55 protein-coding genes and 3 pseudogenes (1 of these 58 only partly in view) are annotated in these 56,000 nt (G+C 69.6%); 30 read left to right on the top strand and 28 right to left on the bottom strand.

From position 1 onward, the window contains the following. Window positions 1-449: 449 nt before the first annotated feature. From ABZ826_RS07460 to ABZ826_RS07475, 4 genes are all read right to left on the bottom strand, one after another. Window positions 450-746: a DUF4229 domain-containing protein gene (locus ABZ826_RS07460; protein ID WP_361443634.1), complete on the bottom strand. Its 297-nt coding sequence runs from the start codon at window positions 744-746 to the stop codon at window positions 450-452. 146 nt (window positions 747-892) lie between these two features. Further along, window positions 893-1,417 carry a GNAT family N-acetyltransferase gene (locus tag ABZ826_RS07465; RefSeq protein WP_361443637.1) on the bottom strand — a complete coding sequence of 175 codons (525 nt, stop codon included), beginning with the start codon at window positions 1,415-1,417 and terminating at the stop codon, window positions 893-895. 111 nt (window positions 1,418-1,528) lie between these two features. After that, window positions 1,529-2,692 (bottom strand): aminofutalosine synthase MqnE, encoded by a 1,164-nt coding sequence (gene mqnE / locus ABZ826_RS07470; RefSeq protein ID WP_335937079.1) that lies wholly within the window; start codon window positions 2,690-2,692, stop codon window positions 1,529-1,531. A gap of 97 nt (window positions 2,693-2,789) precedes the next feature. Then, window positions 2,790-3,245, bottom strand: a complete 456-nt coding sequence (locus tag ABZ826_RS07475; protein ID WP_361443641.1) for an Lrp/AsnC family transcriptional regulator — start codon at window positions 3,243-3,245, stop codon at window positions 2,790-2,792. A 132-nt stretch (window positions 3,246-3,377) separates the two neighbouring features. On the opposite strand from ABZ826_RS07475, the gene ABZ826_RS07480 reads away from it, so the two are divergent. Next, window positions 3,378-3,512, top strand: a complete 135-nt coding sequence (locus tag ABZ826_RS07480; protein WP_361443644.1) for a hypothetical protein — start codon at window positions 3,378-3,380, stop codon at window positions 3,510-3,512. Between the two features lie 8 nt (window positions 3,513-3,520). Here ABZ826_RS07480 and ABZ826_RS07485 read toward each other — a convergent pair whose 3' ends face one another. Further along, a complete protein-coding gene (locus ABZ826_RS07485) occupies window positions 3,521-4,195 on the bottom strand; it encodes a UbiX family flavin prenyltransferase (protein WP_361443819.1) in 675 nt (224 codons plus the stop codon). A gap of 192 nt (window positions 4,196-4,387) precedes the next feature. On the opposite strand from ABZ826_RS07485, the gene ABZ826_RS07490 reads away from it, so the two are divergent. Beyond that, window positions 4,388-4,939, top strand: a complete 552-nt coding sequence (locus ABZ826_RS07490; RefSeq protein WP_361443822.1) for a rhomboid family intramembrane serine protease — start codon at window positions 4,388-4,390, stop codon at window positions 4,937-4,939. Between the two features lie 117 nt (window positions 4,940-5,056). Here ABZ826_RS07490 and mqnP read toward each other — a convergent pair whose 3' ends face one another. Continuing rightward, complete coding sequence (mqnP, locus tag ABZ826_RS07495) at window positions 5,057-5,974, bottom strand: menaquinone biosynthesis prenyltransferase MqnP (RefSeq protein WP_361443647.1); 918 nt, start codon at window positions 5,972-5,974, stop codon at window positions 5,057-5,059. Next, window positions 5,971-7,428, bottom strand: a complete 1,458-nt coding sequence (locus ABZ826_RS07500) for a menaquinone biosynthesis decarboxylase (RefSeq protein WP_361443650.1) — start codon at window positions 7,426-7,428, stop codon at window positions 5,971-5,973. Before ABZ826_RS07500 ends, mqnP begins: the two co-directional genes overlap by 4 nt. Window positions 7,429-7,627: 199 nt before the next feature. Between ABZ826_RS07500 and ABZ826_RS07505 the strand changes: the two genes are divergently transcribed. The 4 genes from ABZ826_RS07505 (at window position 7,628) to ABZ826_RS07520 (ending at window position 12,314) form a co-directional block, all read left to right on the top strand. Continuing rightward, window positions 7,628-7,804, top strand: coding sequence for a hypothetical protein (locus ABZ826_RS07505; protein WP_361443653.1), 177 nt, complete (start codon window positions 7,628-7,630; stop codon window positions 7,802-7,804). A gap of 72 nt (window positions 7,805-7,876) precedes the next feature. Next, window positions 7,877-8,281 carry a PLD nuclease N-terminal domain-containing protein gene (locus ABZ826_RS07510; RefSeq protein ID WP_361443656.1) on the top strand — a complete coding sequence of 135 codons (405 nt, stop codon included), beginning with the start codon at window positions 7,877-7,879 and terminating at the stop codon, window positions 8,279-8,281. A 282-nt stretch (window positions 8,282-8,563) separates the two neighbouring features. After that, window positions 8,564-10,762: a hypothetical protein gene (locus ABZ826_RS07515; RefSeq protein WP_361443659.1), complete on the top strand. Its 2,199-nt coding sequence runs from the start codon at window positions 8,564-8,566 to the stop codon at window positions 10,760-10,762. Continuing rightward, window positions 10,755-12,314, top strand: a complete 1,560-nt coding sequence (locus ABZ826_RS07520; protein ID WP_361443662.1) for a hypothetical protein — start codon at window positions 10,755-10,757, stop codon at window positions 12,312-12,314. Before ABZ826_RS07515 ends, ABZ826_RS07520 begins: the two co-directional genes overlap by 8 nt. A gap of 15 nt (window positions 12,315-12,329) precedes the next feature. On the opposite strand, the gene ABZ826_RS07525 is transcribed toward ABZ826_RS07520, so the two are convergent. The 8 genes from ABZ826_RS07525 to hemL form a co-directional block, all read right to left on the bottom strand. Then, on the bottom strand, window positions 12,330-12,857 hold the full coding sequence (locus ABZ826_RS07525; protein ID WP_361443665.1) for an SRPBCC domain-containing protein: 528 nt from the start codon (window positions 12,855-12,857) through the stop codon (window positions 12,330-12,332). A 55-nt stretch (window positions 12,858-12,912) separates the two neighbouring features. Continuing rightward, entirely contained in the window at window positions 12,913-13,998 is a 1,086-nt protein-coding gene (gene ccsB / locus ABZ826_RS07530; protein ID WP_361443668.1) for a c-type cytochrome biogenesis protein CcsB, read from the bottom strand. Further along, a complete protein-coding gene (locus tag ABZ826_RS07535; RefSeq protein WP_361443671.1) occupies window positions 13,995-15,770 on the bottom strand; it encodes a cytochrome c biogenesis protein ResB in 1,776 nt (591 codons plus the stop codon). The genes ccsB and ABZ826_RS07535 overlap by 4 nt, the downstream gene beginning before the upstream one ends. A 5-nt stretch (window positions 15,771-15,775) precedes the next feature. Then, on the bottom strand, window positions 15,776-16,498 hold the full coding sequence (locus tag ABZ826_RS07540) for a cytochrome c biogenesis protein CcdA (protein ID WP_361443825.1): 723 nt from the start codon (window positions 16,496-16,498) through the stop codon (window positions 15,776-15,778). 46 nt (window positions 16,499-16,544) lie between these two features. Then, window positions 16,545-17,156 carry a TlpA disulfide reductase family protein gene (locus tag ABZ826_RS07545; protein ID WP_361443674.1) on the bottom strand — a complete coding sequence of 204 codons (612 nt, stop codon included), beginning with the start codon at window positions 17,154-17,156 and terminating at the stop codon, window positions 16,545-16,547. Between the two features lie 67 nt (window positions 17,157-17,223). Next, window positions 17,224-18,477 (bottom strand): hypothetical protein, encoded by a 1,254-nt coding sequence (locus ABZ826_RS07550; protein WP_361443677.1) that lies wholly within the window; start codon window positions 18,475-18,477, stop codon window positions 17,224-17,226. Between the two features lie 674 nt (window positions 18,478-19,151). Beyond that, complete coding sequence (locus ABZ826_RS07555; protein ID WP_361443680.1) at window positions 19,152-19,844, bottom strand: histidine phosphatase family protein; 693 nt, start codon at window positions 19,842-19,844, stop codon at window positions 19,152-19,154. After that, window positions 19,841-21,148, bottom strand: a complete 1,308-nt coding sequence (gene hemL / locus ABZ826_RS07560; RefSeq protein WP_361443828.1) for a glutamate-1-semialdehyde 2,1-aminomutase — start codon at window positions 21,146-21,148, stop codon at window positions 19,841-19,843. The genes ABZ826_RS07555 and hemL overlap by 4 nt, the downstream gene beginning before the upstream one ends. Before the next feature lie 328 nt (window positions 21,149-21,476). On the opposite strand from hemL, the gene ABZ826_RS07565 reads away from it, so the two are divergent. From ABZ826_RS07565 to ABZ826_RS07585, 5 genes are all read left to right on the top strand, one after another. Further along, window positions 21,477-22,067: a hypothetical protein gene (locus ABZ826_RS07565; protein WP_361443683.1), complete on the top strand. Its 591-nt coding sequence runs from the start codon at window positions 21,477-21,479 to the stop codon at window positions 22,065-22,067. Window positions 22,068-22,213: 146 nt separating this feature from the next. After that, window positions 22,214-22,726 (top strand): hypothetical protein, encoded by a 513-nt coding sequence (locus tag ABZ826_RS07570; RefSeq protein ID WP_361443686.1) that lies wholly within the window; start codon window positions 22,214-22,216, stop codon window positions 22,724-22,726. Window positions 22,727-22,941: 215 nt separating this feature from the next. Then, complete coding sequence (locus ABZ826_RS07575) at window positions 22,942-23,475, top strand: hypothetical protein (RefSeq protein WP_361443689.1); 534 nt, start codon at window positions 22,942-22,944, stop codon at window positions 23,473-23,475. A 22-nt stretch (window positions 23,476-23,497) separates the two neighbouring features. Next, entirely contained in the window at window positions 23,498-24,511 is a 1,014-nt protein-coding gene (locus tag ABZ826_RS07580) for a hypothetical protein (RefSeq protein ID WP_361443692.1), read from the top strand. 17 nt (window positions 24,512-24,528) lie between these two features. Next, window positions 24,529-25,863 (top strand): Dyp-type peroxidase, encoded by a 1,335-nt coding sequence (locus tag ABZ826_RS07585; RefSeq protein ID WP_361443695.1) that lies wholly within the window; start codon window positions 24,529-24,531, stop codon window positions 25,861-25,863. Window positions 25,864-26,097: 234 nt separating this feature from the next. On the opposite strand, the gene ABZ826_RS07590 is transcribed toward ABZ826_RS07585, so the two are convergent. The 6 genes from ABZ826_RS07590 to ABZ826_RS07615 form a co-directional block, all read right to left on the bottom strand. Then, window positions 26,098-26,631, bottom strand: a complete 534-nt coding sequence (locus tag ABZ826_RS07590; protein WP_361443698.1) for a hypothetical protein — start codon at window positions 26,629-26,631, stop codon at window positions 26,098-26,100. Between the two features lie 156 nt (window positions 26,632-26,787). Next, on the bottom strand, window positions 26,788-27,921 hold the full coding sequence (locus ABZ826_RS07595) for a mannosyltransferase family protein (RefSeq protein WP_361443831.1): 1,134 nt from the start codon (window positions 27,919-27,921) through the stop codon (window positions 26,788-26,790). 194 nt (window positions 27,922-28,115) lie between these two features. Further along, window positions 28,116-28,622: a hypothetical protein gene (locus ABZ826_RS07600; protein WP_361443701.1), complete on the bottom strand. Its 507-nt coding sequence runs from the start codon at window positions 28,620-28,622 to the stop codon at window positions 28,116-28,118. Next, window positions 28,615-29,112 carry a SigE family RNA polymerase sigma factor gene (locus ABZ826_RS07605; RefSeq protein ID WP_361443704.1) on the bottom strand — a complete coding sequence of 166 codons (498 nt, stop codon included), beginning with the start codon at window positions 29,110-29,112 and terminating at the stop codon, window positions 28,615-28,617. The genes ABZ826_RS07600 and ABZ826_RS07605 overlap by 8 nt, the downstream gene beginning before the upstream one ends. A gap of 385 nt (window positions 29,113-29,497) precedes the next feature. Further along, window positions 29,498-32,005: a glycosyl hydrolase family 65 protein gene (locus ABZ826_RS07610; protein ID WP_361443707.1), complete on the bottom strand. Its 2,508-nt coding sequence runs from the start codon at window positions 32,003-32,005 to the stop codon at window positions 29,498-29,500. After that, window positions 32,005-32,766 (bottom strand): HAD-IA family hydrolase, encoded by a 762-nt coding sequence (locus tag ABZ826_RS07615; protein ID WP_361443710.1) that lies wholly within the window; start codon window positions 32,764-32,766, stop codon window positions 32,005-32,007. Before ABZ826_RS07615 ends, ABZ826_RS07610 begins: the two co-directional genes overlap by 1 nt. Window positions 32,767-33,100: 334 nt before the next feature. On the opposite strand from ABZ826_RS07615, the gene ABZ826_RS07620 reads away from it, so the two are divergent. The 4 genes and pseudogenes from ABZ826_RS07620 (at window position 33,101) to ABZ826_RS07635 (ending at window position 36,151) form a co-directional block, all read left to right on the top strand. Then, window positions 33,101-34,102 (top strand): nitroreductase, encoded by a 1,002-nt coding sequence (locus ABZ826_RS07620; protein WP_361443713.1) that lies wholly within the window; start codon window positions 33,101-33,103, stop codon window positions 34,100-34,102. A gap of 79 nt (window positions 34,103-34,181) precedes the next feature. Continuing rightward, entirely contained in the window at window positions 34,182-35,096 is a 915-nt protein-coding gene (locus tag ABZ826_RS07625) for a universal stress protein (RefSeq protein WP_361443716.1), read from the top strand. 130 nt (window positions 35,097-35,226) lie between these two features. After that, window positions 35,227-35,430, top strand: a pseudogene (locus tag ABZ826_RS07630) (DUF6597 domain-containing transcriptional factor); the annotation flags it as partial. Between the two features lie 184 nt (window positions 35,431-35,614). Continuing rightward, entirely contained in the window at window positions 35,615-36,151 is a 537-nt protein-coding gene (locus ABZ826_RS07635; protein ID WP_361443719.1) for a GNAT family protein, read from the top strand. An 18-nt stretch (window positions 36,152-36,169) separates the two neighbouring features. Here ABZ826_RS07635 and ABZ826_RS07640 read toward each other — a convergent pair whose 3' ends face one another. Then, window positions 36,170-36,607 carry a GNAT family N-acetyltransferase gene (locus ABZ826_RS07640; protein ID WP_361443722.1) on the bottom strand — a complete coding sequence of 146 codons (438 nt, stop codon included), beginning with the start codon at window positions 36,605-36,607 and terminating at the stop codon, window positions 36,170-36,172. A gap of 204 nt (window positions 36,608-36,811) precedes the next feature. On the opposite strand from ABZ826_RS07640, the gene ABZ826_RS07645 reads away from it, so the two are divergent. Further along, window positions 36,812-37,690, top strand: coding sequence for an NAD(P)H-binding protein (locus tag ABZ826_RS07645; protein WP_361443725.1), 879 nt, complete (start codon window positions 36,812-36,814; stop codon window positions 37,688-37,690). Between the two features lie 146 nt (window positions 37,691-37,836). After that, window positions 37,837-38,580 carry a Mut7-C RNAse domain-containing protein gene (locus ABZ826_RS07650; protein WP_361443728.1) on the top strand — a complete coding sequence of 248 codons (744 nt, stop codon included), beginning with the start codon at window positions 37,837-37,839 and terminating at the stop codon, window positions 38,578-38,580. A gap of 60 nt (window positions 38,581-38,640) precedes the next feature. Here the strand turns inward: ABZ826_RS07650 and ABZ826_RS07655 are convergent, their stop codons facing one another. Further along, window positions 38,641-39,174, bottom strand: coding sequence for a MarR family winged helix-turn-helix transcriptional regulator (locus ABZ826_RS07655; RefSeq protein WP_361443731.1), 534 nt, complete (start codon window positions 39,172-39,174; stop codon window positions 38,641-38,643). A 127-nt stretch (window positions 39,175-39,301) separates the two neighbouring features. Then, window positions 39,302-39,451: pseudogene (locus tag ABZ826_RS07660) on the bottom strand (TetR/AcrR family transcriptional regulator); the annotation flags it as partial. A gap of 28 nt (window positions 39,452-39,479) precedes the next feature. Here ABZ826_RS07660 and ABZ826_RS07665 point away from each other — a divergent pair. Next, window positions 39,480-39,539, top strand: a complete 60-nt coding sequence (locus tag ABZ826_RS07665) for a hypothetical protein (RefSeq protein WP_361443834.1) — start codon at window positions 39,480-39,482, stop codon at window positions 39,537-39,539. 46 nt (window positions 39,540-39,585) lie between these two features. On the opposite strand, the gene ABZ826_RS07670 is transcribed toward ABZ826_RS07665, so the two are convergent. Continuing rightward, window positions 39,586-39,960, bottom strand: a complete 375-nt coding sequence (locus ABZ826_RS07670; protein WP_361443735.1) for a hypothetical protein — start codon at window positions 39,958-39,960, stop codon at window positions 39,586-39,588. 582 nt (window positions 39,961-40,542) lie between these two features. Between ABZ826_RS07670 and ABZ826_RS07675 the strand changes: the two genes are divergently transcribed. Further along, complete coding sequence (locus ABZ826_RS07675) at window positions 40,543-40,878, top strand: YnfA family protein (RefSeq protein WP_361443738.1); 336 nt, start codon at window positions 40,543-40,545, stop codon at window positions 40,876-40,878. Between the two features lie 54 nt (window positions 40,879-40,932). Further along, window positions 40,933-41,691 (top strand): SDR family NAD(P)-dependent oxidoreductase, encoded by a 759-nt coding sequence (locus ABZ826_RS07680; RefSeq protein WP_361443741.1) that lies wholly within the window; start codon window positions 40,933-40,935, stop codon window positions 41,689-41,691. Between the two features lie 170 nt (window positions 41,692-41,861). Here ABZ826_RS07680 and ABZ826_RS07685 read toward each other — a convergent pair whose 3' ends face one another. Further along, window positions 41,862-43,055, bottom strand: a complete 1,194-nt coding sequence (locus tag ABZ826_RS07685; protein ID WP_361443744.1) for an RtcB family protein — start codon at window positions 43,053-43,055, stop codon at window positions 41,862-41,864. A gap of 170 nt (window positions 43,056-43,225) precedes the next feature. Between ABZ826_RS07685 and ABZ826_RS07690 the strand changes: the two genes are divergently transcribed. The 3 genes from ABZ826_RS07690 (at window position 43,226) to ABZ826_RS07700 (ending at window position 46,952) form a co-directional block, all read left to right on the top strand. Beyond that, window positions 43,226-44,098, top strand: coding sequence for a DUF3558 domain-containing protein (locus ABZ826_RS07690; RefSeq protein ID WP_361443747.1), 873 nt, complete (start codon window positions 43,226-43,228; stop codon window positions 44,096-44,098). 292 nt (window positions 44,099-44,390) lie between these two features. After that, entirely contained in the window at window positions 44,391-45,227 is an 837-nt protein-coding gene (locus tag ABZ826_RS07695) for a DUF3558 domain-containing protein (protein ID WP_361443750.1), read from the top strand. Window positions 45,228-45,551: 324 nt separating this feature from the next. Continuing rightward, a complete protein-coding gene (locus ABZ826_RS07700; RefSeq protein ID WP_361443753.1) occupies window positions 45,552-46,952 on the top strand; it encodes a DUF2637 domain-containing protein in 1,401 nt (466 codons plus the stop codon). A gap of 118 nt (window positions 46,953-47,070) precedes the next feature. Here ABZ826_RS07700 and lysS read toward each other — a convergent pair whose 3' ends face one another. Next, window positions 47,071-48,843 (bottom strand): lysine--tRNA ligase, encoded by a 1,773-nt coding sequence (gene lysS, locus ABZ826_RS07705; protein WP_361443756.1) that lies wholly within the window; start codon window positions 48,841-48,843, stop codon window positions 47,071-47,073. Between the two features lie 188 nt (window positions 48,844-49,031). On the opposite strand from lysS, the gene argS reads away from it, so the two are divergent. Both argS and ABZ826_RS07715 read left to right on the top strand, forming a co-directional pair. After that, entirely contained in the window at window positions 49,032-50,798 is a 1,767-nt protein-coding gene (gene argS / locus ABZ826_RS07710; RefSeq protein ID WP_361443759.1) for an arginine--tRNA ligase, read from the top strand. A gap of 217 nt (window positions 50,799-51,015) precedes the next feature. Continuing rightward, on the top strand, window positions 51,016-51,702 hold the full coding sequence (locus ABZ826_RS07715; protein WP_361443837.1) for a hypothetical protein: 687 nt from the start codon (window positions 51,016-51,018) through the stop codon (window positions 51,700-51,702). 210 nt (window positions 51,703-51,912) lie between these two features. Here the strand turns inward: ABZ826_RS07715 and ABZ826_RS07720 are convergent. Continuing rightward, window positions 51,913-52,347, bottom strand: a pseudogene (locus tag ABZ826_RS07720) (sigma factor); the annotation flags it as partial. A 172-nt stretch (window positions 52,348-52,519) separates the two neighbouring features. On the opposite strand from ABZ826_RS07720, the gene ABZ826_RS07725 reads away from it, so the two are divergent. The 5 genes from ABZ826_RS07725 to ABZ826_RS07745 all read left to right on the top strand — a co-directional run. Next, a complete protein-coding gene (locus tag ABZ826_RS07725) occupies window positions 52,520-52,927 on the top strand; it encodes a hypothetical protein (protein ID WP_361443762.1) in 408 nt (135 codons plus the stop codon). Window positions 52,928-53,805: 878 nt separating this feature from the next. Further along, window positions 53,806-54,213, top strand: a complete 408-nt coding sequence (locus ABZ826_RS07730) for a hypothetical protein (protein ID WP_361443765.1) — start codon at window positions 53,806-53,808, stop codon at window positions 54,211-54,213. A gap of 282 nt (window positions 54,214-54,495) precedes the next feature. Then, the gene (locus tag ABZ826_RS07735) at window positions 54,496-54,960 is read left to right on the top strand and encodes an ATP-binding protein (protein ID WP_361443768.1); all 465 of its coding nucleotides are present in this window, start codon (window positions 54,496-54,498) and stop codon (window positions 54,958-54,960) included. An 82-nt stretch (window positions 54,961-55,042) separates the two neighbouring features. Continuing rightward, window positions 55,043-55,375 carry a metalloregulator ArsR/SmtB family transcription factor gene (locus ABZ826_RS07740; RefSeq protein ID WP_361443771.1) on the top strand — a complete coding sequence of 111 codons (333 nt, stop codon included), beginning with the start codon at window positions 55,043-55,045 and terminating at the stop codon, window positions 55,373-55,375. Beyond that, a protein-coding gene (locus tag ABZ826_RS07745; protein WP_361443774.1) for a DUF2071 domain-containing protein crosses the window boundary here: on the top strand, window positions 55,372-56,000 show its 5' portion. It continues 121 nt past the right edge of the window; the window shows 629 of its 750 coding nt (coding positions 1-629); the start codon lies at window positions 55,372-55,374; the stop codon falls past the right edge of the window. Before ABZ826_RS07740 ends, ABZ826_RS07745 begins: the two co-directional genes overlap by 4 nt.

Raw genomic sequence — 56,000 nt, forward strand, 5'->3', positions numbered from 1 at the left:
GGCAACAGTCATGCCGGGCCCGGAGGCCAGCGGCCCTCTTGCAGGACCGCGAAAACCATAACGGGGGGGACGGGGGTGCGGCTCCCGCGTCAGGGGCGGCGCCGCTGCATGGTGCCGGTTCAGACGTTGCGGCAACAGACCGCGGACATACAGCGGCAGAGGTCGACATGCAGGCGCCCCACCAGCGCGACGCTCGCGCCGGGCCGGGGGCGCACAGTTGTCTCCATGTCGAACACGTTAACACTTGAACTTTGAGAACCTCAAAGGTTTTCTTTGAGCGGCACCGCGCACACCGGAGCGCCCGGCACGCCCGCGGGAACGGCGAAACCCTCCTCGGGAACGACAGAACCCCGGTACGGGAGCGGCTGCTCCGGCACCGGGGTTCGGTACGGAAAGTGTGCTGGGTGTGAGGAAACTTACGTGGCCCTTATGCCACCCTCACCCGTTCGTCACGGGGTGACGTGGTCCTCGCGGGTCCGGTTCGCTTCGAGCCTCGCCTTGGTGCGGTCGACCGTGGACACGATCTGCTCGGACATCTCGTCACGCTGCTTGCGCAGCAGCACGTAGCTGAGCGGCGCGGACAGGACCAGGGCGAGCAGAATCACCCAGATGAAGTTGGAACCGCGCGCCCCGGAGGGCAGGAGGCCGAAGTGAACGGCCACGGCTGCGACGAAGAAGCAGCCGACGAAGATGCTGAGGCGCATCGCGGTGTACCGAATTGTCGCGCTCGGCCTGGCAGCGGACACAGTTGGCCTCTCTCTCTACGTACGACAGTCCTGCGATCCTGCCCGACCAGTGAAGCATGCCCCGGAATCGATCACTTCGGAGGGCTGCGTCAAAGGGGTTCCGGCGAGACCTCCGGACCCGGCCCGCGGGGCGGGCCCGGGAACGCTCAGCCGAGCGGCAGCAGCATGATGATGTCGTCGCGGTCGTCCCCGTCGGCCACCCGGATCGCGTCGGGCACCCGTCCGACCTCCTTGTATCCGCACGACGCGTAGAACCGGTCGACACCGGTGCCGCCCCGGCAGGTGAGCCGGATGGCCTCCACCCCTTCGAGCTCCCGGGCGGCACGGGCCGCGGCGTCCATCAGATCGCGCCCGTACCCCTTGCCCTGGTGGCGGGGGTGGACCATCACCGTGTAGAGCCAGATCCAGTGCGTCATCAGCCGGTGCGTGTTGAGGGCCAGGAAGGCCGTGGCGGCCACGGCCCCCTCCTCGTCGTGACCGACCAGCAGCCGGGTGCGCCCCTCGGCCATGGCGACGAGGTGCTTGACCAGCTCGGGCCGGACGTCGTCGACCGTGACGGGCGGTACGAAGCCGACCGCCCCGCCCGCGTTGGAGACATCGGTCCACAGCTCGGCGATGCCGTCCCGCAGGGCGCGGTCGAACGTGGGGTCCAACTCAAACGTAAGTGCCATAGGTGCAGATTAACTATTACCGAGCCCTGGCCTCAAACCGTGTCCGGTACGCGAGAAAGCCCCGGCCGGCGGCCGGGGCTCTCCTGCGCTGTGGCGCTGACGGCGTGCGGGTCAGACGCGCATCGGCTGCGGCGACTCGCGCCGCTCGGCGTCCGGGCCCGGGTACTCGCGGATGATCTCGTACCGGGTGTTGCGCTCGACGGGCCGGAAGCCCGCGTCGCGGATCAGGTCGAGCAGATCCTCACGGCCGAGCTTGTTCGGCGTGCCGTAGTTGTCCGCGTCGTGCGTGATCTTGTACTCGACGACCGAGCCGTCCATGTCGTCGGCGCCGTGCTGCAGCGCGAGCTGGGCGGTCTGCACCCCGTGCATCACCCAGAAGACCTTGACGTGCGGGACGTTGTCGAACAGGAGCCGCGAGACCGCGAAGGTCTTCAGCGCCTCGGCGCCGGTCGCCATCGTCGTGCGCGCCTGGAGCTTGTTGCGGACCTTGCCGTCCTTCATGTCCACGAAGTCGTGCTGGTAGCGCAGCGGGATGAAGACCTGGAAGCCGCCGGTCTCGTCCTGCAGCTCACGCAGCCGCAGCACGTGGTCGACGCGGTGCCGGGGCTCCTCGATGTGCCCGTACAGCATCGTCGCCGGGGTCTTGAGCCCCTTCTCGTGCGCCAGGCGGTGGATGCGCGACCAGTCCTCCCAGTGGGTGTCGTGGTCCACGATGTGCTGACGGACCTCCCAGTCGAAGATCTCCGCGCCGCCGCCGGTCAGCGACTCCAGACCGGCCTCGATCAGCTCGTCGAGGATCTCGGAGGCCGACAGCCCGGAGATGGTCTCGAAGTGGTGGATCTCGGTGGCGGTGAACGCCTTGAGGGAGACCTGCGGCAGGGCCTCCTTCAGCGCGCTGAGCGAGCGCGGGTAGTAACGCCACGGCAGGGTGGGGTGCAGCCCGTTGACGATGTGCAGCTCGGTGAGGTTCTCGCCCTCCATCGCCTTCGCGAGCCGGACGGCCTCCTCGATGCGCATGGTGTACGCGTCCTTCTCGCCCGGCTTGCGCTGGAACGAGCAGTACGCGCACGACGCGGTGCACACATTGGTCATGTTGAGGTGCCGGTTGACGTTGAAGTGCACGACGTCGCCGTTCTTGCGGGTGCGCACCTCATGGGCGAGACCGCCGAGCCAGGCCAGGTCGTCCGACTCGTAGAGGGCGATGCCGTCCTCACGGGTCAGCCGCTCCCCCGCGCGGACCTTCTCCTCCAGCTCGCGCTTGAGCCCAACGTCCATGCGGCTGCCTCCCAGTCGTCGACGTGCTGTGCGTATCCCGGTGACAGGTGATACCGGGTGAAACCCCCGGTCCCCCGGGGGCCCCACCACGTTACGCCTACGCCTCTTCGGGAAGTTCCCCGACCCGGTCCTCCCACTTGGTGGAGAGCACGATCGTGGTACGCGTGCGCGAGACGCCCCTCGTACCGCTGAGCCGGCGGATCGTCTTCTCCAGACCGTCCACGTCACCGACCCGCACCTTGAGCATGTACGAGTCGTCGCCCGCGATGAACCAGGCGTCCTCGATCTCCGCGAGGTCCTTCAGCCTGCGCGCCACGTCCTCGTGGTCGGCCGCGTCGGAGAGCGAGATGCCGATCAGGGCGGTGACCCCGAGCCCCAGGGACGCGGCGTCGACGGTGGCGCGGTAGCCGGTGATGACACCGGCGGTTTCCAGCCGATTGATGCGGTCGGTGACGCTGGGCCCGGAGAGCCCGACGAGCCGCCCCAGCTCGGCATACGAGGCCCTGCCGTTCTCCCTGAGGGCCTGGATGAGCTGCCTGTCCACCGCGTCCATATGACTGAAACCTTCCATTGTTCAGCAGTATCGCGAGTCTACGTGTAGAATCTAAGGCATGCAGGCTTCATCGCCTGCAAATCTTCTCGAACACTCAAAAATTGCTTTCGAATCCTCAGGAGTGAGAACACCGTGTACACGATCGAGATGGCCTACGCCCGAATGCGCGAGCTGCAGGACCTGGCCAACCGCTCGCGTGCCCACCAGCCCGCCGCCGCGCGCCGGGTCGACAAGACCCGCAACCCGCGCGCCACGAAGAAGCGCTGACCACAGGCTCAGCCCCCGGAGCCACGAGAGCCGCCACCGAGCTCTCCCTCCCACCGGCGGTACAGGTCGTGCGGAACCCCCGCCGCGTCCAGCACCCGCCCCGCGACGAAGTCCACCAGATCCTGGATGTGCGTCGCCCCCGCGTAGAACGCCGGAGAGGCGGGCAGCACCACGGCGCCCGCCTCGTCCAGGCTCACCAGATGCTTCAGCGTCTGCCCGTTCAGCGGGGTCTCCCGCACCGCGACGACCAGCTTCCGCCGCTCCTTGAGCGTCACACTCGCGGCCCGCTGGAGCAGATCCTTCGAGAGCCCGAGCGCCACCCCGGCCACGCACGCCGTCGAAGCGGGCACGATCAGCATCCCCTTCGCCGGGTACGACCCCGAGGACGGACCCGCCGCGAGGTCACCGGCCGCCCAGTGCCGTACGTCCTCGACGTCCACGTCGAAGGTGTGCGGCTTTCCGTCCGCCCCGCGCGCCAGCCAGCCGCACAGGTCCTCCCGCCAGTGCGCGTCGCGGAACGCGATCCCGGTCTCGTCCAGCAGCGTCAGCCGTGACGCCCGGCTCACCACCAGGTCCACGCTCTCCCCCGCGGCCAGCAGACCGCGCAGGACGGCGGCGGCGAATGGGGTGCCCGAAGCGCCCGAAACCCCGACAATCCAAGGCTGCCGCTGCTGCTGACTCACTGAAGTCCCGGAATCCACGCACCCGAGCCTATCCGGCTGCGCGGAACCGGAACTGAGTAAGGTGCCTCAGGCGTTTCGAAGGAGGGGAACAGGGGCGACACGGAACGGCAGGGGGCATCGGTGGCCGCATCGTCGGATCGATTCGCATCGGCGTGGAGCACGGGCGAGCGTGCGAAGGCCGCGGCCAAGCTGATGGTGGGCTGGGTGGCGTTCCTCTGGATCCTCGAAGTCGTCGACGTGGCGACCGGCCACTCCCTGGACGCGTACGGGATCGAGCCGCGCCGGCCCGGTGAACTGCTGGACGTCGTGCCCGCGTCCTTCATCCACTTCGGCTTCGGCCATGTCGCGTCCAACAGCGTGCCGCTGCTGGTCTTCGGCTTCCTGGCCGCGCTGGGCGGCATCCGCCGCTTCGCGGCCGTGGCCGCGCTGATCATCGTGGTCGACGGCCTCGGTGTCTGGCTGGTCGCGCCGGACCACTCCAACACGGCGGGCGCGTCCGGCCTCGTCTTCGGCCTCTTCGGCTACCTGCTCGTGCGCGGCTTCGTGGACCGCAGACCGCTCGACATCGGCGTCGGCCTGGTGATCGGCGCGATATGGGGCTCGTCGATCCTGCTGGGACTCTCCCCCGCCAACACCTCGGTCAGCTGGCAGGGCCATCTGTTCGGACTGGCGGCGGGCGTGGCGGCGGCCTTCGTCTTCCGCCGCCGGAACGCACCGGCATCCGCCCGGCCGCTCATGTCCTAGAAAGACCCGGCCCGGGACGACAGGCCGTGTCGTCCTGGGCCGACGACCCGGCCCGGGACGACACGGCCGACGGCACGAGCCCAGGACGCCATGGTCCGGGAACCGCCCGACAGGCTCTCAGACCGTCAGTCCCCGCACCAGCAGATCCAGCAGCGCGCACGCGAACAGCGCTATGCCGATGAAGCCGTTGACCGAGAAGAACGCGCGGTTCAGCCGGGACAGATCGTGCGGACGCACGACCCGGTGCTCGTAGACGAAGGCGACGGCGACGATCACCATGCCGATCCAGTAGAAGAGCCCCGCCTCCGTGGCCAGCCCGAACCAGACAAGCAGCCCGGTCGTCACCACGTGGCAGACCCGCGCGCCCCACAGCGCGGCCGGAATCCCGAACCGGGCCGGCACCGACAGCACCCCGTGCGCCCGGTCCGCCTGGACGTCCTGGCAGCCGAAGATCAGGTCGAAGCCACCGATCCAGATCCCGACCGCGAGACCGAGGATCACCGCGTCCCAGGACCAGCTGCCGGTCACCGCCAGCCAGGCGCCGATCGGCCCTATGGCCTGCGCGATCCCCAGGATGGCGTGCGGGTAGTGGGTGAAGCGCTTCCCGTACGGATAGACCACCATCGGCACCACCGCGACCGGCGCCAGCGCCAGACAGAGCGGGTTCAGCAGGGCCGCCGCCCCGAGGAAGACCACGACGGCGACGAGCGCCCCCGTCCACGCCGACTTCACGGACACCGCGCCGGTGACCAGCTCCCGGCTCGCGGTGCGCGGGTTACGGGCGTCGATCTCCCGGTCGATGATCCGGTTGCAGGCCATCGCGAACGTCCGCAGCCCCACCATCGCGAGGGTGACGAGCAGCAGCGTGACCCAGTGGATCGACTTGTCCGCCTGGAACATCGCGGTCAGCGCGGCGATGTACGCGAAGGGCAGCGCGAAGACCGAGTGCTCGATCATCACGAGCCGCAGAAACGCCTTGACCTTGCTGTTCGACCGTACGGGCCCTGAGCCCAGTGCTGCTTCGGCGGCGCTCACAGTCCGTATTCCTTCCACCGGCGGTCGACCTTCGCCGCCGTCTGAGGGTCGGACTCGACCATGTCCGGCCAGCCCCCGTCCCGGGTGTAGCCCTCCTCGGGCCACTTCTTCGTCGCGTCGATACCCGCCTTGCCACCCCAGAACTGCTGGTAGGAGGCGTGATCGAGATGATCGACGGGCCCCTCGGTGACGGTCAGGTCCCGCGCGTAGTCCGTATTGCCGAGCGCCCGCCACGCCACCTCGTGCAGATCGTGGACGTCGCAGTCGGAGTCCACGACCACGATCAGCTTGGTCAGCGACATCATGTGCGCGCCCCAGACGGCGCTCATCACCTTCTGGGCGTGCTTCGGGTACTTCTTGTCGATCGAGACGATCGCGCAGTTGTGGAAGCCGCCCGCCTCCGGCAGGTGGTAGTCCACGATGTCCGGCACGATGATCTTGAGGAGCGGCAGGAAGAACCGCTCGGTGGCCCGCCCCAGCGGCCCGTCCTCGGTCGGCGGCCGGCCCACCACGATCGACTGCAGCAGCGGGCGCTTCCGCATGGTCACGCAGTCGATGGTCAGTGCGGGGAACGGTTCCTGCGGCGTGTAGAAGCCGGTGTGATCCCCGAAGGGCCCCTCGGGAAGCATCTTCCCGGGCTCCAGCCACCCCTCGATGACGACCTCCGCCTGCGCCGGGACCTGCAGCGGCACGGTCTTGCAGTCGACCATCTCGATCCGCTTGCCCTGGATGAACCCGGCCAAGAGGTACTCGTCGATGTCCCCGGGCAGCGGCGCGGTGGACGCGTACGTCACCGCCGGCGGCGCCCCGAACGCGATGGCGACCGGCAGCCGCTCCCCGCGCTTCGCGGCGACCTGGTAGTGGTTGCGGCTGTCCTTGTGGATCTGCCAGTGCATCCCGATGGTGCGCCGGTCGTGACGCTGGAGCCGGTACAGCCCCAGATTCCGTACACCGGTCTCCGGGTGCTTGGTGTGCGTGAGCCCCAGGTTGAAGAACGAGCCCCCGTCCTCGGGCCAGGTGAAGAGCGCGGGCAGCCGGTCCAGATCCACGTCGTCGCCGGTGAGCACGACCTCCTGCACGGGCGCGCTCTCGGACTTCACCTTCCTCGGCGGCACATGCACCATCGAGCCGAGCTTCCCGAAGGCCTCCCGCACCCCGACGAAGCCGTGCGGCAGCTCCGGCTTGAGCAGCCCGCCGATCTTGTCGCTGATATCCGCGTACGACTTCAGGCCGAGCGCCTTGAGCAGCCGTTTGTCGGTCCCGAAGACGTTCATGGCCAGGGGCATCGAGGACCCCTTGACGTTCTCGAAGAGCAACGCGGGCCCACCCGCCTTGTTCACCCGGTCGACGATCTCGCCGACCTCCAGATACGGGTCGACCTCGGCCTTGATGCGCTTGAGCTCGCCCTCGCGCTCCAGGGCCCGGAGGAGGGAACGAAGATCGTCGTAAGCCATGCCGTCCAGTTTGTCATCACCGCTGCCGATCACCTGGGGTGCCCCACCTCGGCGCCCTTCACGGAACACGGTCGCGCCCACTCGGCCGCGTCCTGGCCATCGGTTCGCACGACGGTGAGAAGGGGTTCACCGAGGCGTACTTCCCCACCGGCCCCGAACGGGAGGCCGAAATGGGTGGGCGGGCCTCACCGACACCCGGGTGTACGGCGTCGAGGGCCCCGCCTGGGCCCTGCTGAAAGCGACCGAGCAGCACACCGGGGAGTCCCTCACCGAATCGCGGATGTTCGCCTCCGCGCCGGCCGCGGCCCGTACGGCTGAGCCGTACCCCGACCTGCCGGCCGCCGGTTCCCACCTGCTCGCCGTGGGACGTCATTGACACCGGCTACTCTGGGCCCGTCACCGGGGCGGGACAAGCCCCGCCATCTCTCCGCAGGGGGACCTTTCCATCATGTTCCGGGCCCTGATCTTTCTCCTGCCTCTGGCGCTGACGATCTACGCGTTCATCGACTGCCTGAACACCCCCGAGGACGAGGCCAAGCACCTGCCGAAGATCGCCTGGGTCTTCATCATCCTGCTGTTCTGGATCGTCGGCCCGGTCGTCTGGCTGGCCGCCGGCAAGCTGCGCGAGGCGCCCGCCGGGGGACGTACACCGTCGGAATGGCACCGCAATCACCGCTCGCAGTGGGTGGCGCCGGACGACAATCCGGAGTTCCTGAACGCGCTGAAGGAAGAGAACAAGAAGGACGAGTCGCTCCTCAAGGACTGGGAGGCGGATCTGCGCCGCCGCGAGGAGGAACTCAAGCGCCGCGAGCGCGAGTCGGGACCGGAGGAGTCGGCACCGCCCGCGATGTGACCCGGAGGGTCCGGCCTCCGGCCACCCGCTGCGGCCACCGCACGCCACGCACGGCCACCGCCTGTCGCCCGACACGCGGTGGCCGTCGTCGTTCGCGCCCCGCACCGGCACCGCGCCGGCCTCCGTCCGCGCGCCGGGCTGTCGCGGCGGCGGGCCCCGGTGGCTCGGACCGTCCCCTTGACACCGATCGTTCGAAAATCTTCCCCTTGCTCCAACACCCTCCCGATACCCTGGTGTTGACGATGTGACAGATCGGATCGGGCATCGGCGCTGGGGGGTGCTGTGGAGAGAGAGCTGTACGGGCGCGAGGCGATCTTCGGCAACGACGGACTTGCGGCGCGTCTGACAGGTCTCACTCCGTACGGCTCCGCCGGGGTCTCCTACGAGCACCGCGACGATCCGCCGGTCGCCGTGCTGACCGGAGGCCGCGGCATGGGCAAGACGGCCGTGCTCAAGCAACTGCGCCATCTGTACCGGGAGATCACCCCGGTCGCCCTGGTCGACTGCGAGGCAGTCGTACCGCCCGCGGACCCGGGGCCCGGCTGGACCCCGGTCACCGCGGCGCTGCCGGAGCTCGCCACCCAGCTGACCGCGAAGGTGCGTGCCGCGCGGCCGGTGCAGTTTCCCCGGCTGAGCCTCGGCCTGGTGGCGGTCGCCTCGATCTCCTGGACGCGGGAGGACGAGACGCGGGCGCAGCGGGACCTGCAGTCGCTCGGCCCGGTGCTGGCGACCGTCGACACGCGGGGGGACGCGGCGACGGGCTGGGTCACCAAGGTGCTGACGAAGCTGGCGGCGAGCGCCTTCGACTCTGTCGTGCCGCTGGCCGGGATGGTCGCCGAGGCCACGATCGAGACGGTGCTGGAGGAGTCGTTCAGCCGGTTCCAGCGGCGTTCGGCGGACTGGTACGGGAGCTATCCGCACGCGGGCGGCAGCGGACGGATCGGGCTGCGGCAGCTGGCGGTCGATTTCGAGCGCGGTGGCGATCTGCGCCGCCGGGCCGAGGATCACCTGGTGCTCGCGCTGGTCGCGGACCTGGTGCGGGCGTACGGGGGGCTGGCGCGCGGTGCCCGCCGGGGCCGCCCGGTGCTGCTGCTGGACAACGCGCACACGCGGCTGGGCCGGCAGCTGGTCGAGCCGGTGTTGCGGCAGCGGGCCTCCGGGGTGCGGGATCAGATCGCCGTGTTCGCCTCCTCGCGCGCCCGTGGTCATGAGGGGCTGAGCCATGCGGTGCGCCGACGACTGCCCGAGGTGGCGCACGGTTCGCACTGGGTCCGCGGGTCGGAGGTGACGTCCGGGATCCTGGCCGTGGAGCTCACCGCGCTGGGCCCGGCCCATGTGCAGGCGGCGTTCGACCGGCATGATCCGGTGGGGCGCGCCCCGGCCGGCCTGGCACGCGGGGTGCACCGGCTGACGGGCGGGCGCCCGCTGGGCGTGGCGTTGCTGGCCCAGGCGGCGGGCGAGGCGTTGGCGCCGGGCTCGTCCCACGCGGGCACGCCGCGACCGGGCTCGCTGGTGCCCGGCTCGCTGGTGCCCGGCTCGCTGGTGCCGGGGACGCTGTTGGACCGCACGGTGGAGCTGCGCGAGGACCGGGCGCCGGTGCGGGTGGCGGACGAATTGCTGGCGCGGCTGCTGCCGGGGCAACAGCTCGACGTACTGAGTGTGCTGGCCGCCGCGCACGGCGAGGAGTCGGCGCGGCTGCTGGCCACGGCCCGGCTGCGCGGCCGGTCGCTGGAGGGCGACGTGGCGTTGCGGGTGCGCGATGTGCTGCGGGCGCAGGACTGGCCGGTCGGACCGGACCACTTCGTCGCCGATCCGCTGCTGCGCGCGCTGCTGCTGCACCGGCTGCGGTTCCAGGACGACGACCATCCGTACTACGCGGTATGGCGTGCGGTGCACGAGACGCTGCGCACGGCGTACGCGCCCGGGGGTCGCTGCCCGAGCGTCCCGCACCGGCTGCACCAGGAACTGGTGCTGGGCAGGACGAGGGACGGTGTGACGCATCTGCGCGAACGGTTCACCGAGCCGGACGTGACGGCGTGGCTCGGCTCGCTGCGGTTCATCGCCTCGGCCCCGTATCCACGTCCGCCCGGTTACACCGGTCCCGATCCCCGGCGGGCGGTCGCGCTCGGCCGGGAGGCGTCCGCTTCGCTGCCGGACGGGGAGACGGGGCTCGCCGGGCTCGGCGAGCGGGCCGTGGAGCTCCAGCTGCAGCTGCGCCGGCTGCTGCACGCCGTATGGCTGCTGTCCGATCCGCTGACCCTGCCGGACGAAGAGGTGATCGACAAGATGGCGCACGAGCTGCGACAGCTGTCCGGCAGGCATCCGACGGGCAACAGCGTGCTGTGGGACGCGGCGACGCACTGGCCGCGGGACATCGGGGCCTGGCGGCCGCTCTCCATGCCGCCGGGGGCGTCGGGCACGGACGGACCGGACACGGGCGGAAGCGGGCAGCGACGGGGGGACGGTGGTGCACATGCGTAATCCACTGCGATATCGCCTCTGGTACACGGCGCGGCAGAAGGTCGTCACCAGCGTGGTGGTGGGCGCCCTGGTCGTCACATCCGGCTGGTACGGCATCGGCCGGCTCACCGCTCCCGAGGACCGCTCGTGCGCGCCGGGGGTGGAGCGGCCGCAGGGCAGCGACGAGTGCGTGGGCGTCTCCGGCGACGCCTACGACTTCGGCCGGCCGAAGCTGACCGAGGTAGCCGCGGCCATCTCCCGGGAGAACGACACCCTGAAGCCCGGCCGCTACGCGACGGTCGCCCTGCTGCTGCCGCTGACGTCGACGGACGAGGCCATGCAGACGAAGATGCAGCGCGAGCTGCAGGGCGCCTTCGCCGAGCAGTACCGGGCCAATCATCTGTCGAACGATCAGGTGCCGAAGATCCGGCTGGTGCTCGCCAACACGGGGAAGAACAACCTGTTGTGGCGGCCGACGGTGGACCGGCTGAAGAAGATGACCGGGGCCCCGGACCATCTGCGGGCCGTGTCCGGGGTCGCCACCAGCAGTCCGGAGGTCAGCTCGGCCATCGAGGAGCTGACCTCCGCGCACATCGCGGTCGTCGGTACCACGATCACCGCCGACGACATCGCCAACGGACCGGCCGGCGATCCGTTCCCCGGTCTGGCGCGGGTGGCGCCGACCAACCGGGACGAGGCGCGGGCGCTGGCGCACTTCGGGAAGGTGAAGGCGGACAAGGCGCTGCTGGTGCAGGACACCCGTACCGGCGACCACTACACGGACACGCTGCGGGCCGCGTTCACCTCGCTGACGAGGGGCACGCGTTACGAGCCGCAGCTGTTCACCTCGCGCAAGGACCCGAACGACGAGGGCACCACGGCCAATACGTTCCAGCAGATCACCCACCTCATCTGCGACACGGACGCGGAGACGGTGTTCTTCGCCGGACGCCACACCCAGCTGCGGCAGTTCATCAACGCGCTCGGGGCCCGGGGTTGCCAGAGCCGCCCGTTCACGATCCTGACCGGCGACGAGGGTTCGTACCTCGGCAGCGACAAGAAGCTCGACCGGGGCGCGCTGCGCCGCAAGGTGACGGTCCGCTACGCCTCGCTGGCGCACCCGGACGCCTGGGCGGCGGCGAAGGGCGGGGCGGCGACGGGCGGCTCCCCGGCGGACTACCGGAGCCTGCTGGATCTGTTGGCCACGATCGGGAAGAAGCCCGTGGGCCCGGTCGGTCCGACCGGTCACCAGGAGCTGACCGACGGCCAGGTCATCATCGCGTACGACGCGATGTCGCTGGCGGTGCACGGCATCCGGCAGGCGACCCCGGAGGGCAAGCGGCTGCCGCAGCCCGCGGACGTGGGCGAGCAGTGGCCACGGGTGAAGGGGTCGCTGCGGGTGTCGGGGGCCAGCGGCTGGATCTGCCTGGACAACCACGGAAACCCTTACAACAAGGCGGTGCCGGTGGTGGAGCTGGCGCCGGAGGACGCCAGTCAGCGGTTCGTGACGATCGCCTGGCCGCAGGGCACCCCGCCGGACCCGAAGTGCCTGCCGCCGTCCTCGGCACCGTGATGCGGTGACGCCGTGTCAGCGCTCGGGCGCGGCGTACTCCTCGCGCAGCCCCGCCCACCGGACCGGGGTCCACTTGGACCAGTCGGCGGGGTAGCCGTCGAGCGCGTCCACGAGGTACTGGAAATGGTCGTGCCAGCCGGCGAGGCAGTCCAGCCGCAGCGCGTCGTCGCCCCGGAACTCGTTGGTGAAGCGCAGCAGCACATGGTCGCCGCGCGGTGGCTCCAGGTGGAAGCGGATACGGCCGTGGAGTCCTTCGAGGGTGTATTCGGCGACGCGCTCGATGTCCCAGGCGGTGACGGTGCCGGAGGCGACCGAGGCGTTTCCGTCCTGGTCGGTGTTCAGCCAGCGCAGCGTGACGGCTCCACCGATGCGCGCTTCGAACGGGTCGGCGGCGGCGAGCCAGCCGGACAGACCCTCGGAACTGGCAACGGCTGCCCACACCCGCGGAACGGGGTGGGGCAGCCGCAGCGTGAATCGCAGGGTGTGCTGGTCACCGTGGGTCTCGCTGGTGCCACGCTCGATGACGGGGGTCGCATCGGTCATGGTTCCAGCGTGGCCCGGCGGTGTCCGATCCGCACCCGTACGGACGAAGCGCCGGTCAGACGCCCGCGTAGGAATGCTTGCCGGTGACGAAGATGTTGACGCCGTAGTAGTTGAAGAGCCAGCAGCCGAAGGCGATCAGTGCCAGGTAGGCGGCCTTGCGGCCCTTCCAGCCGGCGGTGGCGCGGGCGTGCAGGTAGCAGGCGTACGCGACCCAGGTGATGAAGGACCAGACCTCCTTGGGGTCCCAGCCCCAGTAGCGGCCCCACGCGTCGCCCGCCCAGATGGCGCCCGCGATGATCGTGAACGTCCACAGCGGGAAGACGGCGGCGTTGACGCGGTACGAGAACTTGTCGAGCGTCGAGGCGGCGGGCAACCGGGAGAGCACGGACTGGGCGAACGAGCCGGGCTGCCCGCCGTTGGCGAGCTTGCTCTCGTAGCTGTCGCGGAAGAGGTAGAGCAGGGTGGCGACCGCGCCGATGTAGAAGACGGCACCGCAGATGATGGCGGTGGAGACGTGGATCCACAGCCAGTACGAGTGCAGTGCGGGCACCAGCTGGTCGCTGGAGGTGTAGAGGACCGTGGTCGCGATGCCGAGGTCCAGCAGGACGGTGGTGACCAGGAGCAGCCCCATCCAGCGGACGTTCTTCTTCAGCGCGAGCAGGATCAGGTAGGCGCCGACCGCCACCGTGGAGAAGGTGATGGAGAACTCGTACATGTTGCCCCAGGGGGCACGCTGCACGGAGAGCGCACGCGCGAGCACCCCGCCGACCTGAACCAGGAAGGCGAGCACGGTCATGGAGATCGCCATGCGTCCGTACAGATCGCCCTTGAACGTACCGCCGGCCGCGCCGGGCCCGTCCGGGACGTCGCGGGAACCGGCCGCGGAGCGGGTGACGATCTTCGGGCGGTCGAGTACGGCGGTGCCGCCGCCCTTCTGTGCGACCTGCACCTTCACCGAGGCGTCGGCCCCGGCATCGGCCCCGGTCAGCGCGGCGGCGGTGCGGCCGACCTTGCTGCGGCTGCCGAACACCCATTCCGCGATGTGCGCGAAGAAGGCCAGGGTGTAGACGGCCATCGACGAATAGATCAGCACATTGCTGGTGTGCGCCAGGTTCTCGTTGGTTGCGGCGGCGAGATTCACTTCTCAGCCCCTTCGGCAGGTTCTACGGGGGATTCTCCGACGGAACCGGCATCGGATCCGGGGTCGGTGTCAGAGCCGGGCGCCGTGGGCGCCACGTCGTTGAGCGTGACCGCGAGATCGGCCAGCTCCTCGGGCAGCTTCGCGGACTCGCTGCGGCCGAGACCCGCCATTTCGACGACGGTGACACCGTCCGCACCGCGCACGGCCCGCACCCAGACCCGGCGCCGCTGGATGAACAGCGAGCCCGCGAGTCCGGCGATCGCGGCGATGGCTCCGGTGAGCGCCCAGCCGCTGGCGGGCTGCTTGGAGATCTGGAAGCTGGCCCACTCCTCGACACCCTCGAAGGTGATCGAGCCGGCTCCGTCGGGGAGCTTCATCGTGTCGCCGACCGCCAGGCGCTGCTTGAGCGGATCGCCCTTGCTGTCCTTGAACGCCTTCATCTTGGACTTGTCCAGCTGGTACACGTTCTGCGGCAGTCCGGAGTCGACGCCGAGGCTGCCGTAGTAGCCGTTGAGGGCCAGGACGGGCATGTCGGCAGCGGGGAACTGCGAGAACATCGTGCCCTTGCCGTTGCCCGCGAAGGTCGGCACGAAGAAGGCCTGGAAGCCCAGCTGGGTCTTCTTGCCGTTCTTGTCGCGGTAGCCGTCCATCACCTTGATCGCACCGGTCGAGGTGACGTTGTTGTCGATGGGCAGCAGCGGCACGGCGTTCCGGTAGACCTCCTTGCCGCTCGCGTCCTTGACGGAGACGACGGGGGCGTAGCCGTGCGCGTTGAGGTAGACCTTGGTGCCGTCGATGACCAGCGGCTCATTGACCTTGATGACGGTCTTCTGCGGCTTGCCGTAGGCGCCCGCCTCGTACGTCACATGGGCCTCGTAGGTCCGGGGCGTACCGATCTGGGGGCCGCTGCGCTCATACGTACCGATGAACTTGTCGAGCTTGAAGCTGAACGGGGCGAGCGAGTCCGGGTCGAACAGCGAACCGGACTTGAAGTTGTCGTACTGGGTCTGTGTGTTGGAGAAGCCGTCGCCCTCGACGACCAGCTTGCCGCCCTCGGACTTGAAGAGCTGCCCGAAGGCGAAGGCCACCAGCATCACGATCAGAGCGATATGGAAGACCAGGTTCCCGGCCTCGCGCAGATAGCCCTTCTCGGCGGCGACCGCGTCTCCCACGGTGTGCGCGCGGTAGCGGCGGCTGCGCATCATGCCGAGCGCGGCCTCGCGGACCTGCTCGGGCTCGGCCTCGGTGCGCCAGGTGGTGTACGCGGGCAGCCGGGTCAGGCGCTTGGGAGCGCCCGGCGGCCGGCTGCGCAGCTGGCCGACGAACTGGCCGGTGCGCGGGACGATGCAGCCGATGAGCGAGATGAACAGCAGGATGTAGATCGCGGAGAACCACACCGAGCTGTAGACGTCGAAGAACTGGAGCTTCTCGTAGATCGGACTGACGATGGTGTGGGCGTCCTTGAAGGTCCGCACCTTCATTTCGTCCACGCTGTTCTGCGGGATCAGCGAGCCGGGGATGGCGCCGAGCGACAGCAGGAAGAGCAGGATCAGCGCGACCCGCATCGAGGTGAGCTGCCGCCAGAACCAGCGGGCCCAGCCGATGACGCCCATGGCCGGCAGATCGGCCAGGGCCTCCTCGCGCGGGGCGGTGGAGAGCTGGGAGCCGGCCGCACCGAGTTCGCGGGCGTTCTCCCGGTCCTGTTCGTCCCGGACCTCCCGCTCGTCGCGGTGCTCGCGCTGCGGGGCCGGGTTGGACTTGGTGTTGCTCATGGAACTCAGATCCCCACCGTGAAGCCGTTGGACCAGCCCTGCAATTCCTGCATCATGGTGTCCCACACGCCGGTGAGCAGGAGCAGGCCGGTCGCGATCATCATGACGCCGCCGATCCGCATAACCCATGCGTAGTGGCGTTTGACCCAACCGAAGGCGCCGAGTGCCTTGCGGAAGGCGACCGCCGCGAGCACGAAGGGCAGGCCGAGCCCGAGGCAGTACGCGACGGTCAGTATCGCCCCGCGCCCGGCGGTGCCCTGCTGCACCGCGAGGATGCTCACCGAGCTGAGCGTCGGGCCGAGGCACGGGGTCCAGCCGATCCCGAAGAGGGCGCCCAGCAGCGGTGCGCCCACCAGCCCGGTCACCGGCCGCTTGTGGATACGGAATTCGCGCTGCGTCATCCACGGCATGAGGCCCATGAAGAAGATCCCCATCAGGATCATCAGCACGCCGAGGATCTTGGAGAGCGTTCCGCTGTGCTCCTGGAGGGTCTGTCCGAAGAAGCCGAAGAGCGCGCCGCCGGAGACGAACACGGCGGTGAAGCCGAGCACGAAGAGGGAGGCGCCCGCGACCATCCGCCCTCGCCTGGCCTGCGCCAAGTCGGTGCCGCTCACACCCGTGACGTACGAGAGATAGCCGGGCACGAGCGGCAGGACGCACGGCGAGAAGAACGAGACGAGTCCGCCGAGTACGGCGAGGGGCAGGGCGACGAGCAGTGCCCCGCTCATCACGGTCTCGTTCTGGCCCGCGACGGCGGCGAGGGTGAGCACGGAATCACTTCTCCGCGATCAGCGGGTCGATCATCTTGTGCAGCTGGTCGGAGTCGAGCGCGGCCAGGGAACGGGCGGCGATCTTCCCGTCCCGGTCCAGGACCACGGTCGACGGAATGCCCTGCGGACGCAGCGTGCCCTTGGGGAAGCGGAGCATGAGCTTGCCGGTCGGGTCGAAAAGGCTCGGGTAGGGGACCCCGTAGTCCTTCTCGAAGCTCTGCGCGGGACCCTTCTGGGCATCGCGCGTGTTGATCCCGACGAACTGGACGTCCTTGTCCTTCGTCTCCTTCGCCACCCTCGCGAAGTACTGGGCCTCCAGACGGCAGGGCCCGCACCACGAGCCCCACATGTTCAGCACGACGACCTTGCCCTTGTAGTCGGCGACGTCGAGCTGCTTGCCGTCGAGGGTCTCGCCGTCGAGCTTCGGGGCGGCCTTGCGCTCGCCCTTGGCCACGGTGGAGATTCCGCCACTGCCCGTGACGAAGTTCGTATTGCCGCCGCCGCCCGCCTTGTTGTCGTCGCCACCGCACGCCGTCAGCGTGAGTGCGAGTGCGACGACCGCAGCGGGGGCGGCGAGCAGGGTGAAGCGGCGTCGAGGTGCCCGGCCATAGCTCATGTGAAAAGTTTCGCATGGCGGTTCCGGCGATCTCGGGCACCCCCCTCAATGCCCGTAAAGCCCGTTGTCAGGCCTGTTTAAAGAAGGCGTTCCAGCCGCCTTCGGGTGACTGTCCGACGCCCAGTGTGCGGAGCTTGTCGAGCACGGCCGGCGTCTGGACGTCGAGCCAGTCGACGAACTGCTTGAAGGAGACGAGCCGCACATCCGGCTTCCCGGCGATTTTCTTGAGCGCTTCCTCGACCGCGTCCATATAGATGCCGCCGTTCCACTCCTCGAAGTGGTTTCCGATGTAGAAGGGCGCGCGATTCGTCGTGTACGCGCGGTCGAAACCGGCGAGATACGACTTGGCGGCCTGCTCCCGCCAGCCCGGATAGCGCGAGGGCATGCCCTTGGTCGAATTCTGCGACTGGTTGGCGAGGATGTTGTAGTCCATCGAAAGGACTTCGAAGGTGTGCCCCGGGAACGGCATGCCCTGCAGTGGCAGATCCCAGACGCCCTGGCGCTTCTGGGGCCACACCTGGGTGCCGCCGGGCGAGCTGGCGTCGTAGCGCCAGCCCAGCTTGCTCGCCGTGGGCAGCAGATTGTCCTGGCCGAGCAGACAGGGAGTGCGACCGCCGACCAGTTCCTTGCGGTAGTCGAACGGCAGCGGATCGAGGTCGGTCCAGCCGGTGTTGGTGCGCCATTCGGTGACGAAGGAGACCGCCTGATCGATTTCGCTCCGCCACTGGGCGGGCGACCAGTTCGCGACCGATCCGGAGCCGCCGCAGAAATGCCCGTTGAAGTGAGTGCCGATCTCATGTCCGTCGAGCCAGGCCTGACGGACGTTCTTCAGCGTCTCCTTGATGTGGTCATCGGTCAGATAACCGATGTCGGAAGCGCCGATCGGGTTGTTGGGCGGCCGGTACATGGATTTCTTCGACTCGGGAAGCAGATACAGGCCGGAGAGGAAGAAGGTCATCGCCGCGTCGTGATTCCTGGCGAGTTCCAGAAAACGCGGGAAGAGCCCGTTGCCGACCTCGCCCGCCCCGTCCCAGGAGAAGATCACGAACTGCGGCGGCGTCTGCCCGGGTTCGAGCGGAACCGGCGCCGAAGGCTGGTGCGGCTGCTTCCCGGTGTCGGCGGTGGAACCGTCCCCGATCTCCCGGACGTCCTTCTTCGCGGGTCCGGTCCCCCGGGTGTGCCCGTCGGCACCCTTCTCCCCCGCGGTCCCCGTGTCCTCCCCCGTCCGGCCGGTATCGAAGGAACTACAACCCGCAAGACCGATCGTGGCCGCGACCCCGAGCCCGGCTCCGAGCAAGCCCCTTCGACTGATCTCGCGCATGCGTTCCCCATCTGCGGTCGTTTTATCTCAAGTCCATACAAACTGCCGAACGCTTAGATGATGGAATCAACTCGGGGGTTCCGCGATCTAGCACATGTTTCTTTGCGTGACCAGACCAGTACGCGCACGAACGTATGACTGATAGCTCACCCGGGGGCGGTACGAGTTCCGCTCTGTCCTCGACCCCTGGCCGCGCTGTCATCGACCCCAGGTCATGCGGCACCGGTCCCGTCACGGCAGCACGAGCGCCGGAGGGGCGGAAGGATCACGCCCGTCCGGCGATCGAGGACAGCACGGCAAGGGAAGACCGGGGCCGGCGGCGTACCGGCGAGGGCCGGGCGCGGCAGCGGTGAGGGGCCGGGCGCGGAAGCGGTGAGGGCCGGGCGCGGAAGCGGTGAGGGCCGGGCACGGCGGACCGGTGAGGGTCGGGCCGCGGAGGGCCGGCGGGGACCGGAAGGCCGGTCAGATGCGGAGGGTCGGCGGGGCCGTGGACCGGCGGGGCCGGCCGCGGCGGACCGGTGAGGGCCGGAAAGGCCGGTCAGGCGCGGAGGAACGGCGGGGGGCCGGCCCCAGAAAAACCGGTGAGGGCCAGTCAGGCGGGGAGGACCGGGGTGCGGCACACCGCACCCGGGCCGGGGGGACGCATACCGCGCCCCCCGTCGGCCAAGGGCGCGTTACGCGCCGAACGCCTTCGACTTCCCCTTCACCGGCTTCGCCCCCGCCCGCAGATGCGCGGGCACCAGATCACGCGCCGGCTCCGTGTACCCGACCGAGACGATCTTGTCGCCCTGGTACGTGAAGCTGGTCAGCGACGCGAGCGTGCACTGCCGCTTGCGCGGGTCGTGCCACAGCCGCCGCCGCTCCACGAAGCTCCGCACGATCCAGATCGGCAGCTGGTGGCTGACGCACACCGCCTCGTGACCGCGGGCCGCGTCGCGCGCGGCGTCCAGGGCGCCCACCATCCGGACGACCTGCTCGATGTACGGCTCGCCCCACGACGGCCGGAACGGATTCGTCAGGTGCTTCCAGTTGTCCGGCTTGCGCAGCGCCCCGTCGCCGACGCCGAAGGTCTTGCCCTCGAAGACGTTGGCGGCCTCGATGAGCCGTTCGTCGGTGGCCAGGTCGAGGCCGTGCGACTTGGCGATCGGTGTGGCCGTCTCCTGGGCTCGCTCCAGCGGGGAGGCGACGACATGGGTGATGTCACGGCCCTCCAGGTGCTCGGCGACCCGGTCGGCCATCTGCCGGCCGAGCTCGGAGAGGTGGTAGCCGGGACGGCGTCCGTAGAGCACGCCCTCCGGGTTGTGCACCTCTCCGTGCCGCATCAGATGGACGACGGTGATGTCCTTGGCGCTTCTGTTCTCGCTCATGCGGTGGCCTCCGAAGCGGCGCGGGCGGCGGCGGGCAGGGCGGCGGCGATGCGCTCGACGGCCTGCGTGTCGTGCGCGGTGGAGACGAACCAGGACTCGAAGGCGGACGGCGGCAGGTAGACGCCCCGCGACAGCAGCGAGTGGAAGAAGGCGGTGAAGCGGAAAGCTTCCTGCTGCTTGGCGTCCTCGTAGTTCCGCACCGGCCGGTCGGTGAAGAAGACGGAGAACATGTTGCTCGCCGCCTGCACGACGTGCGCCACGCCCTCCTTGGCCAGCGCCTCGCCGACCAGGCCGCGGATCTCCGCGGAGACCGCGTCCACCTTCGCGTACGCCGCGTCGTCGAGCAGCCGCAGCTGGGCGAGGCCGGCGGCGGTGGCGATCGGATTGCCGGAGAGGGTGCCCGCCTGGTAGACGGGGCCGGCCGGGGCGAGGTGCGCCATCACGTCCGCGCGCCCGCCGAAGGCCGCGGCCGGGAAGCCGCCGCCCATGACCTTGCCGAAGGTCATCAGGTCGGGCCGCACTCCGTCGACGCCGAACCAGCCGGCCTTCGAGGTACGGAATCCGGTCATGACCTCGTCGGAGATGTAGAGCGCGCCGTTGGCGGCACAGAGCTCCTTGAGCCCGGCGTTGAAACCGTCCAGCGGCGGTACGACACCCATGTTGCCGGGCGACGCCTCGGTGATCACACAGGCGATCTCGCCGGGCTGGGCGGCGAACGCCTCCCGCACGGCCTCCAGGTCGTTGTACGGAAGCACGATCGTGTCGCCGGCCTGCGCGCCGGTGACGCCCGGGGTGTCGGGAAGGCCGAAGGTCGCGACCCCGGACCCGGCGGCGGCGAGCAGCGCGTCGACGTGGCCGTGGTAGCAGCCGGCGAACTTCACCACCTTGGCGCGGCCGGTGAACCCGCGGGCGAGACGGATCGCGGACATGGTCGCCTCGGTGCCGGACGACACCAGTCGCACCTGCTCCACGGGCTCGACCCGGGCCACGATCTCCTCGGCGAGCGCCACCTCGCCCTCACCGGGCGTACCGAACGAGGTGCCGCGGGCCACAGCCTCCTGGACCGCGGCGATGACCTCGGGGTGGGAGTGACCGAGGATCATCGGTCCCCACGAGCACACGAGGTCGACATACTCCCGGCCGTCGGCATCGGTGAGGTAGGGACCGGTACCGGACACCATGAAGCGGGGCGTACCGCCCACGGCCCGGAAGGCACGGACGGGAGAATTCACGCCGCCGGGCGTCACGAGGGACGCGCGGTCGAAAAGCGTCTGCGAAACTGGGGCTTCATATCGATAAGGCAGTTCGGTCATGACCTGCGACTTCTCCGACTCCGGGGGCTAGTGACCTCCCCAGGGTAGGACAGCCCTCCCGAGCGGTCGGGAGCGGAAGATCCCGGCCGCTGAAAGCCCCGCGAGCACATCCGTCCCGCAGCGACCGGGCGTCAGCCCCCTCACGTCTGCGAAACTGGTGACTTCCAGGGGAAAAGCTCACACACGCCATGGCGCCCGGGTCACGGACGGTCTTGCGGGCAGGTGTTTCACCGCACGCCCGCGGGGGAGGTCACTGACACGATGATCGGGTTGCGCGGCGGGGGCTGCGTCTCCTCAGTAGTAGTCGGGTGGATGAGATATGCATCGCGGTGGCGGAGTGGGCGAAGGGACCGACGACCTGGGGCCCGAGCCTGCCCGGCGGGGTCGGCACCGGCGTGAGGCGGAGCGCAGACAAGGCAGACAGGTCAGTGGTGCGCAGGGTGGCGGAGCCGGAAGCAGGAGTGGTGGCCGGGTGGGGGTGACCTACAAGTACTTCGGGGCCCCGGACGGGGCCACGGCCGCACGCGTGCCCATTTCGATGCGTCCCGAGGAACTCGGCGGCGACGAACTGGGCATGGGCGGCATGTTCACCAAGATCAAGCCGGAGACGGTCGCGGCGATGGTCCTCACCGGCATCCAGGGCATACCCCTGCACAAGGTCCCCCCGCTGGAACTCGTCGTGCTGCACCCCGACTACGCGGTGGTCAAGCTTCCGATGACGGTCGTCGACCCGCTGCGCGGCGTGGGCGAGGAGTCGGTGGGCGCCGCGGCCTTCATCTGGTCCACGGTCCCGGACCGGGGCGGCCCGCGCGACGCGTTCAACGTCTACCAACTGCTGCACGAGTGGCAGGACTTCTCCCACCGGCTGCACGACGCGGGGCACCAGGCGTACTGCCTGGTCTGGCCCTGACCTGAGGTTTCGCTGGGTGCGGGCGGGACTTTCGAGTCCCGCCCCCGCCCATGCCCAGGGAGGTGGCCGACAGGCGACCGTACGCGTCCGGACGCCGGAGAATCTGTGACCGTGCGGCGCACAACAGGCGTGCCCACACTGGAATCATGGACGGTCGGCCTCCCGCACAGGGTTCGCACGTGGACGCCCCGGAGCGGCGTGATTACACGGGCGCCGTGTACGGCTCGCTGCTCGCCGCCTCGGTGGTGGTCGGGGCCGGATCGGTCGGATATTTCCCACGGCTGGAACTCGTTCTCCTACTGCTGGGCACCGGGGTGGTGTTCTGGGCCGCCCATGTGCTCACCCGGCTGCTCGGGGAGCGCATCATGTACGCGCCTCTGGACGGGAGAGAGATCCGGCGGGTGTGCATGGCCGAGTGGCCCATCGTCAAGGCGGCCGTCCCACCGGCCGTGGCAGTCGCCGTCACCCCTCTGCTGGGCCTCGGCCCGGAAGGGGCGTTGTGGCTGGCCCTGGGCGTCGCGCTGGCCGGTCAGGTCGGCTGGGCCTCGGTCGCCGCTCTGCGCTCGGGGGCCACGGGCCGCGTGGTGGTGGCCGCCGGGGCGGTCAACCTGGTGCTCGGCCTGCTCATCGTGCTCCTCAAGGTCACCCTGACGCACTGACGTCGTCCGTCGCCGCGGTCCGAAAGGTCGATCAGCGGCGTTGCTCAGCCGCCGTACGCCGGTGGTCTCTCACAGCCGTGCCGCGCAAACCGCCCGGATTCCGTGGTCGGCACCTGAGCCGTCGGCTCCCTCCCGCCCAGCAGGCACACCCCGGCATCGGGTGCAAAGCTGGAAGTGGGTCCCTCCCCACCTCTGGAACGCGGAGAGGAGCGGACATGCAGATCAAGCCGCAGGCCGTCGTCATCCCCAAGGAGACCGACCATCTGGAACAGGGGAAGTACGGCCCCGTCTTTCCGAGAACTCCGGCCTGTTACGGATTCACCATCGTGGCGAAGGTCAAACCGGGCAGGGCCGACGCGATGCGGGAGTACGGCCGTGCCCTGGCCGAGGCGCTGGAGCAGGATGCGTATCTTCTCGCGCCGTTGAAGCTGCACTATCTGCGCTGGGTCCTCTTCGACGACGACACGCGCTTCATGTACCAAGGCATCTTCGACACCGACTTCGACAAGTACACGGAGGACGCCGTCGCGCTGTTCTCCAAAGCCGGCGTCAGCACCGCTTTCGAGAATCTCGAAGGGTTTCCCGAGGACTGGCGGACGAACCCTGAGGCGTTCGTCCGATTCGTACGGCAGCACCACTGTCCGAGCTTCATCGAGTACGGAGAGTATCCGTACGTGACGTCGGACGAGATCAAGAAGGCTCTGCAGGTCAAGAGCGCCCTGTCGGAGATGCTCGACCAGATGCAGTGAGACGATCAGTGGGACGATCGAAATGAGCGAGGTCAAGACCGCGCGCACGTACAACCAGAGGCACATTCCACGGGAGTACACCCCTGGTAGGCGGCGGGTGAGCATCTACGTCTCGTGGAGCTATCCGGCCGAGGCCGGCCGCAACACGGCCGAGCTGGACAACCGCTTCTCCACGATGACCGAGGTCAGGCGGGTGACATGGCCGGCCTACGAGGACCCCAAGTGGTCGGATCCGTATCGGTTCCAGCAGGGCATCGCGGGGTCACTGGAGCTGTTCTTCTGGGCATGGGTGCCGTTCCAGGAGTTCGTCGAGGAGGTCACGGGGCACCCCGTCCCGGTGTATCAGCGCATCGACCAGGCGGGTTTCCACACCCCACTCGACGAGCGGGTGCTCGACGACACGGACGTCATGTTCGTGTTCGGGCTGGACCACACGGTCACCGAGCAGGAGGCCCGGCCCGGGGAGATCGAGGCCCTGCGGGCGTTCCTCGCCCGGGAAGGCGCCTGTCTCGTCCTGGGCCCGCACCACGACGTCGGCGCCTCGGACGACCTGTCGGTCCGCGAGATGGAGTACCGCCATCACGGCGATCCGCTGGTGCCCCGGCAGCAGCGATTCGCCACCTACGTCAGGGACTTGATGCAGGGCCTCGGGGTGCCGGTCATGAACCGGTACGGGCTGCGCCCGGCGACACGCGAGGGCAGCCGGATCGCTCCTCTGTCCACGGTCGGGGACCTGGACCCGAAGGGCTGGCTGGACGGGGTGACGAACTTCAACTTCCACATGCATCTGCCGCACTACGACGTGACGACCGACGAGCCGGACGTCGTCCGCGTGCTGGCCAGGCAGCCGATCGACATGTCCAGGCCGCATCCGTTCACCGAGGCCGGCAACACGGAGTTCAACATGTTCCTGTGGATGCCTCCCGGCGGTGACCGCGCGGCCGACCTGCTGCTGGCGGACTCGACGATCTTCAGCTCCTTGTTCGGCGGGGACGAAAGCCTGCGGAACTTCTGGCGCAACCTCGTCTCCAAGTAGGGCCCGGGAGGTCAACCGTGAGCGGGCACACGGACGTCACGCTGGAGCTCGACGACATCCAGCGTGGGGTTCTCAGTCCCCGGCCGACGCCGTACGCGGCGACTTATCTCGCCTTCCGCATCGATGACCGGGATCCCGGACGGGAGTTGATGCGGCGGGCGAGTGCGGCGGTGACCTCCGCGGCGGACCCGGTCAGCCCTTTGGGGGACACCTGGGTGAGCGTGGCCGTCACCTGTTGCGGCCTGGAGGCGCTGGGGGTACCGCGCGCCTCGCTGGACACGTTCGCCTGGGAGTTCCGGCAGGGGATGGCGGCCCGCGCCAAAGCGCTGGGCGATGTGGGCGAGAGCAGCCCGGAGCACTGGGAAGCGCCGCTGGGCAGCCCCGGTGGTCATGTGGTGTTCACGGTGGTCGCGCCCGACCCCGCGCGGCTGGAAGCGGCCGTCGACCGCGCCCGCCCCGCGTACGATGGGCTTTCCGGCGTGACGGCGATATGGCGGCAGGACTGCTACGCACTTCCCACCGAGACCGAGCATTTCGGCTATCGCGACGGGGTCAGCCATCCGGCCGTCGAAGGCAGCGGCATACCGGGATCCAACCAGTTGGAAGTGCCGCTGAAGGCCGGTGAGTTCGTCCTCGGCTACCGGGACGAGATCGGCGGCATCCAGAGCCCGCAGCCGACCGCGCTGGGACGCAACGGCAGTTACGCGGTCTTCCGCAAGCTCCATCAGAACGTCGCCGAGTTCCGGTGCTATCTGAAGGACAACTCCACCGGACCTCAGGACGAAGAGCTGGTCGCCGCGAAGATCATGGGGCGCTGGCGCAGCGGTGCCCCCTTGGCGCTGGCCCCGCAGCACGACGATCCCGCGCTCGGCGTCGACCCGCACCGCCGTAACACCTTCCTTTATGAGAGCGACGATCCGGCGGGTTTCAACACGCCCGGCGGCTGCCACATCCGCCGGGCCAACCCCCGCGACGCCGCGGTGGCGGGAGAGGTGCGACTGCACCGCATGATCCGGCGCGGCGCGGTCTACGGTCCGCCGCTCCCCGAGGGTGTGCTGGAGGACGACGGGGCCGAGCGCGGCCTCATGTTCGCGTTCATCGGCGCGCATCCGGGGCGGCAGTTCGAGTTCGTCCAGTCGCAATGGCTGAACGACGGCGTCTTCTTCGGCGCGAATGACGCCAAGGACCCCGTCACCGGATCCCACGACGGCTCCGCCGGCTTCACCATTCCCCGTCGGCCGCTGCGCCGACGGCTTGCCCCACTGCCGCGGTTCGTCGTCACCCGAGGAGGCGAGTACTGCTTCCTGCCGAGCCTGACCGCCCTGCGCCTGCTCGGCGGCCTGCACGACTGACAGCGTGGCAACGGGTGCCCCGGCACCGTCCCCCGTGCTCCGCCGCCTGAGAGCCTGTCGGGCAGCCTCTGAGCGAGATCGGTGGAGACCCTGCGCCTGGTGCGCGACGCCGTCACCGTCGTCCTCATCGCGGCCACCATGTTCGCCCGCCGGCTTGGGCGCCGCGGCATCGGCACTGCGCGTCGTCCGCACCGACGTCCCACCCCGTGTCCCGCCGCGAGCCGGAGCGCGCGGCTAGGACCGCTCGACGAGATGTTCCTTCAGGAAGGCGCCCGCGTGGGCCGCGGCCTCTTCCTTCGCGTCGAAGGAAAGCGAGCCGTCGGTTTCGCCGTGTGTTCCGTCGGCCCCCTGCCCGGTCCACCGCCAGCCGCTCAACGACGGCTCCCAGTACAACTCGGCGGAACCGCCGAACAGCACGACCGTGCTCGGCTCCGGCTCGGCGGCCGTCGGCCTGCTGATCGCGCCGGGCCACTTCTTGCGGGCACCCTGCCTGGTTATCCCCCAGGCAGCTCCCATCTGCTCGTAGCTCGCGCCGTAGGAGCCGGCGGTCCGCGCGGCATTCGCCGTCAGCCGCTCGACCGTCTCGTCCACCACCTTCCAGCAATAGAGGATCGACAGCGTCACGTCGATGGGGTCCGCATCCCACATGTGCTGCGCGGGACGTCCGGTCTCGCGGGCGCGCATGGCCGAGGCGAGAGGGGTCAGGGCGTCATAGAGGGCCTTCTCCAGGACTGCCACTTCGGCGTCGGTGGCCTGAGTTCGCGTCATGCTGACAACTCTAGTTACCGAACCCCGATCACGGAAACAGAAGTTACCAATTGGCATATGCCAATTCCGCACTCATGGCGACCCACGGCAGGAACCACGACGAGATCCGCGATGCGATCCCGTGTCGGTCGGAGCGCCCCTTCGGCGGGGTGAGGGTCAGCCCGCCCAGCGTCCCGAGAGAAACGTGACGGCCAAGACCGTCATCACCGGTGCCACGACGGTGAGATAGGCGGTCTTGATACGGGGGCTTCGCAGGCTCCAGGCGGCGAGGCCGGTCCACAGCGGCCACCACAACAGGGTCGCGCGGGGGATGGAGGTGTACCAGTACGAAGTGCCCAGGGCCCACAGACTGAGGCCGATGTACACGGCCTCGGCCCAGCGACGCCGCCGGAGCAGCAGGACGCACAGACCGACGCCGACCAGCATGGCGAGGAGCTCGGCCTGGAACATCAGGGCGTACCCGGTGGACTGGGTATGCCCGAACGCGGCGTGCCAGGTGTTCTGCCAGGCTTCCCAGGGGGCGTGGAAGTCGCGGTACCAGCCGCGCTCCTCGGCATGCTTCCAGGCCATCCAGTCACCGGTGTGCGTGTGCAGGTACCAGCTGTGGAGAAGGGGCGGGAGGGCGGGCAGCGCCAGCCAGGGAAGAGCGCGCCACTGGGCAAAGGTGCGGGCGGTGACCAGGAAGTGGACCGCTACGGCCGCGGCGAGGAAGAGGCCGCTGACACGGACGGTGGTGGCCAGGCAGGTCAGAACGGCCGCGAGCGGCCAGTTGAGGCGCTGGGCCGCCAACCAGGCCGGCAGAGCCAGGGCGAGGAAGAGCGCTTCGGTGTACCCGGCGGCCAGGAAGACCGCGCACGGGGAGAGCAGGAAGAACAGGGCCGCACGCTGCCCCGCGTCCCGCGGCAGATGCAGCCGGGCGATCCGGGCCAGGGCCAGTACGGCGACGCCACCGGCGACGAAGGAGATCAGCGCACCTGCCGCGGGCCAGCTCGGGACGACGGCGTGGACGGCCCGCAACAGGAGCGGGAAGCCGGGGAAGAAGGCTTCTCTGTTGTCCCAGCCGGACGTCCAGGGGCCGCTCCCTCCCGGGAAGTAGCCGTCCTGGGCTATGTGCAGGTAGTGCCACCAGTCCCACCGCTGCCACGGGGAGAAGAACGAGGCCGGGTGGTGGGCCTGGCGGTCATCGGCGAACAGCCAGCGGGTGCAGTAGGCGGTGACCCAGATACCTGCCCGGGTCATCAGGTACAGCCACAGCACCTCGCGGTCGACGGGCTTGAGCCGGAGCAGCAACCGGTCGAGGAAGCTCGCGTCCTGCGACGACGGGGCCTCATGGGGCGCTTGCCCGGAAGCGGCCCCGGTGGGGCTGGGCGGGCGCTCGCGCTGCCGATGAAAGGAGGAAAGGCTCACAACAGGGTCTCCTGGGTCGGATGTGCGCGTGCCGGACCGGCCGGGCAGGCGCCGCTGGGGCGCGGAAGGCATGGAGGTCAGCCGGGCGAGCTGTTGCTCGGCGTGGGTGTGGTCGATGCCCGCGACGGGCTCGAACCGGGGAAGGTCGGTGTCCCCGATGCGCTCCGGCCGGGGAAGGCCGGAGTCTCCGATGCGCTCCAGCCGGGGAAGGCCGGAGTCTCCGATGCGCTCCAGCCGGGGAAGGCCGGAGTCTCCGATGCATTCCGACCGGAGGAGGGAAGGCCCGTCGGCGGCGGGCTGGTGCGGGGCGAGTCGGGCAGGGAGGACGCAGGAGAGGGCCGGGGCGTGGAGGGGGTCGTGGCCGGGACGGAGGTGTCCGGGCTCTCGGGCAGCAGTGAGGCCGCGGCCGCGCCCGCGCCGGAGAAGACCAGGCAGGCTCCGACAGCCAGTGCGAGGATCCGGCGCCTGTGCACTCGCTCCCCGCGCTCGGTGATGAACGAGGGCGGAGCAGAATGGGCGCGGGACTGGCCCGCGGCGGCGGCTTCCTTGAACAGTGACCGCAACGGGTCGTGGGGTTCAGACACAGGGCCCCTCCTCGGTACGCGGATCCTGCAGACGGTGCGAGAGCGTGGCCCGTCCCCGGGCGAGATGCGTCTTGACGGTGCTGGCCGCCAGACCGGTCTCCGCGGCGATCTGTTCGACGGTCAGATCGCATACGTAGTGCAAGGCCAGCGTGCGGCGCTGTTTGGGCGGAAGATCCCGAAGCACTTCCACGAAGGTCACCGAATCCGGGCCGGGCGCCTCCACATGGGGTGGGGCACCGCTGCGCTGCCAGGCGTCCGCCGTACGGCGCCGACCGCGCCACCGACTCACCGCCAGGCGCCAGGCGACCGTGCGGATCCACGCCTCGGGCTGCCCGTCGCGGTCGAGCTGACGCCGTCGGTTCCAGCCCTTGACGAAAGCTTCCTGCACCACGTCCTGCGCCTCGTGCTGGTCGCCGAGCATCACAAACAGCTGCCCGGTCAGCCGGGCAGCTGTTTGCGCGTAGAACTCTTCGAACTCCTCGACGGTCAAAAACAGCTCCTGGATCTCTTCGTTCTACCGGGCATACGCCCGGCACCCCGTGTTCGGACGACACCGAACCCGAAGAAACCTGGGTGACGGTCATCACACAAGCCCCCGGGTCGGTCTCGACCGTCCGGCCCGGCCCGGCCCACCGAAGCACCGGATCGCGCTGCGATCACCCAGCACGTCTCGGACAGCAGACCTCGGACAGCAGACCTCGGACAGCAAGTCTCGGACAGCACGCCGAAGAAATGATCGCCTGCGTGTTCGGCGAGGGTCCCGGCCCCACCTCGAATCCTCAAGTGTCGGGCACTGACGAACCGCAGCGGCGGCTGCCCGAGCGACGTCTCACGGGCGCCCCGTCCACCGGCGGCCGGGATCGCGGGAGGATCGTTCAGGCCGGCAGCCACGGGGCGGGGCAGTCGCACCTCGCGTGGCCCGGCGGGAAGGAGCCGTGCCCGGCCGGGGGCAGATCGAGCCATCGGGCCGTGCCCGGGGTGATCACATGGGTGTGGCCTCCCAGCACGACCCGGACGGCTGGGTGGTTCGAGTCGGGTACGGCGATCCGGACGCGCTGGGCGCGGAAGCGCAGGTCCACGTCCCAGTGCCGGCGGAATCTTACGCGCACCCCGAATTTCGAGAGCTGGGGCAGCGTGGCAGGCGCGAGCCACAGTGCGCGGTCGCGGGTCTCCAGCCCCGTCATCCCGCGCTGCACGAAATCGAGGGTGCCCGCCATCGCCCCCAGATGGATGCCTTCCTCGGTGGTGCCGCCCTGGATGTCGGCCACGTCCCCGGTCAGCGCCTCCTCGCAGTACTTCCACGCCTCCTCGCGGTGCGCTCGGGCCAGCACCCACGCGTGGACCAGGGAGCTGAGCGTGGAGCCGTGGCTCGTACGCGCGAGGTAGTAGTCGACGGTGGCGCGCCAGATGTCGTCGTCCAGCACATGCCCGAGCCGCCGGAAGAGGCCTGCCAGTTCCTGCGGCGAGAAGAGGTAGCCGAGCATCAGCACATCGGCCTGTTTGGACGCCTGGTAGCGGTTGACGGTGTCGCCTTCCGCCTCCAGGACGCGGTCGAGCCGCCGGATGTCCTCGTACCGCCTCCGATAGCCCTCCCAGTCGAGCTCGGCCAGTTCCCCGTAACCGGCGAACTGGCTGATGACACCCCGGTGGTACGGCACATACAGTCGGCGGGAGATGTCCTCCCAGTGTTCCGGTTCGTCGCGGCCGAGTCGGATCCCGTCGAGCAGCTGCCGTCGCCGCGCCTCGGGCAGGGTGCGGTACAGCTCCGTCGCACGTGCCAGCACCCAGGCCGCCGTCACATTCGTGTACGTGTTGTCGTCGATGCCCGCGGCCCCGGTGTCCGGATAGGCGTCGTGGTACTCGTCCGGCCCGACGACACCGCGGATGCGGTACCGGGCCAGTGACTGATCCCACTCGGCGCTGTCCGCCCAGAACCTGGCGATCTGCACCAGCATTTCCGCGCCGTTGGAGTGCAGGTACTCCGTGTCCCCGGCGGCCTGGCAGTACTGCCACACGTTGTACGCGACGGCCGAGCCGACATGGTGCTGCAGCCGCGAACGGTCGGGCAGCCAGCGCCCGGAGTGCGGATTGAGATGGAGTTCCTGGGTCTCCTCACGTCCGTCGTCGGCGCTCTGCCAGGGGTACATCGCCCCGGCTCTGCCCGCCTCCTGTGCCGCGCGACAGGCCGCGGGCAGCCTCCTGTAGCGGTAGTCGAGAAGCCCTCGGGACACTTCCGGAAGGTGCAGGTTCAGGAACGGCAGTACGAACAGCTCGTCCCAGAAGACATGGCCCCGGTACGCCTCACCGTGCAGCCCTCTCGCCGGTACGCCCACGTCGAGTTCGGCCGTGTGCGGGGAGAGCGTCTGCAGCAGGTGGAAGAGATGCAGCCGGAGAACGCGACCCGCTTCACCCGGGACATCCAGCCGGACCTGCCGCCACAGCTCGGCCCAGGCCCGCTGGTGCGAGGACAGCAGACGTGAGAAGGCAGGAGCGCCCCGCACCCCGGCGACGGCGGCCCGCAGCGGGCCGCCGATCGCGGGGTCTCGGGTGGTGTGAAGGGCCACCGTCTTGTCGACGACGGCATCGGAGTCCGGACTCAGCGGCAGCACCAGCCGCCGGAAGACCGCCTTCTCCGTCTGCCGGAAGCGGGGGCGGGGGTCGAGGCTGAGGCCGGGACCGGGACCGAGGGCCTGTCCGCCTCCGCCACCGCACCCGGCCAGCGTGCGGGCCGCCAGCGCGACACCGACGTCCGACTCCACCGTCCGGCACCGCAGCGACACCACACCGTCCTCCTCCGTGCCGGTCACCCAGCCGGTGAGGTGCCGGTTCGACAGGTCCCGGTAGCGCGCGACGCCGGAGTTGCGGACGTCTCCGTCGATCCCCGCCTCCACCTCGATCACGCCCGTCCATCCCTCCGCCCGGAACACCGTGTGCAGCGCGGCGAGATATGGATCGCCCATGTGCACCAGACGGCACTGCTCCACCCGCAGCCGACGGCCCGCCTCGTCCTCGTAGACGGACCGACGGGACAGCGTGCCCCCGCGCAGATCGAGTGACTGACCGTGCTCCACGAGGTGCGGGTGGTCAGGGGTGAGCCATGGTCCGGGGGCCGTGCCCGCAGGATGGATGCGGTAGCACAACGGCAGCCAGTTCGGCAGGTTGACGAGGTCCTCGTTCTCGACCTGGTAGCCCCGGACCGACGAGGTCAGCCGGTTGTAGCAGCCCGCCCCATAGGTGCCGGGGTAGTGCGAAGGGCCCTCGGACGTCTCGGGTGCGGCCCCACGAGAGGCGAAGCGGCCGTTGCCGAGTGTGCAGAGCGCCTCCCGCAGCCGTTCCTCCTGCGGGTCGTACCCCTCGTACGACCAGGTCCAGGCCCGTGTCATCAGCCGCCCCCGGCCGCCAGCAGGTCCCCCGGATCGGACACCACGACATCGGCGCCGTGGCGGCGCAGTTCGGCGGCGTGGGCAGAGCCGCCCGTACGGTCCACGCCGACCACGAGGCCGAAACCGCCGCGGCGCCCGGCCTCGACCCCGGCCAGCGCGTCCTCCACCACAGCCGTGTCCCCGGCCGGCACCCGCAGACGCCTCGCCGCTTCGACGAAGAGCGCGGGATCCGGTTTCCCGGGCAGCCGCAGCCGACGGGCCTCGTTCCCGTCGACCACGGCGTCGAACCGGTCGTCGAGCCCCGCCCGCGCCAGCAGTTCCGCCGCGTGCCGGGACGCGGAGACGGCGGCGCAGGGCACCCGCTCGGCACGCAGCACGTCGAGGAGGCGGACCGTGCCGGGCCAGACGTCGACCGGGCCGGTGCGCAGGCTCTGCGTGAAGAGTTCGTCCTTGCGGGCGGCGACCGCCCACACCGAGCCGGTTCCCGGTGGATCGTCGGGGCGGCCTTCGGGAAGGTCCAGCCCCCTCGATCGCAGGAACGCCGCCGCGCCGTCCCTTCGCGAGCGGCCGTCGACAAAGCGCAGATAGTCGTCGACGTCGTCGAACGGCCGCTGGCCCGTGGCGGTGGAAAGGCAGGCGTCGAAGGCCTTCTTCCAGGCCGCGGCGTGCCGCCGGGCGGAGTCGATGATCACTCCGTCGGTGTCGAAGACCACGGCCCGCACGGAGCGCAGGCATGGTGCCAGGGGCGGTGCGGCTGCCATCACCGGGCGGTCCCTTCGTCAGGGGCTCTCCTTCATGGCAGCACGGTTCGGGCCCACGGGCGCGGCGTGAATGGTGGATTCCGTCCGGCCACGGGACGGCCCACGGCGCAGGAGTCCGGCGGCGGACCGGCCAAGCCATGAACGGACCCGGTCAGGCCGAAACGGACCGGACCAGCATGGTCATGAGGAGACGAGCAAGGCCATGAGAGGACAGGCGAGGCCACAAGAAAAGGTCACAATAAAGGGATAGAAGCCCCATAGCGCCGAGGCGCTATCTGTTCCATGCTGACATGCTGAAGAGACCATCGACCGTTCCCGACCTCCGGGAGTTCCGATGCTCAGCCAGTCACTCGACGACGCGACACTCTCCGGCCTCGTCGCCGACGCCGGCGCCGCCCCGTCCATGCACAACGCCCAGCCCTGGCGGTTCCGCTACACACGCGCAGGCCGCACCCTCACACTTCTGGCGGAATTCGACCGCGCGATACCGGAGGCCGACCGCGCGAACCGCGCACTGCACGTGGGCTGTGGCGCGGCCCTGCTGAATCTGCGGGTGTCCGCCGCACACCGCGGCCTGGACACGGTCACCACGCTGCTGCCCGAACCGTCGGACCCGGCGGTACTGGCCACCGTCCGCCTCGGGATCCGTCCCGACACCGCGCAAAGGCCCGAGGACGGGGCCCTCGCCGCTCTCCACCGCGCGATCCGGGACCGGCACACCAGCCGCTATCCGTTCGATGAACAGGTGATCCCCGAGAACGTCCGCGCGCGCTTCACCGAAGCGGCCCGTATCGAGGGCGCGGACTTCACGTTCCTGGCCCCGCCGCATCTGGAGACCGTGGTCGAACTGATCCAGGACGCCGAGGGATACGACCGCGGGGATCCGGTGCGGAAGGCGGAGCAGGAGCGGTGGACCCGGAACACGAGGACCGAGGCGCCCGTGGACGGAATCCCGGACTACGCCTTCGGCCCCCGCGACACCTCCGAACGGGCGATCACTCGCGATTTCGCCCGGACCGGCGCGATCCCCGGCCGGGCACGCATCCCGTTCGAGAAGCAGCCGCAGCTTGCCCTGCTGAGCACCCCGGGCGACCACGCCACGGACTGGTTGCGTGCCGGTCAGGCGCTGGAGCGCGTTCTGCTCACCGCCACGATCCACCATGTCTCCACCTCGTTCGCCACGCAGCCCGTCGAATGGCCGGACCTGCGATGGCTCCTGCGCGACCCGGTCTTCGGCACGGGGTACGCACAGATGATCGTCCGCATGGGATACGGGCCCACGGGACCGCGCACACCGCGCCGCCCGTTGAACCACGTGCTGACGATCGATCCGTAGAAACGCCCCGGCGTGCGCCGGAACGATGCGCCCGAGCCCGCGGTGGAGCGAGCACTCAGCACGGAAGGCGGTGGGGGCGATGCCGCTCCCCGTAGTCGTCGGAGTGGACGGATCGGAGGGCAGCCTGCGCGCCCTCGACTGGGCGGCCGCCCAAGCGGCACGCTCACGGCTTCCCCTGCGCGTCGTCCACGCGTCGCTGTGGGAGCGCTACGAAGGCCTGCGCCCCGACTCCGACACCGAGCGCCCCACCGAGCAGATCCTGGCCGAACATCTTGTCGCCGCCGCCCGGGAACGCGCGCAACGGCTCGACCCCGAGCTGTCCGTGGTGACCGAGGTGCAGCCCGAGGACCCGGTGGCCGCGCTCGTCAGGGAGAGCCGCGAGGCAGCCCTGATCGTCCTCGGCTCCCGTGGCCGGGGCCGGATCGCCGGGATGCTCCTGGGGTCCGTCAGCCTCGCGCTCGCCGACCGTTCCCACTGCCCGGTCGTGGTGGTCCCGGCGCGGACGCCGAGCACGCCGCCGCAGTCGGGCCGCGTCGTCGTCGGGATCAGCGACGCCGAGAAACCGTCGGCGGCCGCCGTCTTCGCCCTCGGCCAGGCGGCAGCGCGCAACGGCGAGCTGATCGCCGTACGGGCCTGGCGCTGCCCCGCCCACGAGGCCATGAGTCATCCGCTCCTCTCGGGCTCCCCTGCTGCCGCGCACCGACTGCGGGCCGAGGAGCACCTCGAAGACGTCCTGGCGGGGCTGGACCGCACCGACTCCCCCGACGTGGCCATCCACCGCTCGGTGGTACAGGGTCCGGCTCACCAGGAATTGCTCGAAGCCGCCGAGGGTGCCGAACTGCTGGTCGTGGGCACACGGCGGACCGGCGGCCGGCACGGCCTTCACCTGGGCCCGGTGAACCACGCGATGCTGCACTACGCGCCCTGCCCGGTCGCCGTCGTCCCCGACACGTACGGCCGTCCCGGACCCGATCCCTACGCGGGCCCGGACTGACTCCGACCGGGCGGCACGGCGCCCCGTCCGGTACGGGACAGGGCTCCGCCCCACCACGGGAACGGGCCGGCCGACGACCGTTTCCAGCGACTCGCCGATGAGTTCCGCGCGCCTTATTAGGATCGCCGTCATGGCTGGTCCGCGACGTGACACCCGGGGCATCGTCGACGCCTCCGAACTCTTCACGCAGGTGCGATTCCGCCGCCATGAGCCCTGCCCCGAACTGCGGCCGTACCTGGAGCACTACTGGCTCATCGACTGGGACCTGCGGGAGCCTTACGCCTCCCATCTGGTGCCGCACCCGTCCGTGAACCTGGTCTTGCAGCGGTACGAGGACAGTCGGGGCCACCGGCCCCCGGACGGCTGCCGACAGAACCGATCGACCACCGAGTCGACCCTCCGACCGCCGAGTCAGCCCCCTCGACTCCTCGACCCTCTCGACCCCTCGACCACCGAGTCTGCCGCCCGACCGCCGAAGGAGCCGCCCGAGTGTCAGTGCCGCGTCCTACAGTTTCGGCATGGAACGCACCGCTTCATCGTCCGTACGGATCGAGGCCTGGTCGGACGCCGACCTGGAGCTGCTCCGCCGTGCCAACGCACCGGAACTGATGGCCCATCTCGGCGGCCCCGAGTCGGAGGAGCAGCTCATAGCGCGCCACGAGCGCTATGTGGCGATGAGCGCGGACCGGACGGGCGGGGGCAGGATGTTCCGCATCGCCCTGACCGGCCAGGACGAGGCCGTGGGCACCATCGGCTTCTGGGAGCGGACCTGGCACGGCCGGAAGGTGTACGAGACGGGGTGGGCCGTCCTCCCGGGGCACCAGGGCCTGGGCATCGCGACGGCCGCCACGAAAGCCGTCGTGGAGCAGGCCCGCGCCGAGCGCAGGCACCGCTGTCTGCACGCCTATCCGTCCGTCGACAACGGCGCGTCGAACGCCGTGTGCCGCAAGGCGGGCTTCGCCCTGATCGGCACCTGCGACTTCGAGTACCCGCCCGGCCATGTGCTGCTGACGAACGACTGGCGGCTGGATCTCACCCCGGACGGGACGAGCTGACCTCGGGACCGGATCGAGTCACTCCAAATCAAGGGCCTTGTCGAAGTTGAACGCGACGATGTTCAGCCGTTCCCGCAGATAGAAGCGGTGGGCTTCGACGCGCTGCGTGCCCGAGTCCAGATTGAGGTGCAGACAGCCGGCCTCCCTGGCCCGTTCTTCGAGGTGCCCGAGAAGCCGACGGCCGACGCCGGTGGAACGGGCGCCCTTCGCGGTGACCAGATCGTCGACGTAGAGCATCCGGATCTGGCTGGTGTTGTCGACGACGCGCCAACCGGCTACGCCCACGCAGATGCCCTCGTCGTCGTAGGCGGCACTGAACCGGAGCCCCTGCGCGTACCCCCTCTCGTACACCTCACGAAAGAGGTTCTCGGTGAGGTGCGGACGCAGTTCACGCAGGACGGGAAGCGCGTCTGCGGCCAGTCGGGCATCGCCGGGTTCGAGGTCGAGGATCTTCATGCGGGAACTGTAGGCGCCGGGCCGCTCAGCGCACGAGGGCGACCGGGGCGCGGGCGGGGACGTCACCACGCACCAGAACGTCCCGGAGCCTGTTCCGGAGACCGGCGGAAAACGTTTGACGAGCGATGCCTCCTTGAGGATATTTATCTGCGTCGCACAGCTTATGCGTGTCACAGGTAACGACATCTCGGAGGAGACTCACCCGTGCCCACTCTCGTCACCGGATGCCGTGGACGCGTCGGCGCCACGCTCACTTCTCTCCTGCGCCGGAACGGCCACGCCGTACGCGCCGCCTCACGCAACCCCGAAGAACTCACCCGACAGCACACCGAGGGGCCCTCCGCGGGGCCCGGCCGCCTGCCCGCCGGTGTACCGGTCGTAGCCCTCGATCTCGGCGATCCAGCCACGTTCGCGACCGCTCTCGACGGGATCGGCTCCGTCTTCCTCTATGCCGAGGCGTCCGCGATCGACGCCTTCCTCTCCGCGGCCGAAACCGCCGGGGTCGGCCACATCGTGCTGCTCTCCTCCAGTTCCGTCCTCGCCCCGGACGCCCACGACAACCCGATCGCCGCCTCCCACCACGCGGTGGAACAGGCCCTGACGGCCTCGCCCCTCACGGCGACACTGCTCCGACCGGGCGCCTTCGCGAGCAACGCGTACCGGTGGGCGGAGTCGGTGCGGACCCGCGGCTCCGTCGATCTTCCCCACCCCCTCGGTCACACCAGCCCGATCCATGGGACGGATATCGCCGAGGCGGCCCTGACCGTTCTCACCGACCCTCTGCTGCAGGGCGCGGCGTACCACCTGACCGGGCCCGAATCACTCACAGCTGCTGAACAGGTCGGCCTGCTGGCGGCGGCATCCGGGCATCCCATCACCATCAACACCGTGACCGGGGCGGCCTGGAAGGAGTCGGTGGCGCCCTTCGTCCCGGAGTCGGTCGCCGATGCCCTGCTCGCCTACGCGGCCGCCACGGACGGCACACCGGCCGAGGTCACCGGCGACGCGGAGAAGCTGACCGGCCACCCGGCCCGCACCTTCGCCACCTGGGCCGAGGAAAACGCAGCCGCCTTTCGCCCCTGAGCCCATACCGCTGCGCTTCGCACCCCCTGCGGCCCGCGTCTCCCGGGACCCGACGCCTGAGCCGAGGCCCCGGCAGCGCATCCGGGCGACGCGTCCGGCACCGAATTCCCTGGCCGAGGCGCCCCGCCCGATGACATCCTGACGAGGTGAACGGACCGGAGATCCATCTCGAAGTCGCCCCCGAGCTGCGACTCTTCGTCGCCCATGAACGCCGCCGGGGACGCTCGACCGTGGCCACCGACGGCTTCTCCACGCTCGGCCATGTCGTGGAGTCGCTCGGTATCCCGCTCACCGAGGCCGGACAGATCCTGGTCGACGGCCGTCCCGTAACCGTCTCGCACATCCCGGGGGCGGGTGAGCTGGTCGAGGTGCGCGCCGTGGAACGCCCCCAGCGCGTCCCGGGCGCACCCCTGCGCTTCCTGCTCGACGTCCACCTCGGCACGCTCGCCCGGCGCCTGCGGCTGCTGGGTGTCGATGCGGCGTACGAGAGCGAGGACATCGGCGATGCCGCGCTGGCCACCCGGTCGGCGGAAGAGCGCCGCGTACTGCTCTCCCGGGACCGCGGGCTGCTGCACCGGCGGGAAATCTGGGCCGGGGCGTACATCTACAGCGACCGCCCCGAGGACCAACTGCGGGACGTGCTGGAGCGGTTCACACCGAGCCTGGCGCCCTGGACCAGGTGCACCGCCTGCAACGGGCCGCTGAAGGCGGCCGACAAGGACTCCGTCAGCGACCAGCTGGAACACGGCACCCGGCGCTCGTACGACGTCTTCGCACAGTGCACGGAGTGCGACCGCGTCTACTGGCGGGGTGCCCATCACACCCACCTGGACGCGATCGTCACGAAGGCACTCCGCGACTTCGCGCCCACGCCACCGGACGCCGCCTGAAGGAAACACCGGCGCGGCGAACCGTCAATCCCGCCCGGAGCCTTCGCGATCCCCGGGGCTTCAGGGGCTTCCGGGGTCACCGGCACCACCGGCACCACCGGGACCGGAGACTGACGGGCCGGACTCCCGCAACGCCGCGACCTGCTGCGCACCCAGCTCGACCGTTCGCCGCATATGGGCGATGAGCAGGGCCACTTCGTCGTCGTCGTACGCCTCGAACATGGCCGCCCACGCCCCGCCCAGCCGCTCCCACACCGCGCCGATCTCCGCCATCCGCTCCGGCACGGTCGCGACGAGCACCCGCCGCCGGTCGACCGTGTCACGCTCGCGCGTCACATAGCCGCCCCGCTCCAGCCGGTCGACCAGCCGGGTCGCCGAACCCGTCGTGAGCCCGGTCAGCTCCGCGATACGGCCCGTGGTGACCGGCACCGTTTCCAGACCGAGCAGATTGAGGCACTGCAGATCGGTCGGGTGAAGCCGCAGATGGTCCGCGACGGCCTGGTTGAAGAGGGCGTACGCGGCCATGTAGCGGCGCGACTCGACGGTCAGTTCGGCCATCAGCGCACCGCGCCGGGCCGAGGACTTCTGCGGCATGCGGAAAGTCTACGAAGCGGATACTGCCGGGCATTGCGCGTCACCGGCCCGGCACCACAACGCACCCCGCCCCGCACCGCGACGTCACGTCCCACACGCCTGCGCCGCCCGCGCCCCCGCCTGCGCGCTACGGCTGCTCGGCGGTCAGACAGCGCTGGATGGTGGGTGCGAGCCAGGCGATCACCTCCTCGCGAGACATCGAGACCGCGGGCGGGAACCGCAGGACGTGACGTGCGAGCGCCATCCCCAGGATCTGCGAGGCGGCGAGGGCCGCCCGGCCCCAGCTCGTCCGCCCCGACGGCTACATCGCCTGGGCGAGCGACCACGCCGACCCGGTCGCCCTGCAGGCCGCACTCACCCGATGAGCACGCGCCCCGCACCCGCGACGCCCGCACCACAGGTCGGCGCGAGTCAGAACACGTACTCGTCCCCGGTGGCCGGAGCCAGCACCTCATGGTCGTTGTTCTTCGGGTTCCGGTCGGTCGCGCCACCGTTCCACACGGTGTCGACGCGGACAACGACCTCGTCCGGCCGCCCCGCCAACTGCAGTTCGAGGGCGAGCTGCCGCCCCTCCCCCGCATCCGCGCGCAGCGCACCCGTCCGGCACAGCACGGTCAGCCGGTCGGCCTGCAGACAGCCCTCGGAAAGTTCCTGCCGCCCGGAGAGCGGCACCGACGTCCGCACCCTCACGGTGACACCCGGCAGGTTCGACGGGCCGTGGTTCCGGCTCTGCACCCAGACCCCGAGCCCCGTACCCCACAGCGAGACGTGTCCGTGGAGCGACACATCCGCCTCCGGCGCGATGGCCCCGTACGCAACGCCGGCACGTCCGACGCCACCCGACGCAACGCCGGCGGGTACAGCGCCGCCAGGCGCATCACCCTCGGGCGCAACACCCCCGGCCGCCGCAGCCGCGCCGCCCAACCCCAACCCGAGCACCACAGCCGTCACGACGACCGCAGCCGTCGCCGCCACCGAGGCGGCGGGCACCACCGGCGCAGCTCTACGCATCACTACCATGCCCCGAAGATACAGATAGCACCGAATTATCCATATATATCGACCGGTTCGGCGTGCCTCCGCATCGCCCCCCTCACGGACTCGCAAGGGTCGGGCCGGGCGAGCAGCAACGCGCTCCGGGGCCTTTGATGCGGGGCACAGCCCGTCGCGACGGGGTCGGAAGAGGCATCGCGGGGCCGTGTATGTATTTCTGCAGGGTCGGCTGTCGGGGTCGCCGCTGTGGCTTGCCGAGCCCGCCGTAGGCCGGCCGATGAGGCTCGGCGCTTGCGGCGTGCGCGTCATCCCGCCCTTGACCTGCAGCGCGTAGGCCAGTCCCCCATGCTCCTCGCCCCATGACAGGCTTCGCCCATGGTCATCGCCCGCTCCGTCGCTCTGTTCGTCGTCGCCGCGCTCTTCGAGATCGGCGGTGCCTGGCTCGTCTGGCAGGGCGTGCGTGAGCACCGCGGCTGGATCTGGATCGGCGCGGGCGTCATCGCGCTCGGGGCCTACGGCTTTGTCGCCACGCTGCAGCCTGACGCCGAGTTCGGCCGCATCCTCGCGGCGTACGGCGGCGTCTTCGTCGCGGGCTCGATCGCCTGGGGCATGGTCGCCGACGGCTACCGCCCCGACCGCTGGGACGTGATCGGTGCGCTGGTCTGCCTGACGGGAATGGCCGTGATCATGTACGCCCCCCGCAATCACTGACCTCCCGCCTGCCTATCCTGGCCCCGTACCGATCAGCTGCCCGAGGAGTCCGCCATGGCTGCCACCCCGATCGCCGTCATCACCGGAGCGAGCAGCGGCATCGGCGCCGCGACCGCCCGACAGCTGGCCGCCGCCGGCTACCGCGTGGTTCTGACCGCCCGCCGCAAGGACCGCATCGAGGCGCTCGCCGCCGAGATCAACGAGGCGGGCCACCAGGCAACGGCCTACGCCCTGGATGTCACCGACCGCGACGCCGTGGACGAGTTCGCCACGGCGTTCCGTACCCTCGCCGTCCTCGTCAACAACGCGGGCGGCGCACTCGGCGCCGACCCCGTCGCCACCGGCGACCCCGCCGACTGGCGCCAGATGTACGAGACGAACGTCATCGGCACGCTCAACGTCACCCAGGCTCTGCTCCCCGCCCTCACCGCGGGCGGGGACGGCACGGTCGTGATCCTCTCCTCCACTGCGGGCCTCTCCACCTACGAGGGCGGCGGCGGCTACGTGGCCGCCAAGCACGGCGAGCACGTCCTGGCCGAGACGCTCCGACTGGAGATCGTCGGCACCCCGGTCCGCGTCATCGAGGTGGCCCCCGGCATGGTCAAGACGGAGGGGTTCGCCACCACCCGTTTCCGCGGCGACACCGAGAAGGCGGCAAAGGTGTACGCGGGCGTCGAGGCCCCGCTCACCGCCGACGACGTGGCCGACACCATCACCTGGGCCGTCACCCGCCCCAGCCACGTGAACATCGACCTCCTGGTGGTCCGGCCCCGCGCCCAGGCATCCAACTCCAAGGTCCACCGCACCACCTGACCGCCCGACCGCACCGAAGCCCCGATCGCCGCGGACACCGCACAGCCGGACGCGGACACCCGCCGCGCAGCCGGACGCCGAGGAGCCCCGGACGCACCACCCGCGTCCGAGGCTCTCCCGTTCAGAGGTCCTGCCGCCCGGAGGCCTCCGTCCAACCGTGAGTGAGGGGCTCAGCCCTTCACGCACACGACCTGCTTGAGCTTGGCGACGACCTCCACCAGGTCCCGCTGCTGCTCGATGACCCGCTCGATCGGCTTGTACGCAGCCGGAATCTCGTCCACGACGCCGGAGTCCTTGCGGCACTCCACGCCCCGCGTCTGGTCCTCCAGATCACGCGTCGAGAAGCGCCGCTTCGCGGCGTTCCGGCTCATCTTCCGGCCGGCGCCGTGCGAGGCCGAGTTGAAGGACTTCTCATTCCCGAGGCCCTTCACGATGTACGAGCCGGTGCCCATCGAGCCCGGGATGATCCCGAAGTCACCAGAACCCGCACGGATCGCGCCCTTCCGCGTGACCAGCAGGTCCATGCCCTCGTAACGCTCCTCCGCCACATAGTTGTGGTGGCAGGAGATGACCGGTTCGAAGGTGACCTTGGCCTTCTTGAACTCCTTGCGGACGACGTTCTGGAAGAGCGCCATCATGATGGCGCGGTTGTACTTCGCGTACTCCTGCGCCCAGAACAGGTCGTTCCGGTACGCCGCCATCTGCGGGGTGTCGGCGATGAACACGGCCAGGTCCCGATCGATCAGGTCCTGGTTGTGCGGCAGCTTCTGCGCCTGTCCGATGTGGAAGTCGGCCAGTTCCTTGCCGATGTTCCGCGATCCGGAGTGCAGCATCAGCCAGACCACCCCGGACTCATCGAGGCAGAACTCGATGAAGTGGTTGCCCGATCCGAGCGTTCCCATCTGCTTCGTGGCACGTTCCTGACGGAACTTGACCGCGTCGGCCACCCTGCCGAATCGCCCCCAGAAGTCGTCCCAGCCCGGCGCCCGGAAGCCGTACACATGGTCCGGGTCCACGGCGTCGTCGTGCATGCCGCGGCCCACCGGAATGGCCTGCTCGATCTTCGACCGCAGCCGGGACAGGTCGCCCGGCAGGTCATCGGCCGTCAGGGAGGTCTTCACGGCGGACATTCCACAACCGATGTCCACACCCACCGCCGCCGGACACACCGCACCGTGCATCGCGATCACCGAACCGACCGTCGCCCCCTTGCCGAAGTGGACGTCCGGCATCACGGCGAGCCCCTTGATCCAGGGCAGGGTGGCCACGTTGCGCAGCTGCTGCATCGCAACGTCCTCGACCGAGGCCGGGTCGGCCCACATACGGATCGGGACCTTCGCGCCCGGCACCTCTACGTACGACATAGCCCCTCGATTCCCCCGAAAAGTCTGAAAGTGCAAAACCGGTGCCAAGGTCGGCAAATGAGTCGGTCGACCGGCATTCACAGCGGCGCGTGCGATACACATTGTGTCCACCGGTCGCCATCGAGCGGCAACCGTTTTTCGCACGAAGGGAGCCCAGGACCGTGCGACGAATGGCGTACGTACCCGGCACCGCGCTACTGGCAGCGCTCGCCGTCGGCTGCAGTTCCAGCACCGGAACCGGTGGCTCCGCCGCCGACAGCAAGCCCGGCGAGGCGACCGTCGCCGCGGCGGCCCCCGGCAAGTACCGCACCCTTCCCGATCCTTGCCGGGCCATTCCGTCGTCCACGTTGAAGGACGTGCTCCCGGGCGCGGCCGAACTCCCCGAGGACCAGCAGAAGAAGGTGTACGAGGGCGCGGCCACCGTCACCTACGACACCGACCGCCGAGTCGGCTGCCACTGGAAGTCCGAGGCCTCCGACTCCTCGCACACCCTCTTCGTCGACTTCGAGCGTGTCGTGTCCTACGACCCCTTGGTGAGCGACGACGACCGCGCCCGCGAGGTGTACACGAAGAAGGAGACCGCCGCCGGCCTGGCCTCGCCCTCCGCCTCGCCCGGCAGCACGGAGAAGGGGGAGCCCACCTCCTCGGACTCCGCGTCGGGCTCCGCCTCGCACGCCCTGTCCGGCCCGGCCTCCGAGGACAAGACCTCGGGCAGTAGCGACAGCGCAAACACCGACGGCGGCAGCGACACGGCCGGTGGCAGCACGCCCGACGCCAGCACGTCCGACGGCGCCGACGAGAGCGTTCTGCCCCGCACGCTCGACGACCTCGGAGACAGTGCATTTGTGGACGATCTGCTCACCCGGGCAGGTTCCACCGCACAGCACCGCACGGTGAGCGTGGTGTTCCGCACATCGAACGTCATCGTGACCGTCGAGTACACCGAGCAGCCGACCACCTCCACCGTGGTTCCCGACAGCAAGGAACTGCAGGACACAGCCAGGACGCTGGCCCAGAAGCTGGTCGACAAGTTCAGCGAATAGCCGTGCGCGGGGCACCCCCGGCAGGGCGGCGTCCATGCCCACCGAGTGCCGCACCCGGCCGCCGTCCGTCGTACCGTGGCCCTCCGGGAGGCCCCCCGAAGCCTCCGGAGGCCCCCGAACGCCCACTGGAGCATCCACCCGAACACCGACCGCCCGCGCCAGACCGTCCGCCCCGGCCACCAGGCACCCGACCGCCCCGGCCACCCGGCACCCCGCAGACCCGCCCGACCCGACCACCAGGCAGCCCGACCACCTGGCAGCCCGCCCGCCGCGCCACCCGAGTGAAGGAACCATGCACCGTTCAGCCCCGCGACTCGCCCGCATACTCGCCTGCGCCGCCGTTCCGGTGATGCTCGTCGTCGCCGGCTGCTCGTCGGACTCCGGCGACAAGAAGGACTCGGGTTCGGCTTCGTCGTCCACGGCTTCGCCGGACGCCAAGAAGTCGGAACCGAGCGTCGAGCCGGCGAAATTCAGCGCGCTGCCCGACCCGTGCAAGTCGATCGGCAAGAAGACGGTCACCTCCCTGGTCCCCGCGGCGAAGGCCCCGGGCGGCGCGCCCGCCGGCTCCAGCGACACCGCGTACCGCACCGGCTGCTCCTGGAACGGCCTCGACGACAACGGTGTGAAGGGTTCCCAGTACCGCTGGCTCGACGTCGGCTTCACCCGCTTCGACTCGGACCAGTCCCTGGGCAGCGGCGCCAAGCGCGCGCAGCAGGACTACGCGAAGCAGATCATCAAGGTCAAGGCCGCCGAGGGGGCGAAGAAGGTCGCCGAGGCACCCGTCGCCGGCATCGGCGAGCAGGCCACCAAGATCACGTATGACCTGACCAAGACGAGCGAGGACTTCAAGTACGCGACGGTCGTGGCCCGCACGGGGAACGTCGTCGTCACCCTCACCTACAACGGAGCGGGCTACGCGGGCGCGAAGACTCCGTCCGCCGACGACATCCTCAAGGGCGCCGAGAAGGCGGCCAAGGAGACGGTGGCCTCGGTCGCCACCGCCGGTGCGAAGCCGGACGCGCCGAGCGGGTCGGCCAAGCCCGACGCGTCAGCAAAGAAGGACGATTCCCCCAAGTCGAGTGAATCGCCCAAGGCCGGCGAAAAGGCCACGGACAAGAAGACGAGCTAGAGTCCTTCGCTCGGATCGGGCCGGACCGGGCCGGACCGGCGAGCGGGGCCCGGCGTGCCCCAACGCCCCTGCTCGAAAGCGGATTCGCGAAGCCCGGTACTCCCCCGAGTACCGGGCTTCGCCCCTCCCCGCGCAACATGCCGCACCCTCATGTGCCAGGCTGTGCCCGCCAGAAGTCGAAGCAGGACGTCTCAGCGAGACGTTGGAGCGTGACGCCGAACCAAGGCGTCGAAGCAGAACGTGGACGCAGAACGTCGAAGCAGAACATCGGCGCGGAACGTCGACGCGCGACGTCGGATACGGGAAACGGGGAGGGGAACGCGGGTGGCCGCGATGCAGCTGACACGCACCCACCGGATACTCATCGGTCTCGTGGTCGCCGGTGCGGTGCTCATCGCCGCGATCGGCTTCGCGGGTTCGTACGCGGCGGTGCGCGAACTCGCCCTGCAGAAGGGCTTCGGGAACTTCTCGCTGGTCTTCCCGATCGGCATCGACGCGGGCATCTGTGTCCTGCTCGCCCTGGATCTGCTGCTGACCTGGATGCGCATCCCGTTCCCGCTGCTGCGCCAGACGGCCTGGCTGCTGACCGCCGCGACGATCGCCTTCAACGGCGCCGCGGCCTGGCCCGACCCGCTCGGCGTCGGCATGCACGCGGTCATCCCCGTGCTCTTCGTGGTCTCTGTCGAGGCCGCCCGGCACGCCGTGGGCCGGATCGCCGACATCACCGCCGACAAACACATGGAGGGCGTGCGGCTCACCCGCTGGCTGCTCTCGCCCGTGCCGACGTTCAAGCTCTGGCGGCGGATGAAGCTCTGGGAGCTCCGTTCGTACGAGCAGGTCATCAAGCTCGAACAGGACCGGCTGATCTACCAGGCCCGCCTCCAGGCCCGCTTCGGCCGCAGCTGGCGCCGCAAGGCACCCATCGAGTCCCTGATGCCGCTGCGCCTGGCGAAGTACGGCGTCCCGCTGGCCGACACGGGTGCGGCCGGCCTCGCCGCCGCAGGCATCGAACCGGCCCTGCTGCCGCCCGCCCCGGCCCTGGCCGCCGCCGAAGGCGACGAGTACCAGCCCGAGTTGCCGTACGCCGGGGCCCACCCCGAGCAGCAGCACACGCAGCAGCACCAGCAGCACGAGTCGCACCAGCAGCAGCACACGCACCCCTCCGACCCGGCCGCTGCCGAGCAGTGGCCCCAGGAGGGCCCCGGTTCGCACGAGAGCCCGTGGTTCGCGGCTCCCCATGTGCCCGACGACGCGTACGAGAGTGCGTACGACCCGACGTACGTGGAAGGCCTGGAGCCCACTCCCGTCATGGTCCCGCTGGGCCCCGGCGGCCGCACCCGCCCCCTGGGCAGCGTGGGCACGATCGGTGCCGTCCCGGGCCCCCGCTCCGCGGAACCCCGGCCGGCGCCCCGTGACGACGAGCAGCAGCCGCAGCAGCCCCAGAAGGACCTGGCGCAGAACCCGGCCCAGGACCCTGCGCAGAACCCGGCCCCGGACCCGGCCGAGTGGGCGCAGGAGGACGCGGAGTTCGGCGAGATCGCCTACGAGGCGTTCGCGGCGTTCGTGAACCAGTACCACGACTTCCCGAGTGTCGAGGCCCTGGACATACACGTCTCGGACGGCCACAACATCAGGCACCCGCGCAGCGCGGCGCTGATCCGCCGCCTGATGCCGGAGTTCAAGAACCGCTACCACGCGGAACTCGAAGCGGACCACATCGCGTAGTCACGCGTCACGCCTCACCACGCCGCCGGTCGGTCCCGCACCCGAGGACGGACGGAGTCGGCAACGACGGAGGGCCGTCACCCGAATCACCGGGTGACGGCCCTCCGTGCCAGAACCTCTACGCGCCCAGCAGCTTCCGCACCCGGTCGGCCCCCACGGCCAGCAGCAGCGTGGGCAGCCGCGGCCCCGTGTCCCGGCTGACGAGCAGCCGGTACAGGAGTGCGAAGAACGACCGCTGCGCGGCCTTCAGCTCGGGCGTCGGCTTGGCGTCCGGCTCCAGGCCCGCAAGGATCTTCGGCACGCCGTAGACGAGCGTGGTGAGTCCGTCCAGCGACCAGTGGGAGTCCAGCCCCTCCAGGAGCAGCCGCAGCGACTCCCGGCCCTGCTCGTCCAGCGAGCCGAGCAGCTCCTTGTCCGGCTCGTCGCGGACGATGGTGCGGGCCTCGGCCGGGACCTGGCTGGTGATCCAGTTCTCTGCGCGGTCGAGACGGGGCCGGGCCTCGTCCAGCGAGGTCAGCGGGTTCTCCGGGTCCAGCTCGCTGAGAATGCGCAGCGTCTGCTCGTCGTGTCCGGCCGTGATGTCGACGACCGAGGCGAGCGTGCGGTACGGGAGCGGGCGCGGCGTACGCGTCAGTTCACCGGCGGCCGTACCGATGGCCCGCGCGTACGCGGCGGCGTCGGCCGGCAGCACCGAGCCGTCGGCGACCTTGCGCGCCAGCGAGTCCCACTCGTCGTAGAGCCGCTGGATCTCCTGGTCGAAGGCGATCTTGAAGGACTGGTTGGGCCTGCGGCGCGCGTACAGCCAACGCAGCAGGGGCGCCTCCATGATCTTCAGCGCGTCGGCCGGGGTCGGCACGCCGCCCTTGCTGGAGGACATCTTCGCCATGCCGGAGATGCCGACGAAGGCGTACATCGGGCCGATCGGCTGCACGCCGTCGAAGATCTCGCGGACGATCTGGCCGCCGACGACGAACGAGGAGCCCGGCGAGGAGTGGTCCACCCCGCTCGGCTCGAAGATCACGCCCTCGTACGCCCAGCGCATCGGCCAGTCGACCTTCCAGACCAGCTTGCCGCGATTGAACTCGCTCAGCCGGACGGTCTCGGCGAAGCCGCAGGCCGTGCAGGTGTAGTTCAGCTCGGTGCTGTCGTCGTCGTACGACGTGACGGTCGTGAGGTCCTTCTCGCAGTTGCCGCAGTAGGGCTTGTACGGGAAGTAGCCGGCCGAGCCGCCGCTGCCGTCGTCCTCGCCGGCCGCGCCGGAACCCTCCTCGGCCTCCAGCTCCGCCTCGTCGGCCTTCTTCTGCTGCTGCGGCTTCTTGCCACCCTTGCCGCCCGCCGCGCCCGCCGCCGGGTCCTTCTTCGTCCGGTACCGGTCGAGGACGGCGTCGATGTCGGCGCGGTGCTTCATCGCGTGCAGGATCTGCTCGCGGTACGCGCCAATCGTGTACTGCTCGGTCTGGCTGATGCCGTCGTACTCGACGCCGAGCTCCGCCAGCGAGGCGGTCATGGCGGCCTTGAAGTGCTCGGCCCAGTTCGGGTGCGTGGACCCGGCCGGGGCGGGCACCGAGGTCAGCGGCTTGCCGATGTGCTCGGCCCAGGACTCGTCGACACCCGGGACGCCGTTCGGAACCTTGCGGTAGCGGTCGTAGTCGTCCCAGGAGATCAGGTGCCGGACGGTGTACCCGCGGCGGCGGATCTCGTCGGCGACCAGGTGCGGGGTCATGACCTCGCGGAGGTTGCCCAGGTGGATCGGGCCGGACGGGGAGAGGCCGGACGCGACGACGACCGGTTTGCCAGGCGCACGACGCTCCGATTCGGCGATGACATCGTCCGCGAAGCGGGAGACCCAGTCGGTCTCGGTGCTGCTCTGACTCTGAGCCACGGTCTGCACGTCCTTCTCTCTTGTCTGCCTTGTGGGACTCGTAGGAACGACCCTTGTGGGACTCGTAGGGGCACCGCCCATTCTCCCAGGTCCCCCCGGCAGCGCGAAAACGGCTTTACCCGCCGTGGAATACTGGGTGTGATCCTTCGCAGCTCTGTGCTGCGACCCTGAACCCCTACGGAAACGGCAGCCAGCCCATGGCCTCGGTCAATTCCCTCGCTTCCACGCTCCAGCAGCAGCTGGTGGACGCCCTGACGGCAGCCCTGCCGGAGGCCGGCGCCGCGGACCCGCTGCTGCGACGAAGCGACCGGGCCGACTTCCAGGCCAACGGCATCCTGGCCCTGGCCAAGAAGCTCAAGGGCAACCCGCGCGAGCTGGCGTCCCAGGTCACGGCCGCGATCCCGGCGGGCGGCCTGATCAAGGAGATCGAGGTCTCCGGCCCCGGCTTCCTGAACGTCACGCTCAGCGACCGGGCGATCATCGAGACCCTCGCCGCGCGTGACGCGGACGACGAGGGCCGGCTCGGTGTGCCGTACAACAGCGCCGCGGGCACGACGGTCATCGACTACGCGCAGCCGAACGTGGCCAAGGAGATGCACGTCGGTCACCTCCGCTCCGCGGTGATCGGTGACGCGATGGCGCACATCCTGGAGTTCACCGGCGAGACCGTGGTCCGCCGGCACCACATCGGCGACTGGGGCACCCAGTTCGGCATGCTCATCCAGTACCTGATCGAGCACCCGGGCGAGCTGGCCCACGAAGGCGGCGCGGCGGACGGCGAAGCCGCCATGTCCTCGCTGAACCGGCTCTACAAGGCCTCGCGGGCGCTCTTCGACTCCGACGAGGAGTTCAAGGCCCGCTCCCGGGACCGGGTCGTCGCGCTCCAGGCGGGCGACGAGGAAACCCTGTCCATGTGGCAGCGCTTCGTCGACGAGTCGAAGATCTACTTCTACTCGGTCTTCAACAAGCTCGACATGGAGATCCGCGACACCGACATCGTCGGCGAGTCCGGCTACAACGACATGCTGGCGGAGACCTGCCGCCTCCTGGAGGAGTCGGGCGTCGCCGTCCGCTCCGAGGGTGCGCTCTGCGTGTTCTTCGACGACATCAAGGGCACGGACGGCGAGCCGGTGCCACTGATCGTGCAGAAGTCGAACGGCGGATTCGGCTACGCGGCCACGGATCTCTCCGCGATCCGCGACCGGGTCCAAAACCTCAAGGCGAACACCCTGCTGTACGTGGTGGACGCGCGGCAGGCCCTGCACTTCAAGATGGTCTTCGAGACGGCCCGCCGGGCCGGCTGGCTGAACGAGGACGTCAAGGCCGCGCACCTCGCCTTCGGCACCGTGCTCGGCAAGGACGGCAAGCCGTTCAAGACCCGTGAGGGCGAGACGGTCCGGCTGGCGGACCTGCTGGACGAGGCGATCGACCGGGCGTCCGCCGTCGTGCGCGAGAAGGCGCAGGACCTCACGGACGAGGAGATCACCGAGCGCGGCACGCAGGTCGGCATCGGCGCGGTGAAGTACGCGGACCTGTCGACGTCGGCCGCCCGCGACTACAAGTTCGACCTGGACCAGATGGTGTCGCTGACCGGCGACACGAGCGTGTACATCCAGTACGCGCACGCCCGTTCCCGCTCCATCAAGCGCAAGGCCGGCGAACTGAAGTCCCAGCCGCACCCGGAGCTGGAGCTGGCCCCGGCCGAGCGCGCGCTGGGCCTGCACCTGGACCAGTTCGGCGAGATCGTGGCCGAGGTCGCCGCCGCGTACGAGCCGCACAAGCTGGCCTCGTACCTCTACCAGCTGTCGTCGCTCTTCACGACGTTCTACGACCAGTGCCCGGTGCTGAAGCCCGAGGTGCCGGGCGATGTGGCCGAGAACCGCCTCTTCCTCTCGGACCTCACCGCCCGCACCCTGCACCAGGGCATGGAGCTGCTCGGCATCAGGACCCCCGAGCGCCTCTGAGCCCCGGCCACACCTCTACGCACCCGGCCCGTTGGGTGACCGTTCCTCGGTCACCCGACGGGCCGTGTCGGACCGCCCTCGCCGCGACCGCTCTCCTGGCTGCCAACTCGCTGTTCCCACAGGCAGTAGATCGGAGAATTCGGAGATCGAGAGCCGAGGGGGCGTGGTGCGGACGACGAGTGGTGACAGGCCGGCGGCATCGGGCACACGGGTCGCGGTGGCGGCCACCGCGACCATCGCAGCAGCCGTCCCGCTGGTGCTGATCACCGGGTGCGGCAAGGTGTCGGATCACCGCGCGTCGGACACCGGATCCAGCAGCCCGACCGCCTCGCCGACCCCGAGTGTGAACCCGTCCTACGGCACGGAGTACCTCGCCGAGAACGAGTGCGCGGCCCCCGTGCCCGGCCGGCCGAAGGCCTACCGAGAGGTTCCCTGCAAGGATCCCGACGCCGTCGCCAAGGTCATCGACCGGGCGGACATCGGCATCTCCGAGCCCTTTTCGGCCACCGCGTGTTCGGAGCACACCGACTTCGCGATCGAAGTGCCGGTCAGTCTCGCCTTTCTGGAGGGCACGCGCGTGACGGGTGAGGGCTACGCCTGCATGCGCAATCTGAAGCCTCCGCACCCCGGCGACCCCGGCGGGGGCGGCGGCCCCAGGATCGAGATCGGCGACTGCGTGCGCGGTGGCTCGAAGACCGGCGACGCGGTCGAGGAGGTCGCCTGCCGGACCAAGGGCAGGAAGGGCGGTGCGACCTACAGGATCACGAAGATCCTTGAGGACATCCCCCTGGGCGGCTTCAGCGATCCGTGCGACTACAAGGCCGATGCCGTCTTCACCGAGAATCCGCTCTTCGACGCGGACAAGGTCAGGAACGACCGCGTCCTCTGCGCCAAGAAGCTCTGACCCGACCCCTCTGCCCGAAGAGCCTCGTCTGCCCGAAGAGCCTCGAAGATTCTCCCTCTCAGTCCCGGTAGTCCGGAGCCACCCGGTCCAGCAGGCGCAGCATGGCCGCCCACGCCAGCTCGTAGGCGACATCGTCCTGAAGGTCCGTGTCCGCGTCGGCGTCGCCCGCGAGCTGTCGGGCGGTGTATTCGCAGGTCTCGGCCGAGGGCAGGCCGGCGTCATCGACTCCAGTACGACGAGGAAGGCCATGTTCACCGACTCGTCCAAGGTGACCCAGTCGGCAGGATCGGCCGGCTCGGCCCCGCCGCCGCCCGCCGGCCCGCTGATCCACTCCGTGCGGTCGGGCAACGGCTCGGGTATCCAAGCGCCGACATAGCGCTCGCGCCGGACCCGCGCCGAGCCGAGCAGGTCCAGGCAGACGCGGGTGGCCACCGTCGTCAGCCAGGCACCGGGCGACTCGATGGCCTCCTGCTGCTGCCGCGACATCGCGTACCAGCGGGCGTAGGTCTCCTGCACGGCGTCCTCGGCCTCGGCCAGCGAACCGAGCAGCCGATAGGCGAGGTTGATCAGCTGACGTCGCTCGCCGACGATCACGCTCAGGTCCAGCTCGGACCGGTCATCGCCCGCTTCGGATGGGGTGCTCATGGTCGCGACCGCTCCCTCGTTGTCTTCGTCGGCCTCCGCTCTCGCCACTTCGACGAAACACCCCACCGGAACTGTGAGGCCGGCCCTTCGCCTCACATTTCGGGGGCCTGCGTCGTCGGACCAGCGAGACGCTACCGACCCACCGCCGCAAGGCAGAAGAGGGGACCACACCATGGCCACACAGACGACGTCGGCAGAACAGCGCAGCTTCTCGTTCCTGCAGGTCGCGATCGCCCTGCAGACCTTGGCCATTTTCTTCCAGGCGGTCACCGCCGGACTGCTGCTCTCTTCGTCCCACGGCGAGGTACTGCACGGCGTCGGAGCACGCGTGATGTACGGCGCGTCAATGTTGTACGTGCTCGCCGCGATCCTGGCGTGGCGGCCGGGCGGCGGGGCGCCCCGCCCCATCCTGTACGCGTCCGGCTTCCTCGTACTCGCCTCGGTGCAGGTGGCATTGGGCATCGCACACATGCCGTCGCTCCATGTCCCCCTGGGTGTCCTGATGTTCGGCCTGAGCGTGCTGGCGCTCGGCCAGGTGTTGTACGCCCGCCTGTCGGAGCGCTCCGGCAACCGGTCGTGACCACCACGCGAACGACGGTCGCCACCTCCACGAGCCGCCGCCGCACGATGAGTTGCGCGGCCGGATGGCACAAGGGTCGGCTGGACAGACCGGTCGAGGAAGGGTAGGCAGGCACGCGAAGCTCCTGGGAGGCGTGGTGATCTGGTCGAGAACCCGTCCACCGGGAACTCCGCCACTTCGTACCGCCCGCTGCCGGCAATGCCCCTCCGCCGTCGGCTCGGAAAGGGATCAGTCATCGACATGCCTCAAACACAGACCCGGACCCTCAGCAAGAAGAACGGACGCTGGATACCGTACGTCGTATTCGGAGTGACCCTTGCATGGGTCGGAGGGGTCGTGTTCGAGATTTCCCGCGAAGCGCCTTCCGGGGCACCTTCACAGAGCGATCTCAAAACTCAGGCATGGGAATACATAAACGAGGGAAACTCAGACGCCCTGAATGACCTGTTTACGGAGAACAGCGTCGGCGACTCCTACACGAAAGACTATTTGGCGCATCTTGAGGACGCCAAGCCGAGTCGACTGGAAGTATCCATCGGCGACCACCGAGGAGTTCACGTGCTGACCCTTTCAGGGGCAACGAAAGAGGGAGGGAGGCTCTGCACTTCATGGCAGGTAAAACAGAAGGGTGGCCGATGGTTTTTGGACGCGGCGCCCCTCGTCCGACCCAACCCGTGCGATGCCACGCCCTGACCACCACCCCTCACAGGCCTCACTGCACACCCGATCGGCAACGCCGACAGCGCATCCACCGATCTCCACCGCAGCGCCAGCCGGAAAGCAGCCAGATCCGGATGGCCAGAAAGTAGCTGTCAGGAGTGGATCTTCCATGGTTCGGTTTCGTGAACCTATTTGCGAACAAGATGGAGGATCGCTCGATGAAGAAGACCCTCTCCCTCATGGCGGCAATCGGCATGAGCACTATCGCATTCACTGGCAGCGCGCAGGCTGTCGATGTCAAGCCGCTCACGGCCACCGGCTGCACCGGAAATGCCGGATCCACCGACGGCTCCGGATCGGTATGCATAACCGTCACCGGGACGGGCCTGAAGGTCGACAGCGTATCGCTGAGCAAGAAGTCGAACAACCGGGCCTGGACGGACTACGCGCGGGTTGATTTCACGGACGGCTCCGGCGGTTACATGGGCGCGACGGTGAGCGCCGCGCGGGTCGAGACCAAGACCATCAGCTTCAAGTGGGGCCTCAACGCCGCGAACAACAGCAAGGTCTGCGGGTACTGGAACAACTACCCCGGCACCAAGGCCTGCGTGACGATCCACAGCTGACGGACCGGATGAGGGGCCGCACCCTGCGCACGCGCGGCGCGGCCCCTCTCCTCACCTCCCAGCCGGATCCGCCCGGCCACGGGCCCCCCGAAGGCGCCGGTCCGGCCGATCGCGCTCCACACGATCCCGCCAGGACCCCACTCCTCCAACGGCCGCACGCCGCAGCCGTACCGGATTTCCACTGCGCCTGTTCCCACGGCCCGCACAGCGCTAGCGTCGGGTTCCATGATCGTATGACTCAACGGCACCCACGGCGCAGGCAAGACGACGACCAGTGCACTCGTGCAGCAGCTGATCCCGGATTCACGGGTGTTCGACGCCGAGAAGGTCGGCGAGACACTCATGGACATCACGCCGGGGCTGCCCTGGACGGGCAACTTCCAGCACTGGCCGCCGTGGCGGCCGCTCGTCGTCGAGACCGCCCGCCACGTACTCGACTACACCGGCGGCACTCTGGTGATCCCCATGACTGTCCTGGTCGAGCAGTACTGGCGCGAGATCAGCACAGGCCTCGCCCACCATGCCATCCCGGTACGACACTTCGTCCTCCACGCCGACCAGCACACCCTCCGCGGGCGCATCGAGGGGGACACCGTTATGGGCCCCTCCCCATTCCGTCTCGAATACCTTGAGCCGTACGCCGAGGCGGCCCGCACGTGGCTGCACGGCGAGGCCGAGGTCGTCGACACCACGCACCTCACACCCTCCGAGGCCGCCCTGCAGATCGCAGAGGCCGTCAAGAGCTGAGGTCCACCCGCCGCGCGATACAAGCGCAGGTGGCTGTGGGAGGCGGTTGTTAGACATTTAGCCAAGGTGCTAAATATAAACCATGACAGAAGCTCAGGACGAGACAGGAGCCTTCCGGGCCCTCGCCGATCCGACGAGGCGGCAGATCCTTGAGGACCTCAGAGGTGGCGAGCTTGCTGCCGGCGAGATCGCGGGCAGGTTCCCGATCAGCGCGCCCTCCATCTCACGGCATCTCGGCGTGCTCAAGGGAGCGGGCCTGGTCACCGAGCGCCGGGAGGGCAACCGGATCCTTTACACACTGGCCGAGGATCGCCTGGCGATCAGTGTCGGCCGGTTCCTCAGCACCGTCTGCCCCGAGCAGATCGTGCTGCGCCACACCAAATGGCGCCCCGGGGCGCAGAGCGAGGGGTCATGAGGCAGCTGCGATTGTCCAGCGTCATTGAGCGACGGCTTCTGGTGAACTACCGGGTCGCCCCGGACGCAGCGGCACGCCTGCTCCCCGAGCCGCTGCGCCCCCATGTGGTGCACGGCTACGCAGTCGCTGGCATCTGCCTCCTGCGCCTGGGAGGTGTTCGACCGACCTGGGCGCCCGCGGCGTTCGGGCTGCGGAGTGAGAACGTGGCGCACCGGATCGCCGTCGAATGGGACGGACCGGACGGCGTGGAGACCGGCGTTTACATCCCACGTCGCGACACCGCCTCGCGGCTCAACGCTTGGGCCGGAGGCCGTGTCTTCCCCGGCGAACACGGCATGGCGGATTTCCAGGTGCACGAGACACCCCGGCAGGTGCGTGTCGCGTTGGCGACCCGAGACGGCGACACGCGAGTGGATGTCACCGTCGAACTGTCCGACGAGTTGCAAGGCAGCAAGCTCTTCGCCGATCTCGCAGAGGCGTCCCGCTTCTTCCGAGGTGGGACAAAGGGCTTCTCCGCCACCAGGTCCAGCCGTCACCTGGACGGCATGGAACTTCAAACCAATGCGTGGCGCGTGGAGGCCGGCCGGATCCGCTCCGCCGCGTCCTCCTTCTTCGACGCCCCGGA

The sequence above is a fragment of the Streptomyces sp. NPDC047515 genome (genome assembly GCF_040643055.1).
In the GTDB taxonomy this organism is placed as follows: Bacteria; Actinomycetota; Actinomycetes; order Streptomycetales; family Streptomycetaceae; genus Streptomyces.

Coding starts and splice junctions, on each gene's coding strand:
- ABZ826_RS07520 (WP_361443662.1), top strand. CDS start 10,755: ATGCGTAATCCACTGCGATATCGCCTCTGGTACACGGCGCGGCAGAAG.
- ABZ826_RS07680 (WP_361443741.1), top strand. CDS start 40,933: ATGGCTGCCACCCCGATCGCCGTCATCACCGGAGCGAGCAGCGGCATC.
- ABZ826_RS07655 (WP_361443731.1), bottom strand. CDS start 39,174: ATGCCGCAGAAGTCCTCGGCCCGGCGCGGTGCGCTGATGGCCGAACTG.
- ABZ826_RS07570 (WP_361443686.1), top strand. CDS start 22,214: ATGGACGGTCGGCCTCCCGCACAGGGTTCGCACGTGGACGCCCCGGAG.
- ABZ826_RS07730 (WP_361443765.1), top strand. CDS start 53,806: ATGAAGAAGACCCTCTCCCTCATGGCGGCAATCGGCATGAGCACTATC.
- ABZ826_RS07510 (WP_361443656.1), top strand. CDS start 7,877: ATGTTCCGGGCCCTGATCTTTCTCCTGCCTCTGGCGCTGACGATCTAC.
- ABZ826_RS07545 (WP_361443674.1), bottom strand. CDS start 17,156: ATGAGCTATGGCCGGGCACCTCGACGCCGCTTCACCCTGCTCGCCGCC.
- ABZ826_RS07685 (WP_361443744.1), bottom strand. CDS start 43,055: ATGTCGTACGTAGAGGTGCCGGGCGCGAAGGTCCCGATCCGTATGTGG.
- argS (WP_361443759.1), top strand. CDS start 49,032: ATGGCCTCGGTCAATTCCCTCGCTTCCACGCTCCAGCAGCAGCTGGTG.
- ABZ826_RS07620 (WP_361443713.1), top strand. CDS start 33,101: ATGCTCAGCCAGTCACTCGACGACGCGACACTCTCCGGCCTCGTCGCC.
- ABZ826_RS07625 (WP_361443716.1), top strand. CDS start 34,182: ATGCCGCTCCCCGTAGTCGTCGGAGTGGACGGATCGGAGGGCAGCCTG.
- ABZ826_RS07525 (WP_361443665.1), bottom strand. CDS start 12,857: ATGACCGATGCGACCCCCGTCATCGAGCGTGGCACCAGCGAGACCCAC.
- ABZ826_RS07565 (WP_361443683.1), top strand. CDS start 21,477: ATGCATCGCGGTGGCGGAGTGGGCGAAGGGACCGACGACCTGGGGCCC.
- ABZ826_RS07490 (WP_361443822.1), top strand. CDS start 4,388: ATGGTGGGCTGGGTGGCGTTCCTCTGGATCCTCGAAGTCGTCGACGTG.
- ABZ826_RS07610 (WP_361443707.1), bottom strand. CDS start 32,005: ATGACACGGGCCTGGACCTGGTCGTACGAGGGGTACGACCCGCAGGAG.
- ABZ826_RS07590 (WP_361443698.1), bottom strand. CDS start 26,631: ATGACGCGAACTCAGGCCACCGACGCCGAAGTGGCAGTCCTGGAGAAG.
- ABZ826_RS07500 (WP_361443650.1), bottom strand. CDS start 7,428: ATGGCTTACGACGATCTTCGTTCCCTCCTCCGGGCCCTGGAGCGCGAG.
- ABZ826_RS07725 (WP_361443762.1), top strand. CDS start 52,520: ATGGCCACACAGACGACGTCGGCAGAACAGCGCAGCTTCTCGTTCCTG.
- ABZ826_RS07475 (WP_361443641.1), bottom strand. CDS start 3,245: ATGGACGCGGTGGACAGGCAGCTCATCCAGGCCCTCAGGGAGAACGGC.
- ABZ826_RS07740 (WP_361443771.1), top strand. CDS start 55,043: ATGACAGAAGCTCAGGACGAGACAGGAGCCTTCCGGGCCCTCGCCGAT.
- ABZ826_RS07615 (WP_361443710.1), bottom strand. CDS start 32,766: ATGGCAGCCGCACCGCCCCTGGCACCATGCCTGCGCTCCGTGCGGGCC.
- ABZ826_RS07675 (WP_361443738.1), top strand. CDS start 40,543: ATGGTCATCGCCCGCTCCGTCGCTCTGTTCGTCGTCGCCGCGCTCTTC.
- ABZ826_RS07555 (WP_361443680.1), bottom strand. CDS start 19,844: ATGAGCGAGAACAGAAGCGCCAAGGACATCACCGTCGTCCATCTGATG.
- ABZ826_RS07550 (WP_361443677.1), bottom strand. CDS start 18,477: ATGCGCGAGATCAGTCGAAGGGGCTTGCTCGGAGCCGGGCTCGGGGTC.
- ABZ826_RS07635 (WP_361443719.1), top strand. CDS start 35,615: ATGGAACGCACCGCTTCATCGTCCGTACGGATCGAGGCCTGGTCGGAC.
- ABZ826_RS07580 (WP_361443692.1), top strand. CDS start 23,498: ATGAGCGAGGTCAAGACCGCGCGCACGTACAACCAGAGGCACATTCCA.
- ABZ826_RS07535 (WP_361443671.1), bottom strand. CDS start 15,770: ATGAGCAACACCAAGTCCAACCCGGCCCCGCAGCGCGAGCACCGCGAC.
- ABZ826_RS07690 (WP_361443747.1), top strand. CDS start 43,226: ATGGCGTACGTACCCGGCACCGCGCTACTGGCAGCGCTCGCCGTCGGC.
- ABZ826_RS07695 (WP_361443750.1), top strand. CDS start 44,391: ATGCACCGTTCAGCCCCGCGACTCGCCCGCATACTCGCCTGCGCCGCC.
- ABZ826_RS07465 (WP_361443637.1), bottom strand. CDS start 1,417: ATGGCACTTACGTTTGAGTTGGACCCCACGTTCGACCGCGCCCTGCGG.
- ABZ826_RS07640 (WP_361443722.1), bottom strand. CDS start 36,607: ATGAAGATCCTCGACCTCGAACCCGGCGATGCCCGACTGGCCGCAGAC.
- mqnE (WP_335937079.1), bottom strand. CDS start 2,692: ATGGACGTTGGGCTCAAGCGCGAGCTGGAGGAGAAGGTCCGCGCGGGG.
- ABZ826_RS07540 (WP_361443825.1), bottom strand. CDS start 16,498: ATGAGCGGGGCACTGCTCGTCGCCCTGCCCCTCGCCGTACTCGGCGGA.
- ABZ826_RS07575 (WP_361443689.1), top strand. CDS start 22,942: ATGCAGATCAAGCCGCAGGCCGTCGTCATCCCCAAGGAGACCGACCAT.